Annotated in this window: 53 protein-coding genes and 2 pseudogenes (2 of these 55 running past the window's edge); 23 read left to right on the top strand and 32 right to left on the bottom strand. The window is 62.2% G+C overall.

The genetic code is table 11. The features are described 5' to 3' along the window. Together rplC and rpsJ are read right to left on the bottom strand one after the other, a co-directional pair. Positions 1-552: the 5' portion of a 50S ribosomal protein L3 gene (rplC, locus tag AC1IN8_RS18805; RefSeq protein ID WP_010672559.1), read on the bottom strand. 81 nt of this gene lie to the left of the window's left edge; only the first 552 of its 633 coding nucleotides appear in the window; its start codon is at positions 550-552; its stop codon lies beyond the left edge, outside the window. A 22-nt stretch (positions 553-574) separates the two neighbouring features. Beyond that, positions 575-886 (bottom strand): 30S ribosomal protein S10, encoded by a 312-nt coding sequence (rpsJ, locus tag AC1IN8_RS18800; RefSeq protein ID WP_005307944.1) that lies wholly within the window; start codon positions 884-886, stop codon positions 575-577. A 356-nt stretch (positions 887-1242) separates the two neighbouring features. Between rpsJ and AC1IN8_RS18795 the strand changes: the two genes are divergently transcribed. Beyond that, a complete protein-coding gene (locus AC1IN8_RS18795; RefSeq protein WP_479760113.1) occupies positions 1243-2157 on the top strand; it encodes a DMT family transporter in 915 nt (304 codons plus the stop codon). Between the two features lie 37 nt (positions 2158-2194). On the opposite strand, the gene envZ is transcribed toward AC1IN8_RS18795, so the two are convergent. Next, positions 2195-3505, bottom strand: coding sequence for a two-component system sensor histidine kinase EnvZ (gene envZ, locus AC1IN8_RS18790; protein ID WP_202047958.1), 1311 nt, complete (start codon positions 3503-3505; stop codon positions 2195-2197). Next, positions 3502-4221, bottom strand: coding sequence for an osmolarity response regulator transcription factor OmpR (ompR, locus tag AC1IN8_RS18785; RefSeq protein WP_025325382.1), 720 nt, complete (start codon positions 4219-4221; stop codon positions 3502-3504). The genes envZ and ompR overlap by 4 nt, the downstream gene beginning before the upstream one ends. A gap of 225 nt (positions 4222-4446) precedes the next feature. Between ompR and greB the strand changes: the two genes are divergently transcribed. Both greB and AC1IN8_RS18775 read left to right on the top strand, forming a co-directional pair. Further along, a complete protein-coding gene (greB, locus tag AC1IN8_RS18780; RefSeq protein WP_025325381.1) occupies positions 4447-4920 on the top strand; it encodes a transcription elongation factor GreB in 474 nt (157 codons plus the stop codon). A 217-nt stretch (positions 4921-5137) separates the two neighbouring features. Further along, complete coding sequence (locus tag AC1IN8_RS18775) at positions 5138-7450, top strand: Tex family protein (RefSeq protein ID WP_479760111.1); 2313 nt, start codon at positions 5138-5140, stop codon at positions 7448-7450. Positions 7451-7519: 69 nt separating this feature from the next. On the opposite strand, the gene AC1IN8_RS18770 is transcribed toward AC1IN8_RS18775, so the two are convergent. The 3 genes from AC1IN8_RS18770 to bioH all read right to left on the bottom strand — a co-directional run bounded on the left by AC1IN8_RS18770 (position 7520) and on the right by bioH (position 9447). Continuing rightward, positions 7520-8281 carry a putative metalloprotease CJM1_0395 family protein gene (locus AC1IN8_RS18770; RefSeq protein WP_479760109.1) on the bottom strand — a complete coding sequence of 254 codons (762 nt, stop codon included), beginning with the start codon at positions 8279-8281 and terminating at the stop codon, positions 7520-7522. Between the two features lie 96 nt (positions 8282-8377). Beyond that, entirely contained in the window at positions 8378-8611 is a 234-nt protein-coding gene (locus AC1IN8_RS18765; protein ID WP_042648867.1) for a flagellar hook protein FlgE, read from the bottom strand. Between the two features lie 71 nt (positions 8612-8682). Beyond that, entirely contained in the window at positions 8683-9447 is a 765-nt protein-coding gene (gene bioH / locus AC1IN8_RS18760) for a pimeloyl-ACP methyl ester esterase BioH (RefSeq protein ID WP_479760107.1), read from the bottom strand. A gap of 38 nt (positions 9448-9485) precedes the next feature. Between bioH and AC1IN8_RS18755 the strand changes: the two genes are divergently transcribed. Together AC1IN8_RS18755 and nfuA are read left to right on the top strand one after the other, a co-directional pair. Continuing rightward, on the top strand, positions 9486-10214 hold the full coding sequence (locus tag AC1IN8_RS18755) for a ComF family protein (protein WP_479760105.1): 729 nt from the start codon (positions 9486-9488) through the stop codon (positions 10212-10214). A 148-nt stretch (positions 10215-10362) separates the two neighbouring features. Beyond that, positions 10363-10941 (top strand): Fe-S biogenesis protein NfuA, encoded by a 579-nt coding sequence (gene nfuA / locus AC1IN8_RS18750; RefSeq protein WP_033129997.1) that lies wholly within the window; start codon positions 10363-10365, stop codon positions 10939-10941. A 69-nt stretch (positions 10942-11010) separates the two neighbouring features. On the opposite strand, the gene gpsA is transcribed toward nfuA, so the two are convergent. The 3 genes from gpsA to AC1IN8_RS18735 are packed head-to-tail and all read right to left on the bottom strand — an operon-like array spanning position 11011 to position 12967. Continuing rightward, positions 11011-12015: an NAD(P)H-dependent glycerol-3-phosphate dehydrogenase gene (gpsA, locus tag AC1IN8_RS18745; RefSeq protein WP_025325374.1), complete on the bottom strand. Its 1005-nt coding sequence runs from the start codon at positions 12013-12015 to the stop codon at positions 11011-11013. Positions 12016-12017: 2 nt separating this feature from the next. After that, the gene (gene secB / locus AC1IN8_RS18740; RefSeq protein WP_005328525.1) at positions 12018-12488 is read right to left on the bottom strand and encodes a protein-export chaperone SecB; all 471 of its coding nucleotides are present in this window, start codon (positions 12486-12488) and stop codon (positions 12018-12020) included. 47 nt (positions 12489-12535) lie between these two features. Then, positions 12536-12967, bottom strand: coding sequence for a rhodanese-like domain-containing protein (locus tag AC1IN8_RS18735; protein ID WP_025325373.1), 432 nt, complete (start codon positions 12965-12967; stop codon positions 12536-12538). 337 nt (positions 12968-13304) lie between these two features. Here AC1IN8_RS18735 and gpmM point away from each other — a divergent pair, with 337 nt between their 5' ends. After that, positions 13305-14834, top strand: a complete 1530-nt coding sequence (gpmM, locus tag AC1IN8_RS18730) for a 2,3-bisphosphoglycerate-independent phosphoglycerate mutase (RefSeq protein ID WP_479760102.1) — start codon at positions 13305-13307, stop codon at positions 14832-14834. Positions 14835-14843: 9 nt separating this feature from the next. Further along, on the top strand, positions 14844-16247 hold the full coding sequence (locus AC1IN8_RS18725) for a peptidoglycan DD-metalloendopeptidase family protein (protein ID WP_202047951.1): 1404 nt from the start codon (positions 14844-14846) through the stop codon (positions 16245-16247). Positions 16248-16361: 114 nt separating this feature from the next. On the opposite strand, the gene AC1IN8_RS18720 is transcribed toward AC1IN8_RS18725, so the two are convergent. Further along, positions 16362-17012, bottom strand: coding sequence for a Qnr family pentapeptide repeat protein (locus tag AC1IN8_RS18720; RefSeq protein ID WP_479760100.1), 651 nt, complete (start codon positions 17010-17012; stop codon positions 16362-16364). Positions 17013-17101: 89 nt separating this feature from the next. Here AC1IN8_RS18720 and AC1IN8_RS18715 point away from each other — a divergent pair, with 89 nt between their 5' ends. Continuing rightward, a complete protein-coding gene (locus AC1IN8_RS18715; RefSeq protein WP_202047949.1) occupies positions 17102-18109 on the top strand; it encodes a substrate-binding domain-containing protein in 1008 nt (335 codons plus the stop codon). A 126-nt stretch (positions 18110-18235) separates the two neighbouring features. After that, positions 18236-18625 carry a nuclear transport factor 2 family protein gene (locus AC1IN8_RS18710; RefSeq protein ID WP_479760098.1) on the top strand — a complete coding sequence of 130 codons (390 nt, stop codon included), beginning with the start codon at positions 18236-18238 and terminating at the stop codon, positions 18623-18625. Here AC1IN8_RS18710 and AC1IN8_RS18705 read toward each other — a convergent pair. The 4 genes from AC1IN8_RS18705 to AC1IN8_RS18690 all read right to left on the bottom strand — a co-directional run bounded on the left by AC1IN8_RS18705 (position 18614) and on the right by AC1IN8_RS18690 (position 22466). Beyond that, complete coding sequence (locus AC1IN8_RS18705; protein WP_479760096.1) at positions 18614-19306, bottom strand: helix-turn-helix domain-containing protein; 693 nt, start codon at positions 19304-19306, stop codon at positions 18614-18616. The two genes, AC1IN8_RS18710 and AC1IN8_RS18705, sit on opposite strands and share 12 nt — an antisense overlap. 141 nt (positions 19307-19447) lie before the next feature. Continuing rightward, a complete protein-coding gene (locus AC1IN8_RS18700) occupies positions 19448-20089 on the bottom strand; it encodes a bifunctional 4-hydroxy-2-oxoglutarate aldolase/2-dehydro-3-deoxy-phosphogluconate aldolase (RefSeq protein ID WP_111911614.1) in 642 nt (213 codons plus the stop codon). Positions 20090-20098: 9 nt separating this feature from the next. Next, complete coding sequence (gene edd, locus AC1IN8_RS18695) at positions 20099-21895, bottom strand: phosphogluconate dehydratase (protein WP_479760095.1); 1797 nt, start codon at positions 21893-21895, stop codon at positions 20099-20101. 61 nt (positions 21896-21956) lie between these two features. Further along, positions 21957-22466, bottom strand: a complete 510-nt coding sequence (locus tag AC1IN8_RS18690; protein WP_005328545.1) for a gluconokinase — start codon at positions 22464-22466, stop codon at positions 21957-21959. 164 nt (positions 22467-22630) lie between these two features. Between AC1IN8_RS18690 and AC1IN8_RS18685 the strand changes: the two genes are divergently transcribed. From AC1IN8_RS18685 to AC1IN8_RS18670, 4 genes are all read left to right on the top strand, one after another. Further along, positions 22631-23992 (top strand): GntP family permease, encoded by a 1362-nt coding sequence (locus tag AC1IN8_RS18685; RefSeq protein ID WP_236661794.1) that lies wholly within the window; start codon positions 22631-22633, stop codon positions 23990-23992. A 153-nt stretch (positions 23993-24145) separates the two neighbouring features. Then, positions 24146-25495, top strand: a complete 1350-nt coding sequence (pssA, locus tag AC1IN8_RS18680) for a CDP-diacylglycerol--serine O-phosphatidyltransferase (RefSeq protein ID WP_162519253.1) — start codon at positions 24146-24148, stop codon at positions 25493-25495. Between the two features lie 177 nt (positions 25496-25672). Continuing rightward, on the top strand, positions 25673-27742 hold the full coding sequence (gene recG / locus AC1IN8_RS18675; RefSeq protein WP_479760093.1) for an ATP-dependent DNA helicase RecG: 2070 nt from the start codon (positions 25673-25675) through the stop codon (positions 27740-27742). A gap of 143 nt (positions 27743-27885) precedes the next feature. Continuing rightward, positions 27886-29955, top strand: a complete 2070-nt coding sequence (locus AC1IN8_RS18670; RefSeq protein WP_479760091.1) for an AsmA family protein — start codon at positions 27886-27888, stop codon at positions 29953-29955. Positions 29956-30007: 52 nt separating this feature from the next. Here AC1IN8_RS18670 and AC1IN8_RS18665 read toward each other — a convergent pair whose 3' ends face one another. Together AC1IN8_RS18665 and AC1IN8_RS18660 are read right to left on the bottom strand one after the other, a co-directional pair. Beyond that, positions 30008-30916 (bottom strand): bifunctional GNAT family N-acetyltransferase/hotdog fold thioesterase, encoded by a 909-nt coding sequence (locus AC1IN8_RS18665; protein ID WP_161506778.1) that lies wholly within the window; start codon positions 30914-30916, stop codon positions 30008-30010. Positions 30917-31055: 139 nt separating this feature from the next. Next, a pseudogene (locus tag AC1IN8_RS18660) lies at positions 31056-31160 on the bottom strand (GNAT family N-acetyltransferase); the annotation flags it as partial. 51 nt (positions 31161-31211) lie between these two features. Between AC1IN8_RS18660 and AC1IN8_RS18655 the strand changes: the two are divergent. Then, positions 31212-31868 (top strand): spermidine synthase, encoded by a 657-nt coding sequence (locus AC1IN8_RS18655; protein ID WP_247627706.1) that lies wholly within the window; start codon positions 31212-31214, stop codon positions 31866-31868. Positions 31869-31895: 27 nt separating this feature from the next. On the opposite strand, the gene dtd is transcribed toward AC1IN8_RS18655, so the two are convergent. The 4 genes and pseudogenes from dtd to typA all read right to left on the bottom strand — a co-directional run bounded on the left by dtd (position 31896) and on the right by typA (position 35540). Then, positions 31896-32333, bottom strand: a complete 438-nt coding sequence (gene dtd / locus AC1IN8_RS18650) for a D-aminoacyl-tRNA deacylase (protein ID WP_247627705.1) — start codon at positions 32331-32333, stop codon at positions 31896-31898. Between the two features lie 75 nt (positions 32334-32408). Beyond that, positions 32409-32546, bottom strand: a pseudogene (locus AC1IN8_RS18645) (virulence factor BrkB family protein); the annotation flags it as partial. A gap of 6 nt (positions 32547-32552) precedes the next feature. Beyond that, positions 32553-33425: a virulence factor BrkB family protein gene (locus AC1IN8_RS18640; protein ID WP_247627704.1), complete on the bottom strand. Its 873-nt coding sequence runs from the start codon at positions 33423-33425 to the stop codon at positions 32553-32555. A gap of 303 nt (positions 33426-33728) precedes the next feature. Then, positions 33729-35540: a translational GTPase TypA gene (typA, locus tag AC1IN8_RS18635; RefSeq protein ID WP_139437664.1), complete on the bottom strand. Its 1812-nt coding sequence runs from the start codon at positions 35538-35540 to the stop codon at positions 33729-33731. A 350-nt stretch (positions 35541-35890) separates the two neighbouring features. On the opposite strand from typA, the gene glnA reads away from it, so the two are divergent. The 5 genes from glnA (at position 35891) to add (ending at position 41788) form a co-directional block, all read left to right on the top strand. Beyond that, positions 35891-37300 (top strand): glutamate--ammonia ligase, encoded by a 1410-nt coding sequence (gene glnA, locus AC1IN8_RS18630; RefSeq protein WP_025325354.1) that lies wholly within the window; start codon positions 35891-35893, stop codon positions 37298-37300. A gap of 198 nt (positions 37301-37498) precedes the next feature. Next, the gene (locus AC1IN8_RS18625; RefSeq protein WP_479760087.1) at positions 37499-38074 is read left to right on the top strand and encodes a DUF4124 domain-containing protein; all 576 of its coding nucleotides are present in this window, start codon (positions 37499-37501) and stop codon (positions 38072-38074) included. A gap of 86 nt (positions 38075-38160) precedes the next feature. Beyond that, on the top strand, positions 38161-39216 hold the full coding sequence (gene glnL, locus AC1IN8_RS18620) for a nitrogen regulation protein NR(II) (protein ID WP_479760086.1): 1056 nt from the start codon (positions 38161-38163) through the stop codon (positions 39214-39216). A gap of 9 nt (positions 39217-39225) precedes the next feature. Continuing rightward, positions 39226-40644, top strand: coding sequence for a nitrogen regulation protein NR(I) (glnG, locus tag AC1IN8_RS18615; protein WP_106885257.1), 1419 nt, complete (start codon positions 39226-39228; stop codon positions 40642-40644). Between the two features lie 142 nt (positions 40645-40786). Then, on the top strand, positions 40787-41788 hold the full coding sequence (gene add, locus AC1IN8_RS18610) for an adenosine deaminase (protein ID WP_042648885.1): 1002 nt from the start codon (positions 40787-40789) through the stop codon (positions 41786-41788). Positions 41789-41856: 68 nt separating this feature from the next. On the opposite strand, the gene hemN is transcribed toward add, so the two are convergent. The 4 genes from hemN to AC1IN8_RS18590 form a co-directional block, all read right to left on the bottom strand. Further along, on the bottom strand, positions 41857-43230 hold the full coding sequence (gene hemN, locus AC1IN8_RS18605) for an oxygen-independent coproporphyrinogen III oxidase (RefSeq protein WP_319912571.1): 1374 nt from the start codon (positions 43228-43230) through the stop codon (positions 41857-41859). A gap of 31 nt (positions 43231-43261) precedes the next feature. Beyond that, complete coding sequence (locus tag AC1IN8_RS18600) at positions 43262-43702, bottom strand: DUF2489 domain-containing protein (protein WP_043133237.1); 441 nt, start codon at positions 43700-43702, stop codon at positions 43262-43264. An 11-nt stretch (positions 43703-43713) separates the two neighbouring features. Beyond that, on the bottom strand, positions 43714-44289 hold the full coding sequence (gene yihI / locus AC1IN8_RS18595; RefSeq protein ID WP_479760085.1) for a Der GTPase-activating protein YihI: 576 nt from the start codon (positions 44287-44289) through the stop codon (positions 43714-43716). A gap of 795 nt (positions 44290-45084) precedes the next feature. Beyond that, positions 45085-45702: a c-type cytochrome gene (locus tag AC1IN8_RS18590; RefSeq protein ID WP_041206664.1), complete on the bottom strand. Its 618-nt coding sequence runs from the start codon at positions 45700-45702 to the stop codon at positions 45085-45087. Between the two features lie 143 nt (positions 45703-45845). Here AC1IN8_RS18590 and yihA point away from each other — a divergent pair, with 143 nt between their 5' ends. Continuing rightward, positions 45846-46502, top strand: a complete 657-nt coding sequence (gene yihA / locus AC1IN8_RS18585) for a ribosome biogenesis GTP-binding protein YihA/YsxC (protein WP_202047937.1) — start codon at positions 45846-45848, stop codon at positions 46500-46502. Positions 46503-47503: 1001 nt separating this feature from the next. Here yihA and aroE read toward each other — a convergent pair. The 7 genes from aroE to AC1IN8_RS18550 all read right to left on the bottom strand — a co-directional run bounded on the left by aroE (position 47504) and on the right by AC1IN8_RS18550 (position 53592). Next, positions 47504-48325 (bottom strand): shikimate dehydrogenase, encoded by an 822-nt coding sequence (gene aroE / locus AC1IN8_RS18580; RefSeq protein WP_479760083.1) that lies wholly within the window; start codon positions 48323-48325, stop codon positions 47504-47506. 104 nt (positions 48326-48429) lie between these two features. Continuing rightward, positions 48430-49338, bottom strand: a complete 909-nt coding sequence (hemF, locus tag AC1IN8_RS18575) for an oxygen-dependent coproporphyrinogen oxidase (protein WP_479760081.1) — start codon at positions 49336-49338, stop codon at positions 48430-48432. A 108-nt stretch (positions 49339-49446) separates the two neighbouring features. After that, positions 49447-50007: an L-threonylcarbamoyladenylate synthase type 1 TsaC gene (gene tsaC, locus AC1IN8_RS18570; RefSeq protein WP_479760079.1), complete on the bottom strand. Its 561-nt coding sequence runs from the start codon at positions 50005-50007 to the stop codon at positions 49447-49449. A 300-nt stretch (positions 50008-50307) separates the two neighbouring features. Further along, positions 50308-50865, bottom strand: coding sequence for a DNA topoisomerase family protein (locus tag AC1IN8_RS18565; RefSeq protein WP_139745007.1), 558 nt, complete (start codon positions 50863-50865; stop codon positions 50308-50310). Positions 50866-50920: 55 nt separating this feature from the next. After that, positions 50921-51394 (bottom strand): DUF494 family protein, encoded by a 474-nt coding sequence (locus AC1IN8_RS18560; RefSeq protein ID WP_025325340.1) that lies wholly within the window; start codon positions 51392-51394, stop codon positions 50921-50923. Next, a complete protein-coding gene (gene dprA, locus AC1IN8_RS18555; RefSeq protein WP_479760076.1) occupies positions 51387-52502 on the bottom strand; it encodes a DNA-processing protein DprA in 1116 nt (371 codons plus the stop codon). The genes AC1IN8_RS18560 and dprA overlap by 8 nt, the downstream gene beginning before the upstream one ends. 1 nt (position 52503) lies before the next feature. Next, entirely contained in the window at positions 52504-53592 is a 1089-nt protein-coding gene (locus AC1IN8_RS18550; RefSeq protein WP_479760074.1) for a LysM peptidoglycan-binding domain-containing protein, read from the bottom strand. 108 nt (positions 53593-53700) lie between these two features. Between AC1IN8_RS18550 and def the strand changes: the two genes are divergently transcribed. The 3 genes in view from def to rsmB are tightly spaced (at most 60 nt apart) and all read left to right on the top strand, a layout consistent with a single transcriptional unit that may run on beyond the window. Beyond that, on the top strand, positions 53701-54213 hold the full coding sequence (gene def / locus AC1IN8_RS18545) for a peptide deformylase (protein ID WP_043132215.1): 513 nt from the start codon (positions 53701-53703) through the stop codon (positions 54211-54213). A 12-nt stretch (positions 54214-54225) separates the two neighbouring features. Then, positions 54226-55170, top strand: coding sequence for a methionyl-tRNA formyltransferase (fmt, locus tag AC1IN8_RS18540; RefSeq protein WP_342059291.1), 945 nt, complete (start codon positions 54226-54228; stop codon positions 55168-55170). A gap of 60 nt (positions 55171-55230) precedes the next feature. Further along, positions 55231-55304: the 5' end (the start) of a 16S rRNA (cytosine(967)-C(5))-methyltransferase RsmB gene (gene rsmB / locus AC1IN8_RS18535; protein ID WP_319917458.1), read on the top strand. The gene runs 1219 nt beyond the window's last position; 74 of the gene's 1293 nt are visible here — the first part of the coding sequence; the start codon lies at positions 55231-55233; the stop codon falls past the right edge of the window.

Below are 55304 nucleotides of genomic sequence, written 5' to 3'. Positions count from 1 at the left end.
TTCAGCGTCAACACGAACCAGTTCCAGGTTCTGAGTCGTTACACGCTCAGCACCCATGTGACCAGCCATCTTTTTGCCCTTGAATACACGGCCCGGGGTCTGGTTTTGACCGATGGAGCCAGGTACACGGTGGGACAGGGAGTTACCGTGGGTCATATCCTGGGTGCGGAAGTTCCAGCGCTTAACAGTACCGGCAAAACCTTTACCCTTGGATGTGCCGGTAACGTCTACCAGCTTAACGTCAGCGAGAAGATCTACTTTCAGCTCGCTACCAACAGTGAAAGTTTCACCGTTGTTCAGGCGGAATTCCCACAGACCGCGACCGGCTTCTACACCAGCTTTGGCGAAGTGGCCAGCTTCCGGCTTGGTCACACGGCTGGCTTTTTTGGCGCCAGTGGTAACCTGAATAGCGTTGTAGCCGTCGGTTTCTACAGATTTGACCTGAGTTACACGGTTAGCTTCAACTTCGATAACAGTCACCGGGATAGAAACGCCATCTTCAGTGAAGATGCGAGTCATACCCACTTTGCGACCTACAAGACCGATTGTCATTGTTATCAACCTCTTTCCGTAATTAACCCAGGCTGATCTGGACGTCTACACCAGCTGCCAGATCCAGACGCATCAGGGCGTCTACGGTCTTGTCAGTCGGCTCAACGATGTCTACCAGACGCTTGTGAGTGCGGATCTCGTACTGATCACGCGCATCTTTGTTGACGTGCGGGGAGATCAGGACGGTGAAGCGCTCTTTGCGAGTCGGCAGCGGAATAGGACCGCGAACCTGCGCGCCGGTGCGCTTTGCAGTTTCAACGATTTCCGCAGTGGATTGATCGATCAGGCGATGATCAAAAGCCTTCAGGCGGATACGGATTCTTTGGTTCTGCATTGACAGAGCTCCAATAGATAAAAGAACATAAATCAACACCGCCCGACCGGGAATACTCCCGCCAGAGGTGCGATTTTTCACGTTTCCCCCCATATCGGGAGGACTGTATGGCTGGCGACTCGTAAACGGGAAGCTCAGCAAGCAGACATATCGTCTGGCATGCCTCATGGGCAAGCGGAGGGGATTATACGGATTTTTTCAATTCGCGCAAGAGAAGGCGGACAGATTGTGCGCAATTTTGTGTGGCGGATGGATCTCGCCGGCGATCGCTCCCCTGCCCGCCACAAAGCGGTAACGACAATGTTGCAAACAGGCTGATAGACTGCCCCCTTGCCTCAGTCAGCGGAACGACCCCGATGCTCAAGAATCAGAAGAAAGCCTATCAATACGGACTCTGCGCCGTCGCCCTCTGGTCGACGGTGGCCACCGCCTTCAAGATCTCCCTCGCCTACTTCGAGCCGGTGCAGCTGCTGCTGGTCGCCGCCATCACCTCGACCCTGACCCTGGGCTCCATCGTGACGATCCAGGGCAAGCTGCCCCTGCTGCTGAGCTATCTCAGGGCCCGCCCCTTCTACTATCTGGCCCTGGGGGTGCTGAACCCCTTCCTCTACTATCTGCTGCTGTTCAAGGCCTATGATCTGCTGCCGGCCCAGCAGGCCCAGACCCTCAACTACACCTGGGCCATCACCTTGAGCTTGCTGGCCGTCCCCTTCCTCGGCCAGAAGCTCCGTCGCCGTGACGGCGTGGCCATAGTGCTAGGCTACTTCGGCGCCCTGGTGATCGCCACCAGGGGGGATGTGTTCGGCCTGCAATTCGACAGCCCGCTCGGCGTGACGCTGGCCCTGGTCTCGACCCTCATCTGGGCGGGCTACTGGATCCTCAATACCCGCAATCAGGGGGATCCCATCGTCAGCCTGCTGCTGGGTTTTCTCATCAGCCTGCCTTTCATCGTGGTGGCGACCTGGCTGCTCGCCGACTTTGCCATGACCGCCTGGCAGGGCTGGCTCGGTGCCATCTATGTGGGGCTGTTCGAGATGGGCTTCGGCTTCGTGCTCTGGCTGATGGCCCTGCGCCACGCCACCAACACGGCCCCCATCAGCAACCTTATCTTCATCTCGCCGTTTGCTTCGCTGGTACTGCTCAACCTGTTGATCGGCGAGAGCATCCACCCGGCCACTCCCATAGGGCTGGCGCTGATCGTCGCCGCCCTGCTGATCCAGCAACTCAAATACGGCAAGCGCTACCGCAAGACAGCCGAGCCACAAGCCTGACAATGCAGAAGGGCGCATCCACAGATGCGCCCTTCGTTCAATCCATCCACTCCAGCGGCTGGTGCTTGGGTAGCCGGATCTCCACCAGCAAGCCTCCCAGCTCGGAGCGGCCCAGCCTGATGGTGCCGTGGTGCTGGGAGACTATCTTGGCGACTATGGCCAGCCCCAGGCCACTGCCGCCGCCGGTGCGCGCCACATTGCCCTGGGTAAAGGGTTTGAGCACCCGGGAATAGTCCTGCTCTGCTATCCCGGGGCCATTGTCGGAGAGCCGCAACCTGACCCAGTGACCATCGTCCTTCAACTCCGCCTGCAGCCGGGTCGCGCCGTAGCGCACCGCATTGCCCGACAGGTTGTTGAGGATGCGGCGAATGCTGATGGGATGGCAGGCCACCCGCACCGCCTGCTCCGGCAGGAGCAGCTCCACCTCCAGCCCCTGATCGGTCTGCATCAGCAGCGCATCGTGGATGAGCTGGGTCAGATCGATGGGCTGGGCATCCAGCCCCTCGTTCGGGCGTATGTAGTCGATGAACTGGTCTATGATGCCGTTGGACTCGTCGATGTCCGCATTGATGCTCTCCTTGAGATACTCGTCCCCCGAGGACATCATCTCGGTCGCCAGCCGGATGCGGGTCAGGGGCGTGCGCAGATCGTGGGAGACCCCGGCCATCATCAGGTTGCGCTCTTCGATAAGGCCCTTGATGGAGTGCGACATGTGGTTGAAGGTGCGGGTCAGGCGGCGCACCTCCCGCGAACCGTGCTCTCCCAGGGCATCGGGGAAGTTGCCTCGCGCCACCGCCACGGCCCCCGCCTCCAGATCCTCCAGCGGCCGCACCAGCTGGCGGGCGAAACGCCAGGCGGCAAACAGGGTCACCACCAGCAGCACGCTCATGTAGATGATGAGGGGCTCTATGTCGTCATCCTCGATCTCGGTCAGGGGGATGCGTACCCACATCTGGCTGGCCTGGGGCGGCTGGATCCAGATGATGTAGTGATCCTGGATCTCGACCCTGACCCTGGTTTCCCCCTTCAGCTCCCGACTGATGTTCTCCTCCAGATAGGGGTAGGGCTTGGACTCCTTGAGTCCGTGCTGCTCCGCCTCGCTCTGGGTGTAGATGTCGCTGCCCGTGGTCACATAGACCAGCGCCTCGGCATCCTCGCTCAGGGCAAGCTGGTTGCTGTCGACCGGGAAGATGAGCTTGACCTGATTGGCCAGCAGGTGACTGATCTGCTTGACGGTGGGCGCCAGCAGATAGTTGTAGAAGGTGGCGTAGGAAACAACCTGATAGACCACCAGCACGGCGGCCAGGAACCAGAGCATGCGGGAGAACATGCTGCCCACTTTTTTCATTCCCCGTCACCGTCCGGCACGAAGACATAGCCCAGGCCCCACACCGTCTGCAGGTAACGGGGCTGGGCCGGGTCCTGCTCCAGCAGCCGGCGCAGGCGGGAGACCTGCACATCTATGCTGCGCTCTGTGGCTGTGTACTCCCGCCCCCGGGCCAGGTTCATCAGCTTGTCCCGGGAGAGCGGCTCGCGGGGGTGGCTCACCAATACCTTGAGGACGGCAAACTCGCCGCTGGTCAGGGCGACCGGCTCCCCGTCGCGACTCAGCTCGCGGGTCGCCAGGTTGAGTTGATAGGCGCCAAAGCTCACCATCTTCTCGGCGGTGGACGGTGCACCGGGCAGCTCGACGGTATGACGGCGCAGCACGGCGCGGATCCGGGCCAGCAGCTCACGGGGGTTGAACGGCTTGGGCAGATAGTCATCGGCCCCCATCTCCAGCCCGACGATGCGATCCACTTCGTCTCCCTTGGCGGTGAGCATCAGCACCGGGATCTGGTTGCCCGCCTCCCGCAGACGGCGGCAGATGGAGAGCCCGTCCTCCCCCGGCAGCATCAGGTCGAGCACCATCAGGCTGAAGTTCTCGCGGGTCAGCAGACGATCCGCCTGCTCCCCGTTGGCAACGCCTCGCACCACAAATCCCTGTTCGGTGAGGTAACGCTCCAGCAGGGAGCGTAGTTTCAGGTCGTCGTCGACCACCAGGACCTTGTATTGCTGACTCATTGCCGCCTCTCCTCTCTGTCTCCTCCCAATACTAGGGCCCGCTCTGGCAACCACAAAGCATAAATATGTTACCGGTTATTACCCTTGGCCGGGGGATCCCGGGGATGGTGCGGTGCCGAACGAGCCGCTCGCCATGCATTTCTGCTCGACACTCGGACGCCAATGGCTAAGATCCCGAGCAAGACGACGCAACCCGCCACGCAGGCAGCAGGGACTGATAAGCCCATGAAAACCAAACTCATCACCCGTGAAGGCTACAACCAGCTCCGGCAGGAACACGACACCCTGTGGCGCGAGGAGAGACCCGAGGTCACCAAGAAGGTGGCCTGGGCGGCGAGCCTCGGGGATCGCAGCGAGAACGCCGACTACCAGTACAACAAGAAGCGGCTGCGGGAGATAGACCGCCGGGTCCGCTACCTGCGCAAGTGCCTGGAGGAGCTGACCATAGTCGATTACTCCCCCTCCCAGGAGGGCAAGGTGTTCTTCGGCGCCTGGGTCGAGGTGGAGAGTGAAGAGGGAGAGACCAAGCGCTTTCGCATCGTCGGCTATGACGAGATCTTCGGTCGCAAGGATTACATCTCCATCGACTCCCCCATGGCCCGCGCCCTGCTCAAGAAAGAGGTCGGCGACGAGGCCATTGTGCGTACGCCAGTGGGTGACGCCTGCTGGTATGTCAACGACATCAGCTACCCCAAGTGATCCTGCCGGGGAGCGCGGGCCAGCCCATCCCCTCGGGGTCAGGCTGGCGCCTTGCCCGGGGTGGCATCCCCAGCGTCGACCTCATATAGTGCTCACACCCGGCGCCGCAAGGCGCACACCGGCCGCAGAGGCGCACCGGGAGTCAGCTGGCGAGCCCGCCGCGACCATTCCCAGCCACTGCCGGCCCGTTGGACAGACCCGACCACAGAGACTCCAGATGCACAGCCATGTAATTGAGAGACAGATTGCCGGTGAGCTGAATGCCCGCCCGGAACAGGTGCAGGCCGCCGTGCGCCTGCTGGATGAAGGCTCGACCGTTCCCTTCATCGCCCGTTATCGCAAGGAGGTGACCGGCGGTCTGGACGACAGTCAGCTGCGTACCCTGGAGAGCCGCCTCGGCTATCTGCGTGAGCTGGAAGATCGCCGCCAGGTGATCATTCGCTCCATCGAGGAGCAGGGCAAGCTGACTCCCGAGCTGGCCCGCGAGCTGAACGGTGCCGACAGCAAGACCCGGCTGGAAGACCTCTACCTCCCCTACAAGCCCAAGCGTCGCACCAAGGGACAGATGGCCATCGAAGCCGGGCTGGAGCCGCTGGCCAACCTGCTGCTCACCGACCCCATGCAGGATCCGGAGCAAGCGGCGGCCAGCTTCCTCAATGCCGAACAGGGAATCACCGACAGCAAGGCGGCCCTCGACGGCGCCCGCTACATCCTGATGGAGCGCTTCGCCGAGCAGGCGGATCTCCTTGAGAAGCTGCGGGACTACCTGTGGCAGAACGCCACCCTGCGCGCCCGGGTGGTGGCGGGCAAGGAGCAGGAAGGGGCCAAGTTCAAGGACTACTTCGAGCACGACGAGCCCCTGCACAAGGCCCCCTCCCACCGGGTGCTGGCCATGCTGCGCGGCCGCAACGAGGGGATCCTCAACCTGGCGCTGGTCACGGGTGACGATGAGAGTGCCAGCCCCTGCGAAGGGATCATCGCCCACCACCTCAGGCTCAATCTGCAGAACCGCCCGGCGGACAAGTGGCTGCAGGGGGTGGTGAGCTGGACCTGGAAGATCAAGCTGTCGCTCCAGATGGAGACAGAGCTTATCGGCCGGGTGCGCGAGAGTGCCGAAGACGAGGCGATCAAGGTATTCGCCATGAACCTCAAGGATCTGCTGATGGCGGCGCCGGCCGGCATGCGCTGCACCATGGGGCTGGACCCGGGCATCCGCACCGGGGTCAAGGTGGCCGTGGTGGATGCCACCGGCAAGCTGGTCGATCACGCCACCATCTATCCGTTCGAACCGAAACGCCAGATTGATCAGAGCCTCAAGACCCTGAGCGAGCTGTGCCAGAAGCACAAGGTGGAACTCATCAGCATAGGCAACGGCACCGCCTCCCGGGAGACCGACCGGCTGGTGAGCGATCTGTTCGAGCGCTACCCCGCCTCCAAGGCGCAGAAAATCGTGGTGAGCGAAGCGGGGGCCTCTGTCTACTCCGCCTCCGAGCTCGCCTCCCAGGAGTTCCCGGATCTCGACGTCTCCATCCGTGGCGCCGTCTCCATCGCCCGCCGCCTGCAGGACCCCCTGGCCGAGCTGGTCAAGATCGATCCCAAGAGCATCGGGGTGGGCCAGTATCAGCACGACGTCGGCCAGAGCCAGCTGGCCCGCCGGCTGGATGCCGTGGTCGAGGATTGCGTGAACGCGGTCGGTGTGGATGTGAATACCGCCTCGGTCGCCCTGCTCAACCGGGTCTCCGGCCTCTCCCTGACACTGGCCCAGAACATAGTCGCCTACCGGGATGAGCACGGCGCCTTCAAGAGCCGTCAGCAGTTGCTGAAGGTGAGCCGGCTCGGGCCCAAGGCGTTCGAGCAGTGCGCCGGCTTCCTGCGTATTCGCGGCGGCAGCAATCCCCTCGACGGCTCGGCGGTGCACCCGGAGTCCTATCCGGTAGTGGAGCGGATCCTCGCCCAGCTGGAACATACAGTGGAGAGCCTGCTCGGCAACAGCAGCCTGCTGCGCAGCCTGAAACCGGCCGACTACACGGACGAGCAGTTCGGCGTGCCCACAGTCACCGACATCATCGGCGAGCTGGACAAGCCGGGCCGCGACCCGCGCCCCGAGTTCAAGACCGCGACCTTCAAGGAAGGGGTGGAGAAAATCAGCGACCTGGTGCCCGAGATGGTGCTGGAAGGGGTGGTCACCAATGTCACCAACTTCGGCGCCTTCGTCGATATCGGCGTCCATCAGGACGGCCTGGTGCACATCTCCTCCCTGACCGACCGCTTCGTCAAGGATCCCCGCGAGGTGGTCAAGGCGGGGGACATAGTGCGAGTCAAGGTGCTGGAGGTGGATGCACCGCGCAAGCGCATCAGCCTGACCATGCGCCTCGACGAGAAAGCGGGACAACCCGCCCGCAAGCCGGCGGAATCCCGCCCATCGGGTACAGGCAGCACCAGACCCAGACAGGAGCCGAAACAGGGCGCCCCTGCCGGTGGTGCCATGGGCAACGCCTTCGCCGCCGCCCTCTCCAAGCTGAAGAAATAAGATCCCGACAATGCAAAAAGCCCCGAAAGGGGCTTTTTCTTGTCTGCACCGCGTTGGCACGGGACGGGATCAGACGTCCTGACTCAAGCTATGTGGGGAAGCCGGCCTCACCGCTTGCTGATAGTGCCTGGCAATCACCTGATTTCGGTTGTCCATATAGGCACCGAGCGGACCTGTGGTTTCCTGCCTGAGGGTCATCAGCTCCTTGCGGGCCTGGGCTTCCTTGGCAGAGGCGGCGCGGGCCACGCTCAGATCCTGTGACGAGGGTTCTGCCGGTGCCAGGGCGGCGGCACGCACCTGCTGCATCTTGGCGATGGTGGCAGCCGGATCGCCCGGGATGGTGCCGATGTCGATGGCCACCTCACCCCCGGTGGCGTAACGCTTGCCATCCGGCCCCTGGGAAAACTGGTAGCTGGGGCTGCCCGCATGCTCGCCGCCTGCCGTCTGGTGCGCCTGCTCATGCTTGCGCACCTCGAGATCCCGCTCCACCAGCGCGGCCAGCTGGCGTTGCTGCCTCTGTTGCTCCTGCTGTTCGGGATCCTGCTGCTGCCGGCGCTGGCTCTCCTCCCCCGTGGCCTCGACGAAGCGATGGGACGGGGTCGTCGGGCCGGCCTGCGCGTTATCCCGGGTCGAAGCGGCAGGCGGATTGGAATTGGCCTGGGCGGCTCTGGACTTGTCTTTCTGGGAGGCGACGCCGGACTCGGCGTTGGACGCCTCGCTCTGGCGGCTGGGAGGCACCAGTTCTGCGCGGCGGTTGTCAGTCTGCGCCGATTCCGTCTGCGGCTGCAGCTGATTGGAGATCAGAAGCGGCAGACTGACGTTGATGTTCATCTCATACCCTGATGTCGATCAAGCTCCCCAACCATGTCAGCCTGTGGTTGCAGACGATGGGGGATGAAGGATGGCAGAGCGACGTTGACGTTCATCTCACACCTTGATGTCGATCAGGGTGCCCAGCATGTCGCTGGCGGTCTGGATCACCTTGGCGGAGGCGCCGGCATGCAGCTCGGCCACCTTGAGATTCACCAGCTCGTCCGTCACCTGTACCTGATCGCCCGACGGGGTGTTGAGGCGGGCAAGCTGGCCGGATGCCTGGCCGGCCAGTTGTTCGGCCCGCTGGAATCCCTGTACGCCAGTGGTCATGGCAGAATCGATACGCATCGGCTCACTCCTTTCATGGTTGGCTGATTATTCACCAGCTTGCGGGATTATTGAAGCCTTCCGCTCACTTTTCAGCCGACAAACTGCCGCACCATGTCGATGAACTGGGCCGGGTGGGAGATAAAGGGGGCGTGGGAGGCCTTCTCCAGCACCAGGCTGCGGCTCGCGGGGTAGCGCTCGTCCAGCAGCGGTATGGCCGCCTTGGGCACCAGGGAATCCAGCCGGCCATAGATGCGCAGCCAGGGCAGCTCCAGACCGACCAGCGCATCCCGCAGATCCACGTCGGCCAGCAGGCCGAGACCCGCCTCCAGCGCCGCAAGCCGGGGAGCCGGACGCTCCGCCAGCCAGTGGCGCAACTGGCGAATGTCGTTTCTGGCATGCTCGCTGCCCATGGCCTGGATCGCCAGGAAGCGCTCTATGGTCTGCATGAAGTCCCCCGCCAGCATCTGGTTGAAGCCGGTCAGTACCTTGGGGGCTATCCCTGGCCACTCATCGCGGGCCATGAAGCAGGGGGAGCTGGCGACCGTGATGAGGGAGTGGAGGCGCTCGGGCCGGGTCAGGGCCAGCTGGCTCGCCACCAGGCCGCCGAGGGACCAGCCGAGCAGATGGCATTTTTCCGGCAGGACGGTGGCGACCTGCTCCGCCAGCCAGGGCAGGGAGTAGTCACTCCCCTCGTGCAGGGGGCTGTTGCCAAACCCGGGCAAGTCCACCAGGTGCAACCGATAGTGGGCCGCCAACTGCTGGGCAATACCGTGCCAGACAGCACCATTCATGCCCCAGCCATGCAACAACACCAGGTCCTGACCCTGGCCAAACCGCTCAACCGATACGCTCATCTAGACTCAAGATCCCTGTTCATCTGCTTGGAGCCTGCATGTTAAAGCGGCTGCTCGCCAAAGCAAGTCCGATCCTCGGCAGCCGGTCCGACTGGCTCGGTCACTGCCTGCTCTGTCGCCAGCCCTGTGATGATCAACCTCTGCTGTGCCGCTGGTGTCAGCAGTCCCTGCACCAGCCTTGCCGCAAATGCAGGCTGTGCGCGACCCCCTTGTCAGAGCACCATGCTGGAAGCGAGCTGCTGTGCGGACGCTGCCAGCGCAGGCCCCCTCCCTGGGAGCGGCTGCAGGTGATAGGCGACTATCAGCTCCCCTACTCCCTGCTTATTCCCCGGCTGAAATACTCCGGCCAGATCCTGCTGGCGCCGCTGCTCGCACGCCTGCTGGCCGACCATCTGGAGGGAGACGATCCTCCCGAGGCCATCATCCCCGTCCCCCTTCACTGGTGGCGCCAGTGGTGGCGCGGGTTCAATCAGGCAGAGGAGATAGGAACCGCCCTCGGCGAGCTCACCGGCATTCCCTGCGACACCCGGCTGCTGCGCAGGATCAGGGCCACTCCGCAGCAAACCCGGCTCAGTGCCGGCCAGCGGCGGCGCAACCTGCGCGGCGCCTTCCAGATAGCGCCCCACCATTACCGCCACGTGGCCCTGCTCGACGACGTGGTCACCACGGGAGCCACCGCAGGTCAGCTCACCCGTCTGCTTCATGAGAGTGGCATAACAGAGGTGGAGGTGTGGGCCATCTGCCGTACCCTCAGACACCTCAAATAACCTGGCAGGGATACGGCCAAGCAGGCCGATGGCGGCATGATTCCGATACGCCCGGGCTCACAAGCTCGCCATCGACACGCTACCCAAGCCCCGCCAAGCGAGTTATCATGAATACCCTAGTCGTACACTCAGGTTTATGAGGATAGTGATGATCAGCATTTCCGACACCGCCCAGGCCCACTTCCGCAAGTTGCTGGAAAAGCAGCCTGATGGCACCAACATCCGGGTGTTTGTGGTCAATCCGGGAACCCAGAATGCCGAGTGCGGCGTATCCTATTGCCCACCCGACGCGGTCGATCCGGAAGATCAACACCTGCCCTTCAGTGGCTTCGACTGCCTGGTCGATCCCCTGAGCGCCCCTTACCTGGTCGATGCCACCATCGACTTCGTCACCGATCAGATGGGCTCCCAGCTCACCCTCAAGGCGCCCAACGCCAAGATGCGCAAGGTGGCCGACGATGCGCCCCTGGCCGACCGCATCGAGTACGTGCTGATGTCTGAAGTGAACCCCATGCTGGCCGGTCACGGTGGCAAGGTGACCTTGATTGACATTACCGACGACAAGCTGGCGATTTTGCAGTTTGGTGGTGGTTGCAACGGCTGTTCTCAGGTGGATTACACCCTGAAAGAGGGGATCGAGAAGCAGCTGCTGGAGAAATTCCCGGGCGAGCTGAACGGCGTGAAGGATGCCACCGAGCACCAGCGTGGCGATCACTCCTACTATTGATTTGCTGCCCTGCGGCAAAGAAAAGGCCCCGCCAGCTGGCGGGGCCTTTTGCATTCTGCGGCGGGCAGATCACTCGTCCTTCTTGTCTCGCGACAACAGGGCGATGGCCGCCTCTTTCGGGTTCTTGCCTTCGTACAGCACCTTGAAGATCTGCTCGCAGATGGGCATCTCGACGCCACAACGGGCCGCCAGCAGATGCACCTCCTTGGTGTTGCGATAGCCTTCCACCACCTGACCGATCTCGGTCATGGCGGTTTCCACCGACTTGCCGGCCCCGAGGGCCAGACCGAAGCGACGGTTGCGGGACTGGTTGTCGGTACAGGTGAGCACCAGATCCCCGAGCCCGGCCATCCCCATGAAGGTCTTGGCATCGGCCCCGAGGGCGGCACCGAGGCGCTGCATCTCCACCAGACCCCGGGTGATGAGCGCGGTTCTGGCGTTGGCGCCAAAGCCCAGCCCGTCGGAGAGACCGGCGCCGATGGCGATGACGTTCTTGACCGCCCCCCCCAGCTGCAGACCGATGAAATCCGGATTGGTATAGACCCGGAACGAGCGGCCGCAGTGCAGCAGTTGCGAGAGATCGTCGGCAAAGTCGTCGTGGGTCGACGCCACCGAGATGGCGGTCGGCAGGCCGGCGGCCAGCTCCCTCGCGAAGGTCGGACCCGAGATCACCGCCAGCGGGATGGTCTCCCCCAGCACGTCACGGGCCACGTCCTGCAGCAGGCGGCCGCTGTCCGGCTCCAGCCCCTTGGTGGCCCAGGCGATACGGGTATCGGGGCGCAGGAAGGGTTTGACCCGGGCCAGCACCTGGCCGAACACATGGCTCGGCACCACCAGCAGCAGCACGGGAGCGGCCTGCACCGCAGCCTGCAGATCCGCAGTCAGCTGCAGATCGGCGGGGAAAGGGACATCAGGCAGAAACGCCTTGTTGCAGCGATCCTGTTCCAGCTCGGCGACATGGGCGGGATCATGACCCCACAGCAGGGTCGGATGGCCGTTGCGCGCCAGAGAAATGGCAAGGGCGGAGCCATAAGACCCCGCCCCCAAGACCGAGATTGCGATCTGGTCGGCCATTATCAGGCTTCCGCAGTCGCCTGCTGGGCCTGAACCTGTGCCATGTGCTGGGCAAACAGGGCGTCGAAGTTGACCGGTGCCAGGTTCAGCTGCGGGAAGGAACCCTTGCTCACCAGGTTGGCCACGGCTTCACGGGCATAGGGGAACAGGATGTTCGGGCAGAAGGCGGCCAGGCAGTGTGCCAGCTGCGGCTCCGGCAGGTTGCCGATGGTGAAGATACCGGCCTGCTGCACTTCACACAGGAAGGCGGTCTCGGTTTCCAGCTTGCAGGTCACGGTCAGGGTCAGCACGACCTCGTACACGCCATCAGCCAGGACATTGGTCTTGGTGTCCATGTCCAGCTTGACGTCCGGCTGCCACTCTTTCTGGAAGATGTGCGGAGTATTCGGGGCTTCGAAGGAGACATCCTTGGTGTAGACACGCTGGATGTGGAATTCCGGTTGCACTTCCTGGTTGTTGATTTCGTCAGCCATTTCGTTTGATTCCTTTTTAAGAAAATGAGTGGGCGCAGGCCCTTAAATCAGCGTTTTTTGGTCACCGGCAGATTATCTGCACGCCATTGGGCCATGCCACCGCTGAGCACATATACCTGTTTGAAACCGGCTTTGCTCAGTTGGCGACCCGCGCCACCAGCGGTCATCCCCGACTCGCACACCACTATGATGGGGGCATCTTTGTGCTTTTCAACCGGCCCCAGATTGTTCGCCTGGATCTGTGTGAGGGGCAGGTGATGGGCGCCGGCCAGATGACCCTTGGCAAACTCATCCTGACTGCGAATGTCCACCACAGTGGCATTTTCACGGTTGATCAGCAGGGTGGCGCCGTGATTGTTCACCGCCTTCACCGGAGAAAAACGAGCACGCACAGTGGTATACACCAGGGTGCCTGCCAGGCCCAACCAGGCTGCGGTCAGCAGCGGGTTGCGGGCCGCAAAATCCAAATACTCTTGCATCTTCTACTATCCAGGGACCAAGACAAGGGCCCGAGTATACATGGGGCCCTTGATAAGATCAGCCATCTTGGCGGCAAAGCGAGAGCAAGCTCCCATCAGGGATTGCCCGCCCCCAGACCGCCTTGGGGAAGGGGCCGCCAACCGCTTCGGAAGAGAGGCGCCAGGGGTTGAATCGTGCACAAAGACAAGCCGGCAACATGCCGAAAACAGTGGGATAACAGGTAAAAACAGAGGTGAAAGAGGGACTTGGCTATCAGGTGACTATTTCGGCAGATGTAGTAATATTACGCTAGTTTCACTTCCCGCAATTCATTCCTATCCGAGAGGACATAGTCTTATGTCAACAGCTAAGAAACCTTTGGTTCTGGTCATCATGGACGGTTGGGGCTACAGCACCAAGCAAGAGCACAACGCCGTTGCCGCCGCCAAGACCCCGAATCTGGACCGCCTGGCCCGCGACTACACCAGCACCCTGATCTCCGGCTCCGGCCTGGATGTGGGTCTGCCGGACGGCCAGATGGGCAACTCCGAAGTGGGCCACGTCAACATCGGCGCCGGTCGCATCGTCTATCAGGAGCTGACCCGCATCTCCAAGGACATCCAGGACGGCGACTTCTTCCAGAACGTCGAGCTGGGCAAGGCTGTTGACGCCGCCGTGACCAAGGGCAAGGCCGTGCACATCATGGGCCTGATGTCCCCGGGTGGCGTACACAGCCACGAAGAGCACATCATGGGCATGATCGAGATGGCCGCCAAGCGTGGCGCCGAGAAGATCTACTTCCACGCCTTCCTGGATGGCCGTGACGTACCGCCGCGCTCCGCCCAGTCCTCCATCGAGCTGTTCGACGCCCTGTTCGCCCGTCTGGGCAAGGGTCGTTTCGCCTCCATGATCGGCCGCTACTTCGCCATGGACCGTGACAACCGCTGGGATCGCGTGCAGCAGGCCTATGACCTGATGACCCAGGGCAAGGGCGAGTTCACCGCCGACAGCGCCACCGAAGCCCTGGCCAATGCCTATGCCCGCGACGAGAACGACGAGTTCGTCAAGGCGACCCGCATCGGCGAAGCTGCGCCAATGGAAGATGGCGATGCGCTGATCTTCATGAACTTCCGTGCCGACCGTGCCCGCGAGATCACCCGCGCCTTCGTCGACAGCGACTTCACCGGCTTCGCCCGTGCCGCCACCCCGGCGCTGAACTTCGTGATGCTGACCGAGTATGCGGCCGACATCAAGACTGCCTGCGCCTACCCGCCCACTGCCCTGGTCAACACCCTGGGTGAATGGCTGGCCAAGCAGGGCAAGACCCAGCTGCGCATCTCCGAGACCGAGAAGTACGCTCACGTCACCTTCTTCTTCAACGGTGGCGAAGAGTCCTGCTTCACCGGCGAAGATCGCGAGATCGTCGCCAGCCCGAAAGTGGCCACCTATGACCTGCAGCCGGAGATGAGCTCCGAAGAGCTGACCGACAAGCTGGTCGGTGCCATCAAGAGCGGCAAGTACGACGTCATCATCTGCAACTACCCGAACGGCGACATGGTTGGCCACACCGGTGTGTTCGATGCGGCCGTCAAGGCCTGCGAAGCCGTTGACCACTGCATCGGTCGCGTCACCGAGGCCCTGGCCGAAGTGGGTGGCGAATGCCTGATCACCGCCGACCACGGCAACGCCGAGAAGATGCTGGACGAAGAGACTGGTCAGGCGCACACCGCCCACACCAATCTGCCGGTTCCCCTCATCTATTTCGGTCGCAAGGCCGAGGTGCTGGAAGGGGGCAAACTGTCCGATCTGGCCCCGACCATGCTGACTCTGATGGGTCTGCCTGTCCCGCCGGAAATGACTGGCAAGCCCCTGATGATTCTGAAATAATCCTGCCCCATGCGGGGATGCGAAGTTATTTCACAGAAAACCAGTCGCGTCGGCCTGTTGGCCGGCGCGCTGTTTTTTTGCCTGGTCGGCGGCGCCGGCACGGCCCAGGCTGCGAACCAGCAGCTGGGGGCCATGCAGTCCGAGATCAAGGAACAGCAGAAGACCCTCAAGCTCAGCAAGCAGGAGCTTGCCAAGCTCAACACCCAGCTCAAGGCTGACGAGCAGGCCATCTCGGCCGCCGCCGCCAAGCTGGATCAGACCAGACTGCAACTGAAGCAGAACCAGCAGAAGCTGGCCGAGCTGCAGCAGGACAAGCTGGCGCTGGAACAACAAGCGAAACACCAGAAACAGTTGCTGGCCAAGCAGGCGGAAAGCGCCTTCCAGGCGGGCAACCACGACTACCTCAAGCTGCTGCTCAACCAACAGGATCCGGCCAAGCTGAGCCGCTCTCTCGATTACTACGACTATCTCAACAAGGCCCGCATCGAGGCCATAGACGCCCTGCGCGCCACCCGCAACAAGCTGGCGAAAAACCAGCTGGCCACCAAAGAGACCGAGACCCGGCTGCAGACCCTGCTCGGCGAACAGCAGCAGCATCACCAGAGCCTGCTGGCCAGCCAGCAGAGCCGGGCCAAGGTGCGCAACCAGTTGCAGCAGTCGGTGCAAAACGACGAACAGAAGCTCACCAAGCTGGTCAAGGCGGAGAAGGCCCTGAAGGCGCGGCTGGAAGAGCTGCGCCGCCAGCGGGAAGAGCAGGAACGGCGCGAACGGGCCGAGCGGGAGCGCCTCGCCAAGATCAAGGCCGAGCAGGAGCGCCAGCGCCGCCTGGAGGCCCAGCGCTTGGCCGCGGAGCAGAAGCGGATTGCCGAGCAGCAACGGATCGCGGCCCAGCAGCGCCAGGCCGGGGAACAGCAAAGGCTCGCCGCCGAGCAGCAGAGAGTCACCGAACAGCAGAACCGGGTGGCGAAGCAGCAAGCCGCCGCCCGCAGCAGCGCCAAGGCGAGCAGCAACGGCTACGGCGGTCTGAGCACGGGTGGCAACCTGCGCTGGCCGGTGCAGGGCCCCATCCTCATCTCCTACGGCTCGCCGCGCACCGCCGAGCTCAAGTGGAAGGGCACCCTGATAGGCGCAAGCGAGGGAACCCAGGTCAAGGCGGTGGCACCGGGCCAGGTGGTCTATGCGGACTGGCTGGACGGCTTCGGCATGCTGCTGGTGATCGACCATGGCCGCGGCTACATGAGCCTCTACGGCCACAACCAGTCGCTGCTGCGTCAGGTGGGGCAGAAGGTGGAGCAGGGCGAACCCGTGGCCCTGGTCGGCGACAGCGGCGGACAGGAGCGCTCCGGCCTCTACTTCGAGATCCGCTATCAGGGCGAGGCGATCAACCCGACCAAGTGGCTGGCCAGACGCTGAGCCAGCGCCCCCTCATCCCCAGCCCTTCTCCCGCGAGGGGAGAAGGGAGCGAATGGCGGCATACCCTCACAACCGCTCCCCCATTGATGAAAATTTACCTCTTTTCCACCCCGCTCAGGGGAAGACCACCAGCCCTATCTGCTCCAGCAGCCCCTGCTGCTGCTCTTCATTGATCTGCACGCCGTCCAGGTTGACCCGGCGCAGATCCAGCCCGGGCAGGTCGCACTGGCGCAGATCGCAGCCCTGCAGGTTGAAGCTGGTCCAGTCGATCTGGCCAAACTCGGAGCCGCTGAGATCGGATCCCGCCAATGAGGCTCCCAGCAGGCTGGCCCCCTGCCAGCGGTTGCCGCCGAGCTCGCACTTCTCCAGCAGGCAGCCGTCGAAGTTGGCGTAGCTGAAGTTGTTGCCGGTCAGATGGGCCTCGCAGAAGTAGCTCTTGACGGTGATCTGGTTGGCAAAGCTGGCGTGGGCGAAGTTGATACCCATGGCCTGGCAGTCGCGCATCTCCAGCCCCAGGCACTGGCTGCGGCTGAAGTCAGCCAGGGTGAGATCGCAGCGCAGGAAGCTCGCCTCCCGCAAATCGCAGCCCTGAAACTGACAGCCGAGCTCGCGCTCCCGATCAAAGAAGCTGCAGTCGACGAAGCGGCTCTCCCCCAGATCCAGCCAGGAGAAGTTGCAGTCGATAAAACGGCAACTCTCGAACTGCTGCTCGGCCACCTCCTGCTGCTCGAACCTTTTCCCCTCGAAGCACTTGCCCTTGATCATCCCCAGCCTCTCCTGTGATGGCGTCATATGCTGACTTTGTTGCGCAAAAACGGTAATGTTACCTGTAACATTCTTTGCCGGACCCCGAGATGAACGACACCCGCAAGCGCCGCCCCACCCTGCAGGACATCGCCGACCTGACCGGGGTCACCAAGATGACCGTCAGCCGCTACCTGCGTGACCCGTCCGCCGTGGCCGAAGGCACCCGTGAACGGATCGCCGCGGCGGTGGAGGAGCTCGGCTACATTCCGAACCGGGCGCCGGACATGCTCTCCAACGCCACCAGCAAGGCGATCGGCATACTGATCCCCTCCCTCTCCAACCAGGTCTTCTCGGCGGTGATCCACGGCATAGAGGCGGTGACCCGGCCCGCCGGCTACCAGACCCTGCTCGCCCACTACGGCTACAGCCCGGAGCGGGAGGAGGAGCAGGTCGCCTCCCTGCTCTCCTACAACGTGGATGGTCTCATCCTCGCCGATACCCAGCACACGGATCGCACCCGCAAGATGATCGCCACCGCCGGCATTCCGGTGGTGGAGACCATGGACTTGCCGCTCTCCCCCATCGACATGGTGGTGGGCATGGATCACCGGGCCGCCGCCCGGGCCATGGTAACAGAGATGCTGCGCCGGGGACGGCGCAAGGTGGTCTACCTGGGGGCGCGCCTCGACGTGCGTACCCAGCTGCGGATGGAGGGCTACTACCAGGCGATGGCGGACTTCGGCCTGGATGGCCAGCACCTGCTGACCGAGCAGTCCTCCAGCTTCACCCTGGGTGGCCAGCTGCTGGAGCAGGCCATGGCCCGCTACCCCGATCTGGACGGCCTGTTCTGCACCAACGACGACGTGGCGGTCGGTGCCCTGCTGCAGTGCCAGGCCAGGTGGATACCCGTGCCCCAGCAGATCGCCATCGCCGGCTGCAACGCCCTCGACATCGGCCACGCCATGACCCCCAAGCTCGCCAGCATCAGCACCCCGCGCGAGGCCATCGGCCGCGAGGCGGCCGCCATGCTGCTGGCCCGGCTCAATGGGCAACCCCAGGCCGAGCACCGCAAGGACATGGGCTTCTCCCTCTATGAGGGGGAGAGCCTGGGCTGATCCCGCCCCTTCATCCCTCCGGCGCCACCTTGGCGCCTGTGACCGCCATGATGGCGCGTCCTCCCGGGATCCTCCCTGCTCACTGACTTATGCTGGCGCAGCTTGTCCCATATTCAGGAGCAGAAGATGAACCACACCGAACGATTGAAGAGCTGCCTGCAGCGCGTCATCTGCGATCCCGGCTTCACCCTGGCCGAGCTCGACACCTGGTTCAGCCCGGACTACTGCCAGCAGGTGAACGGCGAGACCCTCGACTACGCCGCCTTTCGCCAGCATATCGCCGCCTTGAGAAGCCATCTGGCCGAGGCCACCATCGAGTTTGTCGCCACCCTGGAGCTGGGGGAGCGGGTCCACTCCACCCACCTGGTTCGAGCCACCCGCCAGGATGGCGGCACCCTGGCCTGCAAGGTGAGCGGCCTCTTCACCTTTCGCGAGGGCCGGCTCTGCCACACCGAGGAGGTCACCTGCCTGCTGGCGGGGGGCAAGGAGGACGCAGACATAGGCTCACGGCGCTGAGCCGCGGCCCATCACCCGCGCCAGGGCCGCCGAGAAGGCGTCGGGATCCTCATAGCCGAGGATCCCGGCAATCTCGGCAGGCGCCATCCCCTGATGCTGCAACTGACGGGCCCGCCCCATCAGCACCCGCTCCCGCCACTGGCGGAAACTGCACCCCAGCTGCCGGGCAAAGAGGCGATTGAGGGTGCGCACCGAGGCGCCGCAATCGACCGCCAGTGCCTCCAGCGTCACCTTGACGGAGGGGGCCTGACACAGCCTCTCCAGCACTCGCAGCAGGCGCGGATCCAGATCCGCGGCCAGGGGGATCTGCCCCGCGAGCGGAGCGGCGAGTCCCAACTCGTGGCGCAGCACCTTCAGATAGGCGTCCCGCGCCTCCCCCTCCTCCAGCTCGGGCAGACGGGCCAAGAGGCCCGCCAGCATGGGGCTCACCTGCAACTGGCTGAAAGTGGTAGATGCCGGTTGCGGGGTGTAGAGCAGCGAGAGCCGGGAGTGGCGCAGCACGCGAAACTCGTGTGCCCAGCCGGCGGGGATCAGGCAGAGCTGGCCGGCCACCAGCAAGCCGCCGCCGTCGTGACCCGTGATGACGCCGCCGCCCTGGTGCAGGTAGCAGTACTGGGCCTGGGAGTGGCTGTGCAGCGCGGTGAGGTGCCCTAGCGGGTAGGCATGATGAAGAAAGCTCATAAGGGACGGCAGCGTGGAGGACAGGCCCCCGACCTTAAGCCAGACGGCGGCTCAGTGTAAATGGCCTTCCTGCCTCCCTGAGGCGGAAAAACAACAGGCCACCCAAGGGTGGCCTGTTCAATTTATCTAAACGATGGGCGCTTAGCGTTTAACCATTTCAACCGCTTCCCGGGAGAGACGGGTCACCTCTTCCCAGTTGCCGCTCTTGACCGCATCGGCGGGCAGCATCCAGGAGCCGCCGACGGTGGCGACGCATTTGAGCGCCAGATAGTCGGCGACGTTCTTCGGGCCTATGCCGCCGGTGGGGCAGAATTTCACCTGGGGCAGGGGCGCCGCGATGGCGGCCAGCGCCTTGGTGCCGCCGTTCGCCTCGGCCGGGAAGAACTTCAGGTGGTCGTAGCCCGCTTCCAGCGCCTGCATCACCTCGGACGGCGTCGCCACCCCCGGGATCAGCGGCGCCGTGCTCTTGGCCGCATGGGCCAGCAGGGCCGGGGTCATCCCCGGGGAGATGACGAAGCGGGCACCGGCGGCCACGGCGGCGTCAAACTGCGCGCAGTTGAGCACGGTACCGGCACCGACCATGGCATCCGGCATCGCCTTGGCGATCAGGGCGATGGCATCGAGCGCCACCGGGGTGCGCAGGGTGATCTCGAACACAGAGATGCCGCCATCGAGCAGCGCCTTGGCCATCGGCAGGGCCTGCTCCAGGTCGTTGATGACCATCACGGGCACCAGGGGGGAGGCGGCAAACACCTCGGCAGGGGTCACTTTCCAGTTCTGCATAGCTCTTCCTCAGTCAAAGATGGTGGCGCCGCACTCGGCGCTCGATACCGCGCGACGCATCACGCTGAACAGTTCACGGCCCCACCCCTCTTGTTCCAGAGTGAGGTCGATCTCGGCCTGGGGGCGGCCGCTCAAATCGGTCAGGCAGTCGAGGCTGCCGGTCACCGCGTCCACCCGCAGCAGATCGCCATCGACAAGCAGGCCTATGGCCCCGCCGTGCAGCGCTTCCGGGGTGACGTGGATGGCGGCCGGGATCTTGCCGGAGGCGCCGGAGAGACGGCCGTCGGTGACCAGGGCCACCTTGTGACCCGCCTTCTGCAGGTTGCCGAGCACCGGCATCAGCTTGTGCAGCTCCGGCATGCCGTTGGCCGCCGGACCATTGTGGCGCACCACGATGACGGCGTCCTGGTTGAGCTCGCCGGCCTTGTAGGCCGCCTCCACCGCGTGCTGGGAGGAGAAGACCCGGGCCGGCGCTTCGATGACACGATACTCGGGGGCGACCGCCGAGACCTTGACCACGGCGCGGCCCAGGTTGCCGGATAGCAGCTTGGTGCCGCCGGTGGCCTGGAACACGCTGCCAGCGACGGACAACACGCTCGGATCCGTGCTCTCCCCCACCGGCTGCCACACCAGCTTGCCCTCCACCAGCGCGGGACGGCTGAGGTAATCCTGCATCTCGCCAAACACCGGGGTGGCATCCAGGTGGATCAGGTCCGCCTCCGCCAGCCGGCGCATCAGGCCGGGCACGGCCCCCGCCTGCTCGAAGGCGTTCACGTCCGCCGGGCCGTTCGGGTACATGCGCACCAAGAGCGGCACCACGTCGGAGAGATCGCTCAAGTCGTCCCAGGTCAGCTCCAGGCCGGCGGCGCGGGCCAGCGCCACCATGTGGATGCTGTGGTTGGTGCTGCCGCCGGAGGCGAGCAGGGCCACCAGGCCGTTGACCAGGGCGCGCTCGTCCAGCACCTCGCTCAGGGGGCGGTAGGCCGGGGAGCCCGGGATCATGGCGCTGATGCGACGAGCCGCCTCCTCGGTGAGGGCGTGGCGCAGCTCGCTGTGGGGGTGGACGAAGGCGGAGCCCGGCAGCATCAGTCCCATGGCCTCGAACACCAGCTGGTTGGTGTTGGCGGTGCCGTAGAAGGTGCAGGTGCCGGCCGAATGGTAGGCGCCGCACTCCATCTTCAGCAGGGCATCGCGGCCCACTTCGCCGGCGGCGTACTGCTGGCGCACCTTCACCTTCTCGTCGTTGCCTATGCCGCTCGCCATGGGGCCGGCGGGCACGAAGGCGGTGGGCAGGTGAGCGTGGGAGAGGGCCCCCATGATCTGGCCCGGGGCTATCTTGTCACAGATGCCGAGCAGCAGGGTGGCGTCGAAGGTGTTGTGGGAGAGGGAGACCGCGGTGGCCTGGGCGATGAGATCCCGGGAGAACAGGGACATGTCCATCCCCGGCTGGCCCTGGGTCACGCCGTCGCACATGGCGGGCACGCCGCCGGCGACCTGGGCGCTGTGGCCGAGTCCGGCCAGCGCCCCCTTGATGATGTCCGGGTAGCCCTGATAGGGCTGATGGGCGCTCAGCATGTCGTTGTAGGCGGTGACTATGGCCACGTTGGCGCGGGTCATGTCGAGGATGCGCCCCTTGTCGTCACAGCTGGAGGCGGCCACGGCGTGGGCCAGGTTGCCGCAGGAGAGGGAGGCGCGGGTCTTGCCCTGCTCGGCCTGGCGCTGGATGCGGGCCAGGAAGGCCTGGCGGCGGGCGACACTGCGCTCGCGGATGCGGTTGGTCACTTCGGTGATCACGGGATGGGTCATAGGATTGTCTCCAACACGGAAATACGGACGCGATCGACCGGGGCCGGGCGCGCGAAATGGCTCATTGCACCTGCGCCAGGGCGGTGACGGCGCGGTCGACCACCTGCTCGAAGGTGCCGTCTATGTCGACGCGAAACACACCGGCCTCGCCATCCGGCCGCTCCAGGGTCTCAAACTGACTCTTTACCATGCCTTCCCGCATGAAGTGGCCCTGGCGTGCCCGCATCCGGTCGAGAATGAGGGACTGGCTGCCGTCCAGAAACAGGAAGTGCACCGATTCGTTGCCCTCGCGGATCTGGTCGCGGTACTGCTTCTTGAGGGCCGAGCAGACGATGACGCCCAGCTCGTTCTTCTGCTCCAGGCTGTAGGCCGCATCGCGGATCCGCTCCAGCCAGGGCGCCCTGTCTTCGTCGTTGAGAGGGTTGCCGCCCGCCATCTTCTGGATGTTGGCGCGGGGGTGCAGATCATCACCGTCGATGAACTTGGCGCCCAGGGCGCTGGCCACCTTGAGGCCTATGCTGGACTTGCCACTGCCACACACACCCATCACGATAATGCTCTTGCCCGCCATTATTTGACCTCTCTCTCACTTTTCAAAAAACGTTTACCTGATGGGTTCTAAGTTAGCACGTTACCGGTAACATGTTACCGGTAACGTTGCGCAATGTGAAGTGGAGCACAGAAATGTGCAGAACAACTACTAGAACCATTTGAGGACATTTTATGGACGGAGCGATGAACACACCCGATGTCGCCTACCTGCTCTCGGTAGCCGCTGGCGCTATCGTCATGCTGCTGGTGCTGATCATGCGATTCAAGGTACATGCCTTCGTGGCATTGACCCTGGTCAGCATGCTGACGGCCCTGGCCACCGGGGTCACCTATGACCAGGTGATCCCCACCATGCTGACCGGTTTCGGCGGCACCCTGGCCTCGGTCGCGCTGCTGGTTGGCCTCGGGGCCATGATAGGCAGGATCCTGGAGATGACGGGGGGCGCCAAGGTGCTTGCCGACACCCTGATCAACCGCTTCGGCTCCCACCGCGCCCCCTTCGCGCTAGGGATCGCCTCCCTGCTGTTCGGCTTCCCGATCTTCTTCGATGCCGGCCTCATCGTCATGCTGCCCATCATCTTCAGCGTGGCCAAGCAGTTCGGCGGCTCAGTCCTCAAATATGCCCTGCCCTCCGCCGGTGCCTTCGCGGTGATGCACGCCTTCCTGCCGCCGCACCCGGGCCCGGTGGCCGCCAGCGAACTGCTGGGCGCCAACATTGGGCTGCTCACCGTCGTGGGTCTGCTGGTCGCGCTGCCGACCTGGTATCTGGGTGCCTATCTGTTCGGGCTCTGGTCCGGCAAGAAGTTTGAGCTGCCCCTGCCCCCGAGCTTCACCGAGACCGCAGAGCGACTCTCCGACAAGGCGCCGAGCTTCGGCCAGGTGATCTCCATCCTGCTGCTGCCGCTGGTGCTCATCTTCATGGATACCGGCCTCAATACTCTGGGCGTCATGGGTGTCATCGACAAGGGTGCAGACTGGGTCAACGTGCTGCGCATGGTCGGCAAGACCCCGGTGGCCTTGCTCATCACAGTGCTCTATGCCCTCTGGCTGTTCCGTCAGACCCAGGGCAAGGTGCAGCTCGAGAAGTTCTGCAACGACGCCCTGGCCCCGGTCTGCGCCGTCATCCTGGTGACGGGTGCCGGTGGCATGTTCGGCGGCGTGCTGCGTGCCAGCGGCATCGGCACGGCCCTGGCCGACGTGCTCTCCGACACCGGCATGCCGGTGATCCTGGCCGCCTTCCTGGTCTCCACCGCCCTGCGGGTGGCCCAAGGCTCTGCCACCGTGGCCCTGACCACCACGGCCGCCCTGATGGCGCCGACGGTCGCGGCCACGGCCGGGCTGAGCGATCTGGACCTGACCTTCATCGTCATCGCCATCGCCGGTGGGGCCACCGTGCTCTCCCACTTCAACGACTCCGGTTTCTGGCTGGTCAGCCGCTTCCTCAACATGGACGAGAAGACCACCCTCAAGACCTGGACCGTGATGGAGACACTGCTCGGTACCATCGCCTTCCTCATCGTTGCCATGGCAAGCATCGTCTTCTAACTCCCCCATATCGGGGCCCCATCCGGCGGCCCCGATATGGCGTTCCATCGACATTTTTACGGATTCTTGCTTGGGCCCGTCGCCACAGATTGCTAGAATTGCCTATTCATCGCCCCGAGTGGAACGCTTCATCCCGTGATTTCAGGCTTCTCTATGCATTCATCGGCACATTATCGACAGTTGCTGGCACGTTTACCCCAGATCGCGGTTGCCGCAGATCAGTTCCAGGTACTCAACAGCGCCAAGGATTTCAAGAGCCGTATCCTCTCGCTCATCGCGGGCGCGACCCAGCGTATCTATCTGATCGCCCTCTACCTGCAGGATGACGAGGCGGGACGGGAGATCCTCTCCGCCCTCTACGCCGCCAAGCAGCGCAACCCCGCCCTCGATATCAAGGTCTTCGTCGACTTCCACCGCGCCCAGCGCGGCCTGATCGGCAAGGGCAAACAGGGGGGCAACCACCTGATGTATCAGACCATGGCCGCCCGCCATGAACACCAGATCGAGATCTACGGCGTGCCGGTCAAGGGCCGCGAGCTGCTCGGCGTCCTGCACCTCAAGGGCTTCATCTTCGACGACATCCTGCTCTACTCGGGTGCCAGCCTCAACGACATCTACCTGCACCAGCAGGAGCGCTACCGCTTCGATCGCTATCACCAGATCCACAGCCAGGCCCTGACCCGCAGCATGGTCAACTATGTGGATGACGTCTTCCTCAAGAGCGAGGCCGTGCAGCGGCTGGATCGCCCCGGCATCCCGGGCGCCAAGCAGCTCAAGGGGCAGATCCGCCGCTTCAAGCACAACCTGCGCACCAGCCAGTACCGATTCGAGAGCATACCGGCCAACAGCCAGGAGATCGCCATCACCCCCATGGTGGGGCTGGGCAAGCGCGGCAACCAGCTCAACCGGATGATCCGCAATCTGGTGCGGGCCACCGAGCGGGAGATCTTCATCTGCACCCCTTACTTCAACCCCCCCAAGGAGTTGAACAAGGACGTGGAAGCCCTGCTCAAGCGCGGCTGCAAGGTGACCATAGTGGTGGGCGACAAGACAGCCAACGACTTCTTCATCCCGCCGGAGGAGAAGTTCTCCACCATTGGCGGCCTGCCCTATCTCTACGAGACCAACCTGCGCAAGTTTGCCGAGCGCAACCAGCACCACATCGACAGCGGCCGTCTCAATCTGATGCTCTGGTGCTGCGACAAGAACTCCTATCACCTCAAGGGGATCTTCGTGGACCAGGAGTGGGCCCTGCTCACCGGCAACAACCTCAATCCCCGCGCCTGGGCGCTGGATCTGGAGAACGGCCTGCTGGTCCATGACCGCCACCACCATCTGCGCGAGCGCTTCCAGGAGGAGCGCGACTGCATCCTGGCCCACACCCGTCGCATCAGCCACTTCGATCAGATCGAGCAGATCAAGGATTACCCCGAGCAGGTGCGCAAGCTGCTTGCCAGGATCCACAGGGTCAGGGCCCATATCCTGCTCAAGCGGATCATCTAAGCCCTCTCCGCCTCCCCTGTCTGCCCCTCCAAAGGCCTCCCGTGTTCGGCAGGCCTTTGTCGTATGCGCCCTCTCGCCCCGCCCGGGGAGCCCCTGCCGCTGCAACGCGGCTTGCATCGAGGCAGCAACAACCCCTATCATCTGGACATATTTACAGTGTTTTCGGGCATCTAATTGATGAAATTGGATAAAATTCCTCTCGATAGCCTCAAGGGCGTCGGCAGCAAGATGCTGGAGAAGCTCGAGCGGCTGGGGCTGGCCACGGTACAGGATCTGCTGTTCCACCTCCCCCTGCGCTACGAGGACCGCACCCAGGTGTGGCCCATCGGCGATCTGCCCCCCGGGCTGCACGGCGCCGTCGAGGGCGAAATCCAGGACACCCAGCTGGTCATGGGGCGCCGCCGCATGCTGGTGTGCCGCATCAGCGACGGCACCGGCAGCCTGACCCTGCGTTTCTTCAATTTCACCGCCGCCCAGAAAAACAGCCTGGCCCAGGGCCGCCTGATCCGCTGCTTCGGCGAGGCTCGCCCCGGCAAGTACGGGCTGGAGATGGCCCACCCCGAGTACAAGCTGCTCGGCGAGGAGCAGGCCGGCCAGACCGAAGAGGCGCTCACCCCCGTCTACCCGACCACCGAAGGCTTGCGCCAGCTCAGCCTGCGCAGCCTCACGGATCAGGCGCTGGCCCAGCTCGACCTCTATGGCGTCGAGGAGTTGCTGCCCGCCGGTCTCTACCCCCAGCAGATCGATCTGGCCGCCGCCCTGCGTCTGCTCCACCGCCCGCCCCCCTCGGTGGCGCTGGCCCTGCTGGAGAGCGGCCAGCATCCGGCCCAGCAGCGACTGGTGCTGGAAGAGCTGCTGGCCCACAACCTCTCCGTCCTCAAGGTTCGCGCCCAGGCACAGACCCAGTTGGCCCGCACCCTCAAGCCGGCCCCGGCTCTGGTGGAAAAGCTGCTAAGCGCCCTGCCCTTCACCCCCACCGGCGCCCAGAACCGGGTGGTGGCGGAGATAAGCCATGATCTGCAACGCAGCTACCCCATGATGCGGCTGGTGCAGGGGGACGTGGGCTCCGGCAAGACCCTGGTGGCGGCCTTGGCGGCGCTGCAAGCCATAGGCAACGGTTGCCAGGTGGGGCTGATGGCGCCGACCGAGCTGCTGGCCGAACAGCATGCCATCAACTTCGCCCACTGGCTGGACCCCCTCGGCATCCAGGTGGGCTGGCTGGCGGGCAAGCAGAAGGGCAAGGCGCGGGAGGAGGCGCTGGCCGCCATTGCCGACGGCAGCGTCAAGATGGTGGTGGGCACCCACGCCATCTTCCAGGAGCAGGTGGTGTTCCAGCGCCTGGCCCTGGTGATCATCGACGAGCAGCACAGGTTCGGGGTGCACCAGCGCCTCGCCCTGCGCGAGAAGGGGGAGCGGGAGGGGGTGCATCCCCACCAGCTCATCATGACCGCCACCCCCATTCCCCGTACCCTGGCGATGACCGCCTATGCGGATCTCGACACCTCCGTCATCGACGAGCTGCCGCCCGGCCGTACCCCCATCACCACGGTCGCCCTGCCGGACAGCCGCCGTCAGGATGTGATCGAGCGGGTCAAGCTCGCCTGCGAGGAGGGCAAGCAGGCCTACTGGGTCTGCACCCTGATCGAGGAGTCAGAGGTGCTGGAGTGCCAGGCCGCCGAAGACACGGCCGCCGAGCTGCAAGCCAGGCTGCCCGGCCTGCACATAGGCCTGGTCCATGGCCGGATGCGCCCCATCGAGAAGCAGCGGGTGATGGAGGAGTTCAAGGCGGGCATATTGCAACTGCTGGTCGCCACCACCGTCATCGAGGTGGGGGTGGACGTGCCCAATGCCAGCCTGATGATCATCGAGAACCCGGAGCGGCTGGGGCTGGCCCAGTTGCACCAGCTGCGCGGCCGGGTCGGCCGGGGCTCGGTGGCCTCCCACTGCGTGCTGCTCTACCATGCCCCCCTCTCCAAGACCGCCCAGAGCCGGCTCGGGGTGCTGCGGGAGACCAACGACGGCTTCCTGATCGCCCAGCGCGATCTCGAGCTGCGCGGCCCGGGGGAACTGCTCGGCACCCGCCAGACCGGGTTGGCGGATCTCAAGATCGCCGATCTGGTGCGCGACCAGCCGCTTATTCCCCAGGTGCAGAAGATGGCGCGCTTCCTCATGGATAGGCATCCGAGTCATGTCGAACCCTTGATACGACGCTGGCTCGGCTTACGGGATCACTATTCCAATGCCTGAACGAGGTAGATGCAGCAGATGGACACATGTCCTCATGGACCGCCATCCGAGTCATGTCGAACCGCTGATCCGCCGCTGGCTCGGCCTGCGGGACCACTAATCAAACGCCTGACAACACACCCCAAAACAGGAGGAAAGCATCCATGAATTCCTGGCTACGCGCCCTGCTCTATCTGTTTGCCTTCCTGCTGCTATTCGTCTGGGTCGGCCTCGGCCTGTTCGACGCCGAGCGGGCCAAGGGCCCCATCGCCAGCTGGATCAGCCAGCAGACCGGCGTGCCTGTCACCATAGGCCGGCTGGTGTTCAACCCGCTTCACCCCTACACCCTGCTGGCGGAGCAGGTGCATTACGGGGATGCGGTGCAGCTGGAGAAGATCTATCTGGAGATAGACAACATCGACTGGCTGAACCGGGACGTGCGCATCGCCCACCTGGATCTCATCCGCCCCGTCATCAAGCTGCCGCTGCCGAACCAGCTGCCGACCCTGCCGGTGCACTCCCTCACCATCAGCGACAGCACCATAGACAACCTGAGCCTGTACAGCGAGGCCCTGACCCTGCGCGGCCTGAGCGCCACCCTGAGCGACTGGGAGCTGATCGATCCGAAACGCCAGCCCCAGGCCAACCTGACCCTGGGCATCAACCAGCTGGAGACGCCGCAGCTCACCCTGGCCCGCCTCAGCCTCAAGGGGCGACTGGAGGGACAGGTGCTGAGCACGGACAAGCTGACCACCAACCTGTTCAAGGGTCTGCTGGAGACCGGCATGGTGCTGAACTGGCCGGATCGCAGCCTGCAACTGCACGCTCTCAAGGCCCGTGGCATGCGGGTCGAGCTGGGGGACATCCCTCAGGGCGAGCTCCCCCTGCGCCGCATCACTCTGGATCGGGGCCAGCTCGATCGGGTCAGCGTCAATGCCATAGAGCAGGAGCTCTCCCTCAACAACTTCAGCGGTCAGCTCACCGCCTTCGACTGGCAGGCGGGCAGCCAGCCAAGCGGCTATCTCTCAGGCACCCTGGCGGATCTCGGCCGCGGCCTGTTCCAGCTGGAAGCCATCGAGGGCAAGCTCGCCTTCTCCCCCCGGCAGATCGAGGCCGAGCTGCAGGGCAAGGCATACGAAGGGGAATTCAATGTCGAGCTTGCCCTCGACACCCAACAGCAAAAGCTGACCCTCAAGGACATGGCCCTGAGCGGCATGGACATCAGCCTGCCGGAAGGGTGGTGGCAGGAGTGGCAGGGCTGGCGCCTCCAGCAGATCGACGTGCGCAGACTGGCCTTCGACAGGCTCAAGGTGCTCTCCTTCGACGACACCCTGCCCCTCTCCCTGACCGGCTGGCAGCTCTACCTGAGCGATCTCAGCCTGAGGAACAACCAGCCGGGCCCGCTGCTCGGCCGTACCCGCATCGAGAGCAAGTGGTTCGAGCTGGTGTGGGATGGCCTGAGTGCCCGCAACGGCGTGCTGGACGGGGAGCTGACCCCGAGCGCCTGGCAGCTCAACAGGCTCAGCAGCGAGCTGCCGGATGAGGGCTCTCTCAGCCTCAGCGGCCAATGGGGCAAGGTGCCCGGGCAGGAGAGCCGTCTGCAACTGCAGGGCAAGCAGCTGGATCTGGAGAAGTGGGGCGAACTGCTCCATGCCCCCGTCTCGCTGGCGGGCAAGGTGGATCTGGAGACGGATCTGCAAGCCGATCTGGCCCCGCAGCCGGAGCAGGCCCCCGGCAACTGGCGCCACACCCTGCAGGGCAGCCTGAGCCTGGAGGCCAGGGATCCCTTCTGGGACAAGGTCGGGATAGACCCGCTGCTGGACAACTGGTTCAAGGAGGCGACCCCGCCCACTCTGACCCCCGAGACCCTGTGGCAGGCGATGCAGCAGGGGGATACCCCCTTCTACCACATCAGGCTGAAGGCCAGGGCTGAGCAGGGCAAGCTGCAGATCGAGCAGGGCGGGGCTTCCACCATCACCCACCTGCTCGGGTTGCAGGGCGGGGTCGATCTCGCCAGCGACCAGTGGCAGCTGGATCTCGGCGTGCTGAACAAGCGGCGCTGCGCCGAGCTGCTGGCGCGCTGGCGCGGCCCCCTTGAGAACCCGACCCTTGAATGGCGCTTCCCGACCGGGGAAGCCACTTGCGACTGGGAGACTGGCGTACGCTACCCGGCCCAGGGGCGCAGCGGCCCGCTCCGGCGACCCCAGACGCCCCCCGCCACCGCGGCGCAATGACGAACAAGGCCTCATCATGAGGCCTTGTTGCTATCGGATGCCGGACGAGGGGTCAGTGTCCCGCCCGCTTGATGGGCAGCACCACGTACTGGCCGACAAACTCCACCGCCAGCTTGCGGCCGCTGAACAGCTGCACCCGCAGGCTGAACTTGGCGGACTCCCCGTTCTTGAGCGGTGCCAGCACGGCGGGCATCCCCTCCCGGGCGACTCTGGCCTCAGGCTCCTCGCTCACCGGTCTGTAGTATTTGATGTTGCCCTCCGCCAGCACCGTATCCCCGCCCAGACCGGCCTCCTTGAGTTGCAGCCAGATGAGGCCCCAGCCCGCCAGCACACACTGGCTGTAAATGCTGCCGGCGAACATGGTGTCGTGGACGTTGAGGTTGGCCGCCAGGTTGGCCTTGAGGTGGAAGGTCTGGCCATCGTAGTGGGTGATGTGCACCCCCATCTTCTCGCTGATGGGGATCCCCCTCGACCAGCGGGTGGTGAGATCCTGACACCACTCGGGGCGATACTGTATGGTCTGCAGCGGACTGATGGATTTGATCATCTGACGATGGGGAATGCGGCCGAAGGAGACGGGCCCCTCACCCACCTCGAGAAAGCCGCACCTGCGATAGAACTCCACCGCCTCCTGGCGTGCGTTCATCACCAGCCGTTTCACCTTCTCGTCCCGGGCCAGCTGTTCGAGATCCTCCACCATGCGGGCCCCCAGCCCCTGACCGCGAAACTCAGGACGCAGCGCCATAAAGCGGATCTGGGCCTCGTCACCCCCGATGAAGAGGCGGCCGACGGCGATGGGGGTGCCGTCTTCGGCCAGCATCAGCCGATGAATGGCGACGGTATCGTATTCGTCACGCTCGGAGCCCACGGGCAGATTGAAAGGCTTGCGCAGTAGTTCCCAGCGCAACTGGTAGTAGGCATCCAGCTCCGCTGGCGTTTCTGGGGTGACTACCCGATACATAAAGCGATCCTTGAGTTTGCGCCGACGGACAGATGGAAGGGCTTGCGCATCAATGCCTCCCGGCGCAGCGGGTAGCTGGCATCCAGCTCCGCTGGCGTTTCTGGGGTGACTACCCGATACATAAAGAGATCCTTGAGTTTGCGCCGACGGGCAGATGGAAGGGCTTGCGCACCAATGCCTCCCGACGCAGCGGGTAGCTGGCATCCAGTTCCGCTGGCGTTTCTGGGGTGACCACCCGGTACATAGCGACATCCTTGAGTTACACTGGTCGAAAGCCATCTTGCCGTGCAAATTCATGGACTTCAATCTGCAAGCGTACCAAGCCGATCACTTATTGCACCTCAGCGCCAAACCCGAACGCCGCCTCTCCATCCTGGAAAATGCCCGCCACCGCTGGCTGGAAATGGACGGCGTGGTGCAATCCGCCATGAGCCTGAGCCAACCGGAACACCTCTGCCTGCCCCATCAGCAGAGCATCGCCGAGCGGCTGCCCGCACAGGCGAGCCGGATCCTGGAGCTGGGATTGGGAGGGGGGGATCTCACCCGTCATCTGGGTGCTCGCTGGCCCGAAGCCCGCCACGACTGCGTGGATCTGGACGCCGAGATCCTCACCCTGTTCCAGCAGTTTTTCCTGCCCTCGACTGGAGGTGCGCCACGGCTGCACCACGCCGATGCACTGCACTTCCTGCTGGAGAGTCGGGAACAGTACGACCTGGTGCTGCTGGACCTGTTCAGCCAGGACGGCAATCCCCTGCTGCTGTTCCAGGCTCCCATCTATCAGGCGCTGGCCAGATGCCTGCACGGCACCCTCATCGTCAACCTGCTGCCACGGACCCATCTCGAACTGGCGCAGGCCAAAAGGCTGGCCGAGGAGTGGATCGGCCCCACCGGCGCCCACGGGGTGCCGGGCTATCGCAACGTCATACTGCACGCCATCAGCCAGGGGGCTTAACGCCCTTGGCGAGCTGTTACTGTTGGCCTACACCTGCAGCCAGAAGGTCACGGGGCCGTCGTTGAGCAGCCTGACCTTCATGTCGGCGGCAAAGCGTCCCGTCTCGGTTGGCACGCCGCTCTCCCTGGCCCGGGCAACGAAGTAGTCATAGAGCCGCTCGGCATCGCTCGGGTGGGCACCACCGGAGAAGCTGGGTCGCATCCCCTTGCCGGTATCCGCCGCCAGGGTGAACTGGGAAACCACCAGCAGGCTGCCACCGACCTGGCTCACGTTGAGGTTCATCTTGCCGTTCTCATCGGAGAAGATGCGATAGCCGCTCACCTTGTGCAGCAGCTTGTCGGCCTTGGCCTCGTCATCCCCCTGCTCCACCCCGAGCAGCACCAGCAGCCCCTGCTCTATGGCCCCGGTCACCTCCCCCTCGACGGTCACGCTGGCCTCGGATACCCGTTGGATCAATGCAATCACCCGCAACTCCTTTGTCTTGTCAGAAACGAACGACCGCCCGAAGGCGGTCGTTGATGTTAGCAATAAGCGAGGGGATCAGCCCAGCTCCTCGGTACCCGGTTTCTCGTACTCCCCCAGGCAGGCGGTGGTCTCTGCTCCCAGCAAGACCACCAACCAGCTCAGGTTTACGAATGCCCAGACGAACAGAATGAATATCGGTGCCAACAATGAGTGGCTGACTCAGCCCAGCTCCTCATTGCCGGGTTTCTCGTACTCCCCCAGGCAGGCGGTGGTCTCTGCTCCCAACAAGACCACCAGCCAGCTCAGATAGACCCAGACGAACAGAATGGGGATGGTCGCCAGGGCGCCGTAGATGGCCTGATAGGAGGGGAAGTTGGTGATGTAGATGGAGAAGCCACGCTTGGCCAGCTCGAACAGGGTGGCCGCCACCAGGGCGCCGATCAAGGCGTGGGTCAGCCGCACCTTGCAGTTGGGCACCACCGTATAGATAAGCAGGAAGCCGAACACAGAAAACAGAAACGGCAGACTGCGCAGCACCAGGTAGCCGGCGCCAAACAGGCTGTCAGCGGCAAACAGCTTCAGCGACAGTATGTAGGAGGAGATGGCGAGGCTGGCCCCGATGAGCACGGGGCCCAGGGTCAGGATCATCCAGTACATGGCGAAGGCCTGGGCCAGCGGTCGATTCTGGGTCGAGCGCCAGATGTAGTTGAGGTTCTTGTCGATGGCCGAGATCAGCATCAGGGCCACCACTATCAGGGCACCTATGCCGACCGCGGTGGTGTTGGTGGCATTGGCCACGAAGCCGTCTATGTACTCCTTGAGCATCTCGCCGGCGGTGGGTACGAAGTTGTGATAGACGAACTGTTCCATCTGCTGTTTCAGGGTCTGGAACACCGGAAAGGCCGACATCATGCCGAACACCACGGCCACCATGGGCACCAGGGAGAGCAGGGTCACATAGGCCAGGTAGCCGGCGGTGACCGTCAGCCTGTCCTGCTGGAAACGACCCCAGACAAACTGGGCGAAATGGGCACCATCGTGGCGCAAGAAGGAGACTGCGTGGGCCAGGCGGCCGCGGATTTGCTGCTGCATCTTGATTCTCGTAAGCGTCATCATGCAGATATTGTGTCAGATAGGGTGCCCATCTGACCACCCATCAGCCGGCTCACGGCCATCTCATCGACCATCCAAGAGGCAAGAGACCGCCGCGCAACCATAAAAATCGACCATGCAGGAGCAAGAGACTGCCGCGCGACCATAAAAATCGACCATGCAGGAGCAAGAGGCCGCCGCGCGACCATAACAATCGACCATGCAGGAGCAAGAAACCGCCGCGCGACCATAAAAAAAGAGGCCATAAGGCCTCTCTTTGGTCTGTCGATGAACAGCTATCGATCAAGCACGACCGGCGCGCTTGCGATCCATCTCGGTCAGCAGTTTCTTGCGGATACGGATGGCCTTCGGAGTGATCTCGACCAGCTCATCGTTGTCGATGAACTCGAGAGCCTGCTCCAGGGTCATGCGGATCGGCGGAGTCAGCACCTGGGCTTCGTCGGTACCGGAGGCACGCATGTTGGTCAGCTGCTTGCCTTTCAGGCAGTTGACGGTCAGGTCGTTGGAGCGGGAGTGGATCCCGATCACCTGGCCTTCGTACACTTCGGTCGCGTGACCGATGAACAGACGACCACGGTCTTGCAGACCGAACAGGGCGAAGGTCAGTGCCTTGCCGGTAGCGTTGGAGATCAGCACGCCGTTCTGACGCTCACCGATGCTGCCACCCTTGTGCGGACCGTAGTGGTCGAAGGTGTGGTACAGCAGGCCGGTACCTGAAGTCATGGTCAGGAACTCGGTCTGGAAGCCGATCAGGCCACGGCTCGGGATCATGAAGTCCAGACGGACACGGCCCTTGCCATCCGGGGTCATGTTGGTCATCTCGCCCTTACGCAGGCCGAGTTGCTCCATCACTGAACCCTGGTGGATCTCTTCCACGTCGACGGTAACGGTTTCGAACGGTTCTTGCAGAACGCCGTCAACAGTACGCAGGATAACTTCCGGACGGGATACAGCCAGCTCGTAGCCTTCGCGACGCATGTTTTCGATCAGGATGGAGAGGTGCAGTTCACCACGACCGGAGACGCGGAACTTGTCCGGATCTTCGGTCTCTTCCACGCGCAGGGCCACGTTGTGGACCAGCTCCTGGTTCAGACGCTCCAGGATGTTGCGGGAGGTGACGAACTTGCCTTCTTTACCGGCGAACGGCGAGGTGTTGACCTGGAAGGTCATGTTCACGGTCGGCTCGTCAACGGAGAGCGGCGGCAGGGCTTCGACGGCATTGTTGTCACAGATGGTGTCGGAGATCTTCAGCTCGCCCAGACCGGTGATGGCGATGATGTCGCCCGCTTGCGCGTCGGCCACTTCGGTACGGGACAGACCCAGGTAACCCAGCACCTGACCGACCTTGCCGGTACGGTTCTTGCCGTTGGCACCAACAATGGTGACCTGCTGGTTGGTCTTGACGCGACCACGGGTGATACGGCCGATGCCGATGACGCCCACGTAGGAGTTGTAGTCCAGCTGGGAGATCTGCATCTGGAAACCGCCTTCGGTATCCGCAGCAGGGGCTTCGACGTTGTCGACGATGGCCTGGAACAGGGGTTCCATGTTGTCGGACGGTACGTCTTGGTCCAGGGTGGCCCAACCGTTCAGTGCAGAGGCGTAAACAACCTTGAAGTCCAGTTGCTCATCGGTGGCACCCAGGTTGTCGAACAGATCGAAGACCTGATCCATTACCCAATCAGGACGAGCACCCGGACGGTCGATCTTGTTGATGACCACGATGGGCTTCAGGCCCTGGGCGAATGCCTTCTGGGTCACGAAACGGGTTTGCGGCATCGGGCCGTCAACGGCGTCAACCAGCAGCAGCACGGAGTCAACCATGGAGAGCACGCGCTCAACTTCACCACCGAAGTCGGCGTGACCCGGGGTATCCACGATGTTGATGCGGTAGTCGTTCCAGCGGATCGCAGTGTTCTTGGCGAGAATGGTGATGCCACGTTCCCGTTCCAGATCATTGGAGTCCATGATCCGTTCCTGACCTTCGCTGGTGCGATCCAGAGTGCCGGATTGCTGCAGCAGCTTATCAACCAGAGTCGTTTTGCCGTGGTCAACGTGCGCAATAATCGCAATATTGCGTAAATTCTCTAACATTCTCGCCTCAAATCACCGGGTAAAATTGGGCGCTAATTGTACTCTCGCCTTTGTGATCTGCCTAGCAGAATTGCAGACCATTCGCGTACAACAGGGGATCTGGATCATGGACCCCGCGCCAAAAGCCTGCTTAGATGGCCTTGGCACGTAGGCGCACCACGATGGTGCACCAAAACGATCCAAGGTTGCACCACTTTGAGGCGCAGCCAAGCATGAAAGCGGGTGTCCCGACAGCCTGAAAGGGTGCAAATGCCCTGAAATCAAGCTGTCACAAACTTGGCACGATACTGGCTTATGTGAATGTGATGACGCATTCACCCAAAGAGTTTTAACACCGGAGGTTACTTAGCATGTCAGCCCAGAACGTTTTGGCCCTGATCCAGGAACACGAAGTCAAGTTTGTTGATCTGCGTTTTACCGACACCAAGGGTAAAGAGCAGCACGTATCCATTCCTTCCCACCAGGTCGACGAAGACTTCTTCGAAGACGGCAAGATGTTCGATGGCTCCTCCATCGGCGGCTGGAAGGGCATCAACGAGTCTGACATGGTGCTGATGCCGGATCCGGCCTCCGCCAAACTGGACCCGTTCACCGAAGAGACCACGCTGAACATCGTCTGTGACGTGCTTGAACCTGCCACCATGCAAGGCTATGACCGCGATCCGCGCTCCATCGCCAAGCGTGCCGAAGATTTCCTGAAAGCCAGCGGCATCGCTGACACCGTGCTGTTCGGGCCGGAGCCGGAATTCTTCATGTTCGACAACATCACCTTCTCCAACACCATGGGCCACAGCTTCGTGAAGATCGAATCCGAAGAAGCTGCCTGGAACTCGGGTACCGAGTACGAGCACGGCAACAAGGGTCACCGTCCCTTCGTCAAGGGTGGTTACTTCCCGGTTGCGCCGGTTGACTCCTCCCAGGACATCCGTGCCGCCATGTGTCTGGTGCTGGAAGAGATGGGCCAGGTCGTTGAAGCTCACCACCACGAAGTGGCCACTGCCGGTCAGAACGAGATCGCAACCCGCTTCAACACTCTCACGCTGAAAGCGGATGAAGTGCAGGTGCTGAAGTACGTGATCCACAACGTGGCCCACGCCTACAACAAGACTGTCACCTTCATGCCGAAACCCATGTTCGGTGACAACGGCTCCGGCATGCACTGCCACCAGTCCCTGGCCAAGAACGGTGTCAACCTGTTCGCCGGCGACCTGTACGGTGGTCTGTCCGAGATGGCGTTGCACTACATCGGCGGCATCATCAAGCACGCCAAGGCCATCAACGCCTTCGCCAACCCGACCACCAACTCCTACAAGCGTCTGGTGCCGGGCTATGAAGCCCCTGTCATGCTGGCCTACTCCGCCCGCAACCGCTCTGCCTCCATCCGTATCCCGGTTGTGCCGAGCCCGAAAGCCCGCCGCATCGAAGTGCGCTTCCCGGATCCGGCTGCCAACCCCTACCTGGCCTTCGCTGCCCAACTGATGGCCGGTCTGGACGGCATCATCAACAAGATCCATCCGGGCGATGCCATGGACAAGAACTTGTATGACCTGCCGCCGGAAGAAGCCGCAGAAGTGCCGACCGTTGCCGGTTCCCTGGACGAGGCCCTGTCCGCACTGGATGCTGATCGCGAGTTCCTGACCCGTGGCGGCGTCTTCAGCGACGACTTCATCAACTCCTACCTGGAGCTGAAGCAGCATGACGTGGATCGTGTCCGCATGACCCCGCACCCGCTGGAGTTCGAGCTGTACTACTCCGTCTAATCCGGTGTCCTTGCTTCATCATGACAAACCCGCCATCTGGCGGGTTTTTTATCTAAGGGGCTGAAATATCATGACTCATGGCCTCACACAGCATGGGGCATACGGCTTGTCGAGCCCATTCTGCACCGCGGATCCGACAATAGGTCCGACATTTTTTTCTCTGATAGGATTAAGGTGAACCCCGTCAAGGAGAGATGGATGAAAACAGTACACCCGACATGGACGCTGGGCCTCTTGCTGATGATCTCCTGCACCACCCAGGCGGCCAGAGTCTATTCCTGGATAGATCCCCAAGGGGTGACCCATTACACAGACGCCCCTCCCCCCGGCAAGAACGCCAGGGAAATCGACCTGCGGGTCTCCCCCCTCATCGGCACCTCGCCCCACTCGGTCCAGGTCGACGACTTCAACAGCCTGACCGGCGTCGATGCCAGGAAGGCCCTGGAGGCCGCCCCCCTGGAGATAGAACTGCTCTCCCCCGAGCCGGGCAGCACACTGCGCGACAACACGGGCAACATCGTCTTCCAGGCCCAGGTCCATCCCCAGGCGCCGGTGCAATATGACGTGCGCCTGCTGCTGAACGACAAGGCCATTCCCCTCGTTCACAACAGCCTGGCCATCCGGGTGGAGAACCTCCCTCGCGGCGCCTACGAGGCGCGGCTCGAGCTGCTCGCCAAAGACGGTACGATCCTTGCTAAATCCAAAGCAGCCACCTTTTACCTGCATAGAACGACTGTGAATCAGGCTCCCAAAGCCACCCCCAAGGCCAATTAGGGGTGATGTGACGCACCGATGCGGGTAAACTCAATGCACCATATCGGTGCATAACAGGTGTAAAGCACCGTTTTAGGGAGAAACCTGTGCCAACCCGCTTGGATCACGCCAAGACACTCTTGGACAACCTGCTGACCGCCGTCATCCTGATGGATGAGCGGCTCTGCATTCAATTCGTCAACCCGGCGGCCGAACAGCTGCTTTCCCTCAGCGAACGGCGACTGATCGGGATCGAACTGCCCCATCTGCTGGAGCACATCTCCCTCGACCTGCAACGATTCAAGCAGTGCCTCATTTCAGGGCAGGGCTTCACCGACAGCGAAGTCACCCTGGTGGTGGAGGGAGAGCCCAGGCTGGTGGAGATCAGCGTGAGCCCCATGGCCGACCACGAGCAGCGGCTGATGGTGGTGGAGCTGCGCAAGATCGATCAGCAGAAGAAGATCAGCCAGGAGCTGCAGCAACATGCCCAGCAGCAGGCCGCCAAGGAGCTGGTGCGCGGGCTGGCCCACGAGATAAAGAACCCCCTCGGGGGCCTACGCGGCGCCGCCCAGTTGTTGCAAAAGGAGCTGCCGGACCCGGCTCTGCGTGAATACACCGGCATCATCATAGAGCAGGCCGACCGCCTGAGGGTACTGGTCGATCGTCTGCTCGGCCCCCAGCGACCGGGACGCCATCAGATGCACAATGTGCATTCGGTGCTGGAGCAGGTGCGCCGTCTGGTGGATCTGGAGCTGCCGTCCCAGATCCGCATCGAGCGGGATTACGACCCCAGCATTCCCGAGTTCGAGATGGAGCCGGACCAGCTGCAGCAGGCGTTTCTCAACATAGTCCGCAATGCCGCCGAGGCCCTCGGCGATCAGACCGGGCTCATCCGCATCAAGACCCGCACCGCCTTCCAGATCACCATCCACGGCCAGCGCTACCGCCTGGCCGCCGAGATCAAGATCGTCGACAACGGTCCCGGCATTCCCGATGCCATTCGCGACACCCTCTTCTACCCCATGATCACCGGCAAGGAGGGGGGCACAGGCCTCGGCCTCTCCATCGCCCAGAACCTGATCGATCAGCACAAGGGACGCATAGATTGCATCAGCTGGCCCGGCCACACCGAATTCACCATCTACCTACCACTTCGCAAGTAAGGGAACCTCATGACAGCAAAAGTGTGGATCGTCGATGACGACAGCTCCATCCGGTGGGTCCTGGAGCGCACCCTTGGCAGCGAAGGCTTCGAATGCGAGAGCTTTGCCGACGGCGAAGCCCTGCTGAGCTCGCTGGAGATGCGCTCACCGGACGTGATCCTCTCCGATATCCGCATGCCGGGCATAGACGGCCTCAGCCTGCTGGAGCAGATCCACCGCCGCCAGGCCGATCTGCCCATCATCATCATGACGGCGCACTCGGATCTCGACAGCGCGGTCAACGCCTACCAGCGCGGCGCCTTCGAATACCTGCCAAAGCCGTTCGACATCGACGAGGCGGTCACCCTGGTGCGCCGCGCCGAGAATCATCTGAAAGAGCAGCGCACCAAGCGCAAGGCACGCCAGCAGGAGGCCACCACCACCCCGGAGATCATCGGTGAGGCTCCCGCCATGCAGGAGGTGTTTCGCGCCATCGGCCGGCTGTCGCGCTCCAGCATCTCGGTGCTCATCAACGGCCAGAGCGGCACCGGCAAGGAGCTGGTCGCCCATGCCCTGCACAAGCACAGCCCGCGCGCCCACAAGAATTTCATCGCCCTCAACATGGCGGCCATCCCCAAGGATCTCATCGAATCCGAACTGTTCGGCCATGAGAAGGGGGCCTTCACCGGCGCCAACAACATACGTCACGGCCGCTTCGAGCAGGCCGACGGCGGCACCCTGTTTCTCGACGAAATAGGCGACATGCCCCTGGACGTCCAGACCCGGCTGCTGCGGGTGCTGGCGGACGGCCAGTTCTACCGGGTCGGCGGCCATCAACCGGTGCAGGTGGATGTGCGGATCATCGCCGCCACCCACCAGAATCTGGAGAAACGGGTCGCCGACGGCGAATTTCGGGAGGATCTGTTCCACCGCCTCAACGTCATCCGCATCCATATCCCCGCCCTCAAGGAGCGCCGGGAGGACATACCCCAGCTGGCCCAGCACTTCCTGCTCAGAGCCGCCAAGGAGTTGAACGTGGAGGCCAAGAGCCTGCACCCGGATACCCAGACCTACATCAGCCGCCTGCCCTGGCCGGGCAACGTGCGCCAGCTGGAGAACGTCTGCCGCTGGCTGACCGTGATGGCCTCGGGTCAGGAGGTGCTGGTCGGCGATCTGCCCACCGAGCTGCTGACCCCCATCACCAGCACGGCGGAGCCGGGCCAGCCCGCCCTGACCGGTGGCTGGCAGCAACAACTGCAGGACTGGGTGGCCGCCAAGCTGGCGCTGGGGGAGACCGACATCCTGGCGGATGCCATGCCCCAGTTCGAGCGGATCATGCTGGAGACGGCACTGGAGCACACCCATGGCCACAAGCAGGAGGCCGCCCGCCTGCTTGGCTGGGGTCGCAATACCCTGACCCGCAAGCTCAAGGAACTCGACATTCCCTGAGTCTGATGGAAAAACGATTCCCATCACGCCTTGAGGGAAAGCCTGACCAATCAGACCCCGTTTGCCTGCAAACGGGGTATCTTTTTCAAGATCCCCGCCTAGAATGACAGGCTTTCCAACCTGACTCGCAGAAGGCGCCACCATGATTGACAGATCCCTCCCCCTGACCGACCTGCACCGCCATCTGGATGGCAACATCCGTCCGCAGACCATTCTCGAGCTGGGTCGCCTGCACAACATCCAGCTGCCGGCCGATGAGCTGGAAGCCCTGCGCCCTCACGTGCAGATCGTCGAGAACGAGCCGAGTCTGGTGGCCTTCCTGAAGAAGCTGGACTGGGGCGTGGCCGTGCTGGCCGATTACGATGCCTGCCGCCGGGTCGCCTACGAGAACGTGGAAGATCTGCTGCGTGCCGGCATCGATTATGCCGAGCTGCGCTTCAGCCCCGCCTACATGGCGATGGCCCACAAGCTGCACCCGCAGGGCGTGGTGGAAGCCATCATAGACGGCGTGGCCGCCGGCAGCCGCGACTTCGGCATCAAGACCAACCTCATCGGCATCATGAGCCGCACCTTCGGCACCGAACAGTGCAATCAGGAGCTGGCCGCCTGTCTGGCCCACCGCGACAAGCTGGTCGCCATCGATCTGGCCGGTGACGAGCTGGGCTTCCCGGGCACACTCTTCACCGAACATTTTCGCAAGGTGCGGGATGCGGGCATGCGGGTGACAGTGCACGCCGGTGAAGCGGCGGGCCCCGAAAGCATGTGGCAGGCCATTCGCGATCTTGGCGCCGAGCGCATCGGCCACGGCGTCAAGGCCATCCAGGATCCGGCCCTGATGGCCTATCTGGCGGAGCACCGCATCGGCATCGAGTCCTGCCTCACCTCCAACATCCAGACCACCACGGTCGCCAGCCTGACCGAGCACCCGATCCGCCAGTTCCTGGCCGCCGGCGTGCTGGCCTGCCTCAACACCGACGATCCCGCAGTGGAAGGCATCGACCTGCCCCACGAATACGAGGTGGCCGCCCCGGCCGCCGGCATGACGGCGAGCGAGATCCGCACCGCCCAGCAGAACGGTCTGACCCTCGCCTTCCTGAGCGATGGCGAGAAGGCCGAACTGAGTGCCCGCGCGGCTCAACGCTGAGTGCAGGCAAGCCCAATAAAAAAACCGCCGAAAGGCGGTTTTTTTATGTAGAGAACCTGGCCGAGGGCTCAGATCACCCGGGAGAACTGCTGCTGGCGCGCCTTGCTGCGCAGGTAGACGTCGAAGCACATGCAGATGTTGCGAATGAGCAGCTGACCGGTGGAGACCACCTCAAGGCCGTCGTCTGTCAGGCGCACCAGACCATCGTCGATGAAGGTCTGCAGCAGCTTGAGATCCTCGGCGAAGTACTCCCGGAAGACCAGGCCATGGGCCTGCTCGACGGCGGCGAAGTTCAGGGAGAAGTCGCAGATGAGGCGCTTGATCACCTCGCGGCGGATCAGGTCGTCCCGGTTGAGGGAACACCCCTTCCACTGGGCGTGGCCGAGCGTCTCCACCTGGGCGTAATAGGTTTTGAGGTCCTTCTGATTCTGGGAATAGGCATCTCCCATCATGCTGATGGAAGAGACTCCCAACCCCAGCAGATCGCAATCCCCCTGGGTGGTGTAGCCCTGGAAGTTGCGGTGCAGCTTGCCCTCGCGCTGGGCCACCGCCAGCTCGTCATCGGGCTTGGCGAAGTGATCCATGCCGATGAACTGATAACCCTGACCGGTGAGGAAGGCGATGGTGTCCTGCAGCATGGCCAGCTTCTCCCGGGGGGCCGGCATGTCCTCCTCCTTCAGCTTGTGCTGGGCGGCAAAGCGGCTCGGCAGATGGGCATAGTTGAAGATGGAGAGGCGGGCCGGATCCGTCTTGAGCACTTCCTCCAGGGTGTGGTGGAAGCTCTCCCGGTTCTGGTGCGGCAGGCCGTAGATGAGATCCAGGTTGGTGGAGCGGAATCCCAATGCCCGGGCGCGCTCCAGCATGGCGCGGATGAAGTCGTTGTCCTGCTCCCGGTTGACCGCGACCTGCACCGCCTTGTTGAAATCCTGCACGCCGAGGCTGATGCGGTTGAAACCGAGCTCCCGCAACACGTCCAGCATGGAGAGTTCGATCTCGCGCGGGTCCACCTCTATGCTGATCTCCCCCTCCTCGGCGAAGTGGAAGTGCTCCCGCAAGATGGCCATCAGGCGACGGGTCTGCCCCTCGCTCAGATAGGTGGGGGTGCCGCCACCCCAGTGCAGCTGGGTCACCAGCCGGTTCTTGAACAGGGGGGCTTGCGCCTTGATCTCCTGCTCGAGGTAATCGAGATATTGATCGGCCTTGTGCTGGTGACGGGTGATCACCTTGTTGCAGCCGCAGTAGTAGCAGAGCTTGTGGCAGAAGGGGATATGCACGTAGAGCGACAGATTGCGCGCCGGATACTGGCCCGCGGCCTGGACGAAGTCCGGATAACCGAAGCCCTCGTTGAACTCCAGCGCGGTGGGATAGGAGGTGTAACGCGGGCCGCTGTAGTTATATTTCTCGATCAGGGCCTGATCCCACACAATCTGTTCTGCTTGCACGCTTGCTTCCTCTCTTTTTGTTATCCAGGGCTCACCGGCTTAGCTGAAAGTCCTTCAGTCGGGCGACATCCTTGAGGATCTGCGCCTCCAGCTCGGCCTCGTAGCCGCTGCGCTCGAGATCCATCTTCATCACTTCGTTGCGCTTGAGGGCTCGCCTCGCCTCGTGAGTCGGCATCTCCTTCACCTTCTCGTAGAGGCCATAGAGACCGGGGAATTCACTGGCGAAGGCCCGTCCACCCTTGATCTGCAAGGCGTCCAGCAGGTTGGTCAGCCGGATGGCCCCCTCCGAGTAGTCGCACTGACCATCCCGAACCGCATGGGCGATCACCCTGACGCTGTCGAGGATGCGCTCGTTGCGGGCCGCGATGGCCTGCCGCTGCATGTCGTGCTGACGCTTGAGACGCGCCAGCAGGGTGCCGGCATAGACAGCCAGCCCCAGCAAGACAAGGCCCCCCAACAGGGCGGCCAGCATCCATCCACTCATCACTTCTTCTTCGGCTCTGGCTTGGGTTCGGGCTGATAGTCAACCTGGCTGAAACGCTCCCACAGCTCCTCCTCGGAGGCTGGCTGTCTCGGCTCTTCATACTCGACCTCGTCAAAATCACCGTCGTCATCTTCGTCGGTGTCTATGATGCCGAGCTCGTCCATCAGCTCCTGATAGCGATCGACGCGCTGATCGACCCAGGCCTGCTCGGCCGCTTCCAGGGTTTCACCGGCATCCAGTCGATCCAGCAGATCGTTCAGGCGATCATCGTTCTCGATGGAGGCAAGCTCCTGCTCGGACGTCATCACCAACTTCTTCTCTTTTTGCGGCTTGGGCGCCACCGGCTTGCTCTGCTTCTCTTCCACGATCAGCACGACCGGCTTGCGGGAGCCGATGCGCGGATCCTTGGCCTGCTTGCCACTGCCGCCCTTCTTGCCCTGCTCGACCTGCTGACGGGAGCCCGCCTTCAAGCCCTTGCGCTTGGCGGCGCGTTTGCGCTCGCGGCCTTCCAGGGCACTGGCATCTGATTCTTTGCGCTTGCCGGTAGGCTTGCGGGTGGGTTGTTTGGCCGACATGAATGACTCCGACAAATAACTGGATTGAAACCCCCGGGATTGTTTCGTCCGGGGAGGATGCTGAAGCGGGGAACAGTAAATCTGGAACAAGAGTGGGATCCCGCACCAATTCGACCATATTCGGTCGCTGAACACCGCAGGATCGGCATCCTCTGGGCATGTTGCTGGTATTTTGACACAGAATGCCTTGGCGGGTTAATGACCCAGCAGAAAAAAGGCAGCCGAAGCTGCCTTGATCCTGTCATGCGAGTCCCATTCCCTGGCTGCAAATCGCCTTATCCCTGGGCGTACCTCTGCGCATCATGTCGTTAGGTCTTCCTGACCCTTGTTGCTCGATCCTGAATGTGCGTGTGCTTGTCTGACCCATGCGGACAACATCCGGTCGTCTTTCTGGGGTGGTTGCCTCCCGCAGCCCCGCTCATCCCTGGCGGTCACCATCCTGGTCTCTGACTCTCCTGCTCATCACTTGCCTGCTGAGCCGACTCCCTGTCCAACCCGGACGCCAACAGCTCGCCCGGTCATTCCATGGGCTCACTGTAACAATTTCGCTGCGGGGCTCAATCCACCCGGTATGCTTTCAAACGAAGATAAGTGGCCATCTCATTTTTAACATATTGAAAGTTATAACTTCTGCGTCGAAGGCCGAACACTGTTTCAGCCCCGACCGGGCTCGGAAATGGGGGATCTCTTACAACAATGCAGGGCATTTGCAGACATGGCACCGGAAGCCCCAAAAGAGAACAGGGAACCTTGATAGTTCCCTGTTATTTTCAACAAGCTAGATTCAGGACCTTATCAGTGCAGACCCGCCACGTATTTGGAGAGCGCCTCGATATCCTGATCCGTCAGCTTCTTGGCCACATCCCGCATCATGCCATTGGGGTCATTGTCACGGGCTGCCGCACGGAAGGCGGTGAGCTGCGCCTTGATATACGCAGGGTGCTGCCCCGACAAGCTGGGATACTTGGCCTGCTCGACGCCGGAACCGCGCGGACCATGGCAGGCTGTACAAGCGGCCAGACCACGTTCCATGTCGCCTCCCATATAGAGCGCCTTGCCTGCGGCAACCACGTCATCGGGCACGGCAACCGGAGTCACCTTCTGGCTGGAGAAGTAGGCGGCCAGGTCGTCCATGTCCTGATCGGACAGAGGCAACGCCATGGGTCCCATGATGGGAGCAACCCGACCAGTTTGGCCAGAAGCTGCAGCCTTCAGTTCAACTAATTGTTTTTTGATATATGATGCGTGCTGACCAGCAATCTTGGGATACATGTCGACTGGGCTGTTGCCGTCCGGTCCATGACAGGCCGCACAGACGGCAGCCTTGGTTTGTCCCGCAGCGGCATCGCCCTTGGCTTGTGCCATCCCAGTTACGCCAACCATCAGAGCAAGTGTAATGACTAGGTTCTTCATGGCGTTCCAACTTTCTCGTTATTAGGCTTCCAGATCCCATGCCGCCGAAGGCATGTTAAAATAAACGCGTTTAAGCGACGCCATTTTACACGATTTCACAAAAAAGTAACTCTATAACCCTCTATCTCTATGGGGAATTTACGTTGGATACACAAACTCTGAATTTCAATAAGGTGCATTTTGTGACCAGCGCACCCGACATCCGCCACCTGCCAAATGATGGGGGTGTCGAGATTGCGTTTGCCGGGCGTTCCAACGCCGGTAAATCATCTGCATTGAATACCTTGACCAAACACAAGAACCTGGCACGGACCAGTAAGACACCGGGTCGTACCCAGCTGATCAACCTGTTTGAACTGGAGCCGGGCAAGCGCTTGGTCGACTTGCCGGGCTACGGTTATGCGCAGGTTCCACTGGAAATGAAGCTCAAGTGGCAAAAGTCACTGGCTGAATACCTGCAGCGCCGCGAATCCTTGAAAGGTCTGGTGATCCTGATGGACATTCGCCATCCGCTCAAAGAGACCGACATGAACATGCTGGAGTGGAGCTCACACCGCGAACTTCCTGTGATGCTGCTGCTGACCAAGGCAGACAAACTGAGCCCGGGTCCCCGCAACAACCAGGTGATCAAGGTGCGCCAGGCAGTAGCCGAGCTGGGTCCGCAGATCCAGGTTGAAGCCTTCTCCTCCCTCAACAACATAGGCGTCGAGAAGCTGGCCCAGACCCTGAGCGGCTGGTATCTGTCCAATGCCGAGGCGACTCCGACCGACACAGAAGAAGACCACCAGATCGAGGAGTAAATCGCTCCTCTTCTTGCTGCAATGAGCGGAGTTGGCCCTCCGCTGATTGAAAGACTTTCAGTTTTCCCCTGCCCGGGCCAGCCCCCACTCCCCCTTCTGTTACAACCCATCTCTATTTCTTATAAGTCTTTCTAATCAGAGAGATAGAACGTTAGGCTGTTGTGAAAATTAACTTACCCCCTCCTTGACACCGTTTTCATCTCCCCCACCAGACAAGCCGGAAATAATACCGAACACCAACGAAACTGAAAATTTATTACAATAATGGGATAGGAAGGGATAAAAATGAGGCCAGTCTCGCTGTCGCGAGACCGGCCTGAAGAAATGAGTTCAAAAAATTGGGAAAAAGCGAGTTCTCGAGAACAAAGACGATTGGTTTTCCTCAAGAAACATCCCTATTCTAACAAAACATTGCCCAATTTAAAGCATTTACTCTAAATGATTCGCATAAAAAAACACCCCGACGATGACTCATCGGGGCTGCTATTCAGCCACATTCAATTACGTGAAATAAAAGGTCTGAAAGATAGAACATCTTACCTCTGTACCCTACGCTGATAACTGTACAGCAAAGCAGCAGAAAGTGAAAGTAATTTATGTAATTTAGTTTCACTTGGAATGCATGAGGTAAATTTCTATATTTTTCAAAAAGATAAAAAATCCCCAGTATAAATACCGGGGAGTTATAAAGGTGACTAGCTAGCACTTCCTCAACTATCTAGTTAGTCAGCACCATTTCGCACAAGTTCCGCTGCTTTGAGAAAAAACTTGATAAACGCGAACGCCGCAAGCCTGGATTCATCGTAACACATTGTTATTTATCGTTTTAAATCCCATTTCAACATGGTGTCAATTTCACTCTCCTACCCGAGGGGAGCACGTTCCCCCGAGGATGAGAGCTGTTCTGCCCAGATACCAGAGGGTGAGGTTGTCAGAGCCCGTCTGCGGGACTGCACATTCGCGGTTGTGCCACTCCCTGCCCGCTTGATAAGCGAACCGACTTACAAGGTGCCCAGGTTGCGCTTCAACTCTCTCAACACCTGCTTGGTGCCAGGCCGGATGCCGCGCCACACGGTAAAGGCTTCGGCAGCCTGTTCCACCAGCATGCCGAGCCCATCCATGGTCTGACGGGCACCATGCTGCTTGGCCCAGCCAATGAAAGCCGTGTCCGTCGCACCGTACATCATGTCGTAAATGGCGATATCGGCGTGGATCAGGGCTGGCGCCAGCGGTGGCAGCTCCCCTTGCAGACTGGCGGAAGTGGAATTGATGATAAGATCGAACGGTCCCGCCAACTGCTCGTAAGTCTTGGCACTGAGCGCACCCAGATCCTGAAATTCGGCAGCCAGCTGCTGCGCTTTTGCGTGCGTGCGGTTGGCGATGACCAACTCGCCCGGCTTCTCCGCCAGCAGCGGCGCCAGCGCACCGCGAGCCGCCCCACCGGCCCCCAGCAACAGGATCCGGCTGCCTGCCAGCGTCACCCCATGGGACTTGAGATCGGCTACCAGCCCGGCACCATCGGTGTTGTCCCCCAGCAGCACGCCATCATCGGTCAACTTGATGGTATTGACCGCGCCTGCCCGCTTGGCCCTTGGACTCAGTCGATCGACCAGGGCGAATGCCTGCTCCTTGAAGGGTACTGTGACATTGCACCCCTTGCCTCCCTGGGCAAAGAAGCTGCGCAGGGTAGCGGCAAACTCATCGACGGCGGGCTCGGCCAGCCCATACTCCAGCTCTTGCTGGGTCTGTCTGGCGAACAGGGTATGAATGAAGGGGGACTTGCTGTGGCACACCGGGTGGCCAAAAACCAGATAACGATCCATCAAAGAGTTCCATCAGAGGGTGATCACCCGATTTAACGGGTTTTCTCAGTCGGGAACAAGCCGAATATCGGCCAGTAAAAAGGGGCCCGTCATGGCCCCTCGAGTCACAGCCACTCTCGTGGCGTGAGGTAGTCGGTATAGAGCAAGGCCTCGGGGCTGCCCGCCTCCGGCTGCCAGTCATACTCCCAGCGGGCCAGGGGGGGCATCGACATCAGGATCGACTCGGTGCGTCCCCCGGTTTGCAAGCCAAACAGGGTGCCCCTGTCATACACCAGATTGAACTCCACATAACGGCCGCGGCGATAGAGCTGGAACGCCCGCTCCCGCTCGCCATAGGGCAGCGCCTTGCGTCGCTCGACGATGGGCAGATAGGCATCGAGATAACCCCGACCTACCGCCTGCATGAAGGCGAAGCTGTCGGCAAAGGGCCAGCGGTTCAGATCATCGAAGAAGAGGCCGCCCACACCCCGGGTCTCGTTGCGATGCTTGAGGAAGAAGTAGCGATCGCACCAGGATTTGAACTCGGAGTAGATCTGGTCGCCAAAAGGCTGACAGAGATCGTGGGAGACCTGATGCCAGTGCTGCACATCCTCGGCAAACGGATAGAAGGGCGTCAAATCGAAACCGCCGCCAAACCACCAGATGGGCGCCTCGCCCTCTTTCTCGGCGATGAAGAAACGGACGTTGGCATGGCTGGTCGGCACATAGGGGTTATGCGGATGGATCACCAGCGAGACCCCCATGGCCTCGAACTTGCGACCAGCCAGTTCGGGACGGTGAGCGGTCGCCGACGCCGGCATGGCATCGCCATAGACATGGGAGAAGTTGACCCCGCCCTGCTCGATCACGGCGCCATGGCGCAGCACCCGGGTACGGCCTCCACCACCGCCTTCGCGGCGCCAGGCATCCTCCACGAAGTGTCCGGCGCCGTCAGCCTGCTCCAGTCCCCGACAGATCTCGTCCTGCAACTGCAGCAGGAAGGCCTTGACCTGGGCCACATCCGGTTTGCTCATCTTGTCTCCAGTCAGGCAGGCTCTTGATCGTCCCGTCCATTTTATATTGTGGTGTCACGCCATGAGCACATCGCCCGTCATGACTGCAAATCAGGCACTTGCCGCCCCTCAGGAGGGACGAATGATGGCGCCGGTACGGGCGTCCTTGATCTCGGATGGATTGGCTTGTCCCCCGACTTCACCGGGCAGGATATAAGCCAGCTGGCTTGCCAGCAGTTCACCAATCTCGGCCACCCGACGGGCAGGCTCCTCGCCGGTCAGGTTGGCACTGGTCGAGACCAGAGGTTTACCAAAGGCGCGGCACAGGGCCTGCACCTGAGGATGGGCCGTAACGCGCACCGCCAGGGTATCGAACTGTCCGGTCAGCCAGGCCGGCGTGGTCGCACGGGCAGGCATGATCCAGGTGAAGGGGCCGGGCCAGCTCGCCTGCACGCGCGCAAGCTGCTCGCTGCTGAGCTGGTCCAAGTCGATGTAATCTTGCAGTTGGGCCAGATCGGCGGCGATCAGGATCAGGCCCTTCTCCACCGGACGCTGCTTGATGGCCAGCAGGCGCTGAACCGCAGCCTCGGAGTCGGGATCACATCCTAGGCCAAAGACGGCCTCGGTGGCATAGGCGATCACCCCTTCGCGGTGCAGGGCGGCGATCGCTTGTTCAAATTCGTTTGGCATAGAAAAAATGCGACAGCCGGGCTGCCGCCTCTCATCACTGGGTTGTAAGTTGAACAGACATGAGGGACCTTGGTGCCCTCACCTCTTCAGTACATTCGGACGTTTGACCCGCCAGAGCGCCGGCTCATCATCGGCCAGTGCAGCGCCTGCGATGCCGGGCTGATCAAGAGGCTGGCGGTACGGCAACATCGGGATCGGCGCCCAACGGCACGGCCATAAAGGGGCGGTTCACGGCAAGGTGAAAATCCAGATGAAACACTCCCTTGCCAGCAAGCTGCCAGCGGGCTTATGGCGGCAGGATTATACCCGCTCAATCTGATGACAGCATTTCTTTTGCGGGCAGACCCAGCGCAGACTCCCTCTCACTTTCTTCTCGATCATGATGCCCCAGCCACACTCGGGGCAGGGCATGGGAACAGGCTTGTCATTTACCACGTACTTGCAGTGAGGATAGGCATCACAGGAGTAAAACTGTTTGCCATAGCGGGAGGTGCGGCTCACTAGATGGCCCTTGCCGCACTCCGGGCAGAGGATCTGGGTATCGTCACTCTCCTGCAGGGACTCGATATGCTGGCAGGCCGGATACTGGGTACAGCCCACGAACAGACCGTAGCGCCCCTTCTTGATCGCCAGCGGCTGGCCACAATCGGGACAGGCCGATCCTTCGAGCACCTTTTCGATGTCGCGGCCGGAGGGCGTCAGGGAACGAATGTAATCACAAGAGGGGTAGGCCGAACAGCCCAGGAAGGGGCCATGCTTGCCCTGACGGATCACCAGCTCGGCACCACACTGCGGGCACGGCTCGCGCTCGAATGCATGTTCGTGGGCAGAAAAGAGGTGATGATCGATTTTTGACATGGGCCGCGCCTTGGAATCCAGATGGCCTGAATTCTACCAGCGCGGCACCGGACTGTCAGTGAATGACACCGTCTGACTCGTCAAACACCAGCTCCTCCATCTGCTGGTAGGCATTCTCACTGCCCGGGACGTTGAACAGCACCATCATGACGACCCACTTCAGGTCATCCAGCTCGATATCCGGCTTGTCCAGCTCCAGCAAGCGCTCGATACAGATCTCGCGGGTTTCGGCGTTAAGCACCTGGGCCTGTTCCAGGAACAGCAGGAAACCACGGCACTCTGTGCTGAGGCGAGCCAGCTCTTGCGGGGCGTAGATCCGCATCGAACCTTGCGCGCTGGCGGTGACATACACCTCCCGCTCGCTGTCATGCAGATTGGCCAGTCGTTCCAGCCAGTTGAGCGCCTTCTCAATCTCGTCCTGATTGAAACCGGCCCGGCTAAGTTCGTCGGTGAGTTCATCCTGCTCGACCATCACATCTGCATCGCTGTGGATGTAGGTCTCGAAAAGGTACATCAATACATCAAACATGATTCGCCCTCCTCGCTCTGACGTATCCACCGGCTACCGCCATCACTCCACCGGCCAGCTCCAGCTCTACCAACCTGCCCAATACCACTTCGACAGGAAGCTGGGCCCGCTCGGCAACGGTATCCACGCTCGTGGTCTCATAATCTACGTTATCCAACAAATCGGCATAAGGCAATTCGCTATTATGCAATGGCTCGGGAGGAGGGCTCGTCGACCTCTTTAACGGCACAAGGGCAGGCAGCTCTTCCATGACATCTGCCGCATTCAACACCAGCTTGGCCCCTTGCTGAAGCAGGCGATTGCACCCAGCGGCCTGGGTATTTTGCGGTGCACCCGGGACGGCAAAGACCTCGCGACCCTGCTCCAACGCGTAGCGGGCAGTGATGAGTGAGCCGCTCTGCTCGGTAGCCTCCACCACCAGGGTTCCCAGCGACAGGCCGCTGATGATGCGATTGCGGCGAGGGAAATGTTCCGCCAGCGGTCCCTGGTCCGGCGCCAGCTCGGAGACAAGCAGACCGCCGTGCTCGAGGATCTGCATCGCCAGGCCCTGATGGCGCTTTGGATAGAGGCACTCAAGCCCGGAGCCCAGCACCGCCAGCGTCACACCGCCCGATGCCAAGGCCTGCTGGTGACAGATGCCATCGATGCCCAGCGCCAATCCGGAGGTGATCGCCAGGCCGCACACCACCAGCTCGGCACACAAACGGGCGGCGTTGTCCTTGCCTGCATAGGTGGGGTGACGAGTTCCCACCATCGCCAGCTGTGGCAGGGAAAGGGCTGCGAGATCCCCGCGGCAATAGAGCAGCAAGGGGGCGGCGGGGATCTCTTTAAGCAAGGCAGGATAGGCGGGGTCATCGAGACAGAGGAGGTGATTGCCAGGCGCTTCGGCCCAGCTCAGCCCCTGATCCACAACCGGCAGGGGCCATCTCATCTGCTGAATTTGGGCGCTCTGCAGACCAAGCGATCGCAGGGTGCCATCGTCTGAGTCAAACAGAGCGGTGATGTCGCCACCAAAATGGGCCAGCAAGCGCGCGGCGGTGACCGGGCCTATGCCGGTCACCCCATCCAGCGTCAGCCACAGCGACAGCCGTTCGAGTGGAAGTGGCACGTCAGAAGTTGCTGACCTGATAACCCGAGCTGACCAGGTCCTGGCTCTGCAGGATGAGGCCATAACTCAGCTTGTCATACACCTTGAACAGCATGACCCTGGCAACCGCTTCGGCGGGCAGGGACGACTTGCCAGCAGAGTGAAATGCCTTGTCATAGACGGATGCATATTCCCGATACGAGACCTTGCCATTCTTGTCCACCATATCGGCACCCGGACGCAGGATCTCGAGCACATCGCCTGGCGCAATCTGATCCCGTTGCCCCTTGTTGATGAGGACAACGTCGAACTTGCCTCCTCCGCGCACCTTGCTCGGCAGTTCTATCACATAACCGGGGGAAATCACCGGCGCCGCCTTTGGCATGAAGACGGCAGAGAGGCTCTCCTGCGGTGGCAACGGGATGACCTTGTCTCCCTGATACACCTCGCGCCTGCTGTGCGTCAGCGTGACTCTGGTGCTGTCGTTGGCCTGGCGATCCTCCGCCCGCACAGTGCCGACAAAAATCGCCTCCTGGCCGAGCTGCTCACCGGTCAGCTTGTCCTTGTAAGTCACCCCGGGGCGATAGAGGCCGTAACTCTGACCCGGATTCAGCGCCCCATGTACGTAGAGGGTGTCCCCCTCCAGCATGCCGATATGCTTGTCGTTATTGCCAAGCACATAGGGCAGATCCTTGCTCTGCTGGCTGTCGGCCAGAATGTGATCGGTTTGCAGGAAGGGCACTATCTCGCTGAGGGGCAGGGTCGGAATGGGATTGGCCTTGTTCTCGTAGCGATTCTTGGGAGACAGGTGAATAACCTGCTTGCCGCCCTGGCTGGCCTTGCCCAGACGCGGCTCGCCGTTGACCCAGCTCAGTTGCAGCACGTCGCCTGGGTAAATCCAGTGTGGATTGGCAATCTGGGGATTGATGTTCCAGAGACGTGGCCAGAGCCAGGGTTCGGCCAGATACTGGCCCGAGATATCCCAGAGGGTATCCCCCTTCTGCACCACATAACTCTCGGGATAGCCGGATTTCAGCGTCAACTGCTGTGCCATGGCACCATTGGCCAGGGCTGTCGCCAGACAGGCGAGGATGATTTGCTTCAGATGCATAACACTCCCTGTTACTTCTGCACGCAAAGTGTTGCTGTTTTTTGTCGACGTAAATGACTAGAATTACGTCAATATTGACTGCGTTTACATGAAACTAAAGAAAAAACTATGGCCATTCTAGATGTATTGCGTTTCCCCGATGAGCGCCTGCGCACAGTCGCAGCCCCTGTCGAGACCATTACACCCGAGTTACAACAGATTGTAGATGATATGTTCGAAACCATGTACGCGGAGGAAGGCATAGGCCTGGCCGCGACTCAGGTCGACGTTCATCAGCGCATCATCGTCATCGACGTCTCTGAAGACCGTGAAGATCAGCTGGTGCTGATCAACCCGGAAATCCTGGAGCAATCAGGCAGCACCGGTATCGAAGAGGGTTGCCTCTCGGTCCCCGGCAGCCGCGCCCTGGTGCCGCGCGCCGAGTGGGTCAAGGTCCGGGCGCTGGATCGCCACGGCAAGCCATTCGAGCTGGAAGCGGACGATCTGCTCGCTATCTGCATACAGCATGAGATGGATCATCTGGTCGGCAAGCTGTTTGTGGATTACTTGTCCCCGCTCAAGCGCCAGCGCATCCGTCAGAAGCTGGAAAAGATGGCCCGTGAAGATCGCAAAGTCCTCTGAGGATCTGCCCCATTGAATAAGCTGAAACTGATTTTTGCCGGTACCCCCGACTTCGCCGCCCGTCACCTGGCGGCGTTGTTGTCTTCCGACCATGAGGTCGTCGCCGTTTACACCCAGCCCGACAAGCCGGCGGGCCGCGGCCAGAAACTGACCGCCAGCCCGGTCAAGGAGCTGGCGCTGGCCCACGATCTGCCGGTCTACCAGCCGGCGTCCCTGCGCAATGAAGAGGCCCAGGCCGAGCTGGCCGCCCTTGGCGCCGATCTCATGGTGGTGGTGGCCTATGGCCTGATCCTGCCCAAAGCGGTGCTCGACACCCCGCGCCTCGGCTGCCTCAACGTGCACGGCTCCCTGCTGCCACGCTGGCGCGGCGCGGCTCCCATCCAGCGCGCCATCTGGGCTGGCGATAGCGAAACCGGCGTTACCATCATGCAGATGGATGTGGGGCTGGATACCGGCGCCATGATCCGCAAGGTGAGCTGCCCCATCGCCAGTGATGAGACCTCCGCCAGCCTCTATGACAAGCTGGCCGAGCTGGGCCCGCAGGCGCTGGTCGACACCCTTGATGCCATGGCCGCCGGTGACACAGCTGCCGAGGTGCAGGACGATGCGCTGGCCAACTATGCCCAGAAGCTCTCCAAGGAAGAGGCGCGTATCGACTGGTCCATGGAGGCCGTCGCCATCGAACGCTGCATCCGCGCCTTCAATCCCTGGCCCATCAGCTGGTTCGAAGTCGCGGAGCAGACCATCAAGGTGTGGCAGGCCGAGGTCATCGACAGCGACCATGGCCAGAGCGCCGGTACCCTGCTCAAGGCCGACAAGCAGGGGATCGACGTCGCCACCGGCAAGGGGGTGCTGCGTCTGCTGACCCTGCAACCGCCCGGCAAGAAGGCCATGTCCGTCCCGGATCTGCTCAACTCTCGCCGCGACTGGTTTGAACCCGGCACGCAATTGCATTGAACTGGATTGAATTGACACAAGCGGGGCCCAGGCCCCGACTTGCGCATCTAAGGTAACTCTATGAAAACACGTGCACAGGCCGCTCTCGTTATTCAACAGGTGCTGGATCAGGGCCAATCCCTCTCCGCTGTTCT

It is taken from the genome of Aeromonas sp. 130281 (assembly GCF_056642115.1).
The sequence above is the reverse complement of the archived record's forward strand: the minus strand, read 5'-3'. Positions and strand labels throughout refer to the sequence as shown.

What these genes read in the sequence shown, in the direction of transcription:
- AC1IN8_RS18655 (WP_247627706.1), top strand. Translation starts at nt 31,212, where the DNA reads ATGGACTTCAATCTGCAAGCGTACCAAGCCGATCACTTATTGCACCTC.
- bioH (WP_479760107.1), bottom strand. Translation starts at nt 9,447, where the DNA reads ATGAGCGTATCGGTTGAGCGGTTTGGCCAGGGTCAGGACCTGGTGTTG.
- AC1IN8_RS18685 (WP_236661794.1), top strand. Translation starts at nt 22,631, where the DNA reads ATGAACACACCCGATGTCGCCTACCTGCTCTCGGTAGCCGCTGGCGCT.
- AC1IN8_RS18775 (WP_479760111.1), top strand. Translation starts at nt 5,138, where the DNA reads ATGCACAGCCATGTAATTGAGAGACAGATTGCCGGTGAGCTGAATGCC.
- AC1IN8_RS18765 (WP_042648867.1), bottom strand. Translation starts at nt 8,611, where the DNA reads ATGCGTATCGATTCTGCCATGACCACTGGCGTACAGGGATTCCAGCGG.
- AC1IN8_RS18560 (WP_025325340.1), bottom strand. Translation starts at nt 51,394, where the DNA reads ATGTTTGATGTATTGATGTACCTTTTCGAGACCTACATCCACAGCGAT.
- AC1IN8_RS18735 (WP_025325373.1), bottom strand. Translation starts at nt 12,967, where the DNA reads ATGCAAGAGTATTTGGATTTTGCGGCCCGCAACCCGCTGCTGACCGCA.
- gpsA (WP_025325374.1), bottom strand. Translation starts at nt 12,015, where the DNA reads ATGGCCGACCAGATCGCAATCTCGGTCTTGGGGGCGGGGTCTTATGGC.
- typA (WP_139437664.1), bottom strand. Translation starts at nt 35,540, where the DNA reads ATGTTAGAGAATTTACGCAATATTGCGATTATTGCGCACGTTGACCAC.
- AC1IN8_RS18700 (WP_111911614.1), bottom strand. Translation starts at nt 20,089, where the DNA reads ATGCAGAACTGGAAAGTGACCCCTGCCGAGGTGTTTGCCGCCTCCCCC.
- AC1IN8_RS18670 (WP_479760091.1), top strand. Translation starts at nt 27,886, where the DNA reads ATGAATTCCTGGCTACGCGCCCTGCTCTATCTGTTTGCCTTCCTGCTG.
- recG (WP_479760093.1), top strand. Translation starts at nt 25,673, where the DNA reads ATGAAATTGGATAAAATTCCTCTCGATAGCCTCAAGGGCGTCGGCAGC.
- AC1IN8_RS18590 (WP_041206664.1), bottom strand. Translation starts at nt 45,702, where the DNA reads ATGAAGAACCTAGTCATTACACTTGCTCTGATGGTTGGCGTAACTGGG.
- hemF (WP_479760081.1), bottom strand. Translation starts at nt 49,338, where the DNA reads ATGAGCAAACCGGATGTGGCCCAGGTCAAGGCCTTCCTGCTGCAGTTG.
- AC1IN8_RS18715 (WP_202047949.1), top strand. Translation starts at nt 17,102, where the DNA reads ATGAACGACACCCGCAAGCGCCGCCCCACCCTGCAGGACATCGCCGAC.
- AC1IN8_RS18705 (WP_479760096.1), bottom strand. Translation starts at nt 19,306, where the DNA reads ATGAGCTTTCTTCATCATGCCTACCCGCTAGGGCACCTCACCGCGCTG.
- greB (WP_025325381.1), top strand. Translation starts at nt 4,447, where the DNA reads ATGAAAACCAAACTCATCACCCGTGAAGGCTACAACCAGCTCCGGCAG.
- AC1IN8_RS18625 (WP_479760087.1), top strand. Translation starts at nt 37,499, where the DNA reads ATGAAAACAGTACACCCGACATGGACGCTGGGCCTCTTGCTGATGATC.
- AC1IN8_RS18665 (WP_161506778.1), bottom strand. Translation starts at nt 30,916, where the DNA reads ATGTATCGGGTAGTCACCCCAGAAACGCCAGCGGAGCTGGATGCCTAC.
- add (WP_042648885.1), top strand. Translation starts at nt 40,787, where the DNA reads ATGATTGACAGATCCCTCCCCCTGACCGACCTGCACCGCCATCTGGAT.
- AC1IN8_RS18720 (WP_479760100.1), bottom strand. Translation starts at nt 17,012, where the DNA reads ATGATCAAGGGCAAGTGCTTCGAGGGGAAAAGGTTCGAGCAGCAGGAG.
- envZ (WP_202047958.1), bottom strand. Translation starts at nt 3,505, where the DNA reads ATGAAAAAAGTGGGCAGCATGTTCTCCCGCATGCTCTGGTTCCTGGCC.
- ompR (WP_025325382.1), bottom strand. Translation starts at nt 4,221, where the DNA reads ATGAGTCAGCAATACAAGGTCCTGGTGGTCGACGACGACCTGAAACTA.
- AC1IN8_RS18725 (WP_202047951.1), top strand. Translation starts at nt 14,844, where the DNA reads ATGCGGGGATGCGAAGTTATTTCACAGAAAACCAGTCGCGTCGGCCTG.
- secB (WP_005328525.1), bottom strand. Translation starts at nt 12,488, where the DNA reads ATGGCTGACGAAATCAACAACCAGGAAGTGCAACCGGAATTCCACATC.
- edd (WP_479760095.1), bottom strand. Translation starts at nt 21,895, where the DNA reads ATGACCCATCCCGTGATCACCGAAGTGACCAACCGCATCCGCGAGCGC.
- AC1IN8_RS18565 (WP_139745007.1), bottom strand. Translation starts at nt 50,865, where the DNA reads ATGTCAAAAATCGATCATCACCTCTTTTCTGCCCACGAACATGCATTC.
- tsaC (WP_479760079.1), bottom strand. Translation starts at nt 50,007, where the DNA reads ATGCCAAACGAATTTGAACAAGCGATCGCCGCCCTGCACCGCGAAGGG.
- AC1IN8_RS18550 (WP_479760074.1), bottom strand. Translation starts at nt 53,592, where the DNA reads ATGCATCTGAAGCAAATCATCCTCGCCTGTCTGGCGACAGCCCTGGCC.
- aroE (WP_479760083.1), bottom strand. Translation starts at nt 48,325, where the DNA reads ATGGATCGTTATCTGGTTTTTGGCCACCCGGTGTGCCACAGCAAGTCC.
- AC1IN8_RS18690 (WP_005328545.1), bottom strand. Translation starts at nt 22,466, where the DNA reads ATGGCGGGCAAGAGCATTATCGTGATGGGTGTGTGTGGCAGTGGCAAG.
- AC1IN8_RS18770 (WP_479760109.1), bottom strand. Translation starts at nt 8,281, where the DNA reads ATGAACATCAACGTCAGTCTGCCGCTTCTGATCTCCAATCAGCTGCAG.
- rpsJ (WP_005307944.1), bottom strand. Translation starts at nt 886, where the DNA reads ATGCAGAACCAAAGAATCCGTATCCGCCTGAAGGCTTTTGATCATCGC.
- AC1IN8_RS18795 (WP_479760113.1), top strand. Translation starts at nt 1,243, where the DNA reads ATGCTCAAGAATCAGAAGAAAGCCTATCAATACGGACTCTGCGCCGTC.
- pssA (WP_162519253.1), top strand. Translation starts at nt 24,146, where the DNA reads ATGCATTCATCGGCACATTATCGACAGTTGCTGGCACGTTTACCCCAG.
- AC1IN8_RS18600 (WP_043133237.1), bottom strand. Translation starts at nt 43,702, where the DNA reads ATGCTGGCCGCCCTGTTGGGGGGCCTTGTCTTGCTGGGGCTGGCTGTC.
- def (WP_043132215.1), top strand. Translation starts at nt 53,701, where the DNA reads ATGGCCATTCTAGATGTATTGCGTTTCCCCGATGAGCGCCTGCGCACA.
- AC1IN8_RS18755 (WP_479760105.1), top strand. Translation starts at nt 9,486, where the DNA reads ATGTTAAAGCGGCTGCTCGCCAAAGCAAGTCCGATCCTCGGCAGCCGG.
- glnG (WP_106885257.1), top strand. Translation starts at nt 39,226, where the DNA reads ATGACAGCAAAAGTGTGGATCGTCGATGACGACAGCTCCATCCGGTGG.
- glnA (WP_025325354.1), top strand. Translation starts at nt 35,891, where the DNA reads ATGTCAGCCCAGAACGTTTTGGCCCTGATCCAGGAACACGAAGTCAAG.
- yihI (WP_479760085.1), bottom strand. Translation starts at nt 44,289, where the DNA reads ATGTCGGCCAAACAACCCACCCGCAAGCCTACCGGCAAGCGCAAAGAA.
- nfuA (WP_033129997.1), top strand. Translation starts at nt 10,363, where the DNA reads ATGATCAGCATTTCCGACACCGCCCAGGCCCACTTCCGCAAGTTGCTG.
- gpmM (WP_479760102.1), top strand. Translation starts at nt 13,305, where the DNA reads ATGTCAACAGCTAAGAAACCTTTGGTTCTGGTCATCATGGACGGTTGG.
- AC1IN8_RS18640 (WP_247627704.1), bottom strand. Translation starts at nt 33,425, where the DNA reads ATGCAGCAGCAAATCCGCGGCCGCCTGGCCCACGCAGTCTCCTTCTTG.
- AC1IN8_RS18710 (WP_479760098.1), top strand. Translation starts at nt 18,236, where the DNA reads ATGAACCACACCGAACGATTGAAGAGCTGCCTGCAGCGCGTCATCTGC.